Here is a 55,414-nt window from a genome sequence, read left to right as displayed (position 1 = left end):
GCTTAGACGCGTATACGTGTCACAGTCGCGACACCGGTGTACTCGATCTTTTCGCCGCGTACCCGCGTCAGAATTCGGGAGTGATGTGCGATCTGCACTCGAGACAGCGCTGAGGATCGCGATCGGAACCGTCCCAGCGCTGCATCAGGCGTCACCTCCAACAACAAAATTCGAAGGGCGGCGTCGACCCCCGATTAGACGCGAGTTCCGCTCACGATTTTTGGGGAGGGTTCCCGATATACATTTGGACGATAGAGGTACGGATACGCCCGAATACGCGGCTTTCGGGTACTACCACAGTTCGAAAGGAAGGGAAGTCCGCCCTCCCCGTATAGGGGTACTGTCCGCTCGATACCTCTCGTCGGTCGTCTTGGTGAATCGCGTTCATTCTTCAGAGGTGTCCCCGTCTCAGGTCTGTGGACGAAGTGGACCGCTGGCCCGTCGGCGCCGGGGCGATCGCCCTCCAGGTCGAGATCTCCGAGGTCAAGCCCACGGAGTTCACCGACGCGGCATCCGGTGTGCCAGAGCATGAGTACGATGATGTGCCGGCGACTCGCGTACTCGTATCGTTCGAGATACTCGACGATCTCGTTGACGAGGACGGCCGCCGGATAGAACGAGCTGGTACGACGGAGAGAAGGACGGCACCCCATGGGGAGTTCAAAGCGACAGCCCATCGGCACGCGGACGGAAATCTGGGCGACTTCAAGGTGTACAAGCGCTCCCATTCAAAAATCGTTCGAGCGGGCGGCTGGTACGGCTTCGCGGTCTATCGACGGCGAGGCACCGGTACGCAGATTCTTCGGACGAAAGCGATCGCAGCTTCGAGCCTGCCCGTGCTCCGGTAGCACGGCGGCGATCACCGCACACCAAGCAGGCGAAGCTCGCGATTGCAGACGTTTTCTGATCCTCTATTGAATTTTCATAATTTCTAGTAGCTTTCCGCAGCCGTGTTGAATACAGAGCGCGTATCGGTCACACAACGTTCTCGATGTCGGTGTTTCTGGAGTGTATAGATAGCCTCAGGTGGACCGTGTAACCGTCTGAAAAAACGAGAGTATTGTTTGTCGCTGTGAGCGACGGGTGCGTCTCGGTATTACTGCCGGACGACGTTCGCCGCGCGAGGTCCCTTCGGTGAGGACTCGATGTCGAACTCGACCTCAGTACCTTCCGTCAGGTCTTCTCCGCCGACATCCTCCATGTGGAAGAAAACGTCTTCGTCGTCGTCGAGATCGCCGTCGTCAGTCGAAATGAAACCGTAGCCGCCAGTATCGTTGAAGAAATCAACTTTTCCGTTTGCCATTACAACCAAATGTTGTCTCCGGTGACTGATAACACTTCCGAGCGTCGCGGTACCACGGCTCTTGTTTTAATACACACGCGGAACGGTTGGTCGCGCGTACAGTTCGTTCGGATTTCGGCAGTCAGTTCGGTTTCGGAGGCAGGTATTTACCGTGCGGTCAAGAGGTATAACATGCATCGCCATGAAACCGTGCCAGAACTGCCAGTCGGCTATCGACGAGTATCTCCTCGATAAACAGCTTGAACCCCTGCGCGAACTCACGGCTGACGATTTCAGCGTCTGTGCGGACTGCGCGACCATCGTCGCGGATGCGTGCGTGAAGTGTGGCGGCGCGGTGTACGTTCCCCGAAGTGAATCCGTCACCCCTGACTACTGTCCGGCGTGTCGGTCCGATCTCATAGACCGCACCGGCCACGACCCTGGCTGGACGCGTGGCCCCGTGTCCACCTGAACGGCAGTCGCTCTCGAACAATATTTTCGTCAAGGTGGCCGTTCGATAGACACGCATACTGAGCGTTGGTTCAGTGGGGAATGTCTGAAAGAAATACGCTCCCTACGATCACCCTGCTACGACCCCTTCGGATCCGAAGAGCCGCCACCCCGTACCGAAACCATCAGGCCACCCGCTGCATCGCACAGCAGGGACTGGCGTATGGCGGAAAACAAAGACAGCCCCATTGGCGGCCGTCGGGGAGGACGACCCAATCAGTGCTGACGTCGGGCTCCTCGTCAGTTCCGTGCGCCCAATAGACGCCGCCGACACCGGTCGCGGCGTCAGCCGTGAATGGGGTGGACGATTCTCCGTGGACGGCCACCGTCCCGGACACGACGTCAGTCTCCATGGCGAGCTCGACGGTGGCATCGAAGTCGCTGATCTCCTCGCTTTCGAGCGTCGCTGCACCCGCAGCATCGACCTCGCCGAGCATGATCGCGAGGTCCTCGCGATCGTACAGATGAACGACGATCTCATCGTCGCGATCCTGGTTATTTCCGGCACCAACTTCGTCGAGGAAGGCGATGCCAATTGCCTGGCCGTTGTCGACCGGGCCGACATACGAAGTCTCTGCACGCGCCGCCTGGAGGGTTCCGAACTCCGTGTCAGCCTCCAATGTTTCGAGATCCAGTTCTGGAGCGGGGGCGGGAGCGTCCTGCGAGGCGTCCGTGACCGTACAGCCTGCCAACCCTGCTGTGCTTATTCCGACAGCACTGGCTTTCAGCAGGTTTCTGCGAGATACGCCGTCGAATCGTGTGTTTTCATCCATCATTATGTTTTCTTTAGTTATCGTGTCCCGTGGCGTCCTCTGATCGCTTCTTGCTGGTTTCGGGTTCTGGTTTCCCATACTTGTGAGCCATAGATAATACGACGTGGGGGGTAGTAATGTAGTAATCTAGTGAAAATCGTCCACCCCTGATCGAATTCCAGAGGGTGAAATCAATCACTGGCTGCACGTGGACGAACGACTCCCGTATTCAGTTCGTTTGGTGGTGAGATACTGCCGGTCGAAAGACGGAATGAGAAAGTTCTGGATCGCCTCAGCAGCTCACCTACAATCAGTCACGTCCAACAGTATACTGCCCTGTTTGTAATGCTCTGCTGGATAGAAGCTCTCTATTCAGCAGCGCCCATCTATCAATTTCGAAGGGATCGGCAGAGCAAAGCCGCACAGAGATTTTCCCGCCAGTCACATCTCTCCTTTCGTCTGAACGGCTACCTCAGTCTCAACGTCAAAACTGACAGCTTTCGTGCTCAGTGTCTCGGCGATCTCCCGGCGCTGCTTGAGCGTCAGATCGTCGCGCTCCAAAACACGCCGAGCCGCGGTTACGAGCGTATCGACGTCATTGCATGCGAAGGCGATCGCGTTCGATCGGTTACAATCGTAGAATCTCGCGGCTTTCTCGATCGCGTCATATCGCCATTCGTTCCCGTCGTCAGTGCGAACTCGGACCGATCCGGGCGTCTCGTTGCGAGCCATGGCCGTGAACACGACCGGCTATTTCTAGTTTTTTCGGTTCATTCGAACGGGGTTCGTTTATAAATAAGGTGTCGAAGACCGACACGATCGGTACGGTGACTGGGGCGATCGTGACGACGATCGGCTCGATATGAACACGGCAGGTACTCGGTTCGTGTTCATATTCGTGAAAACGGCTTTCGCGACGTGTGACTCCTGGGAGTGGGTAACCAGAACCAAGTCAAAACTATGTTATGAGGTGCGCTTCGTTATGTGCAGATGCTAACCTACCACCGAGATTTCTGAGGTTCCTCCGGATAACGTGATCGGCGTGTACAGTATGCTCACTCCTCGTCGGCTGGTAGCCGAACGAGAGCGAACCACAATTCGACAACCCTGCCGATCGTCTCGATGAACTCTGTCGCATGGTCGGGTTTCGTGACACAGGCATTCGCGTGATGGTCATATGATGTGAGTACGTCGTCTTCCGCCTGTGAACTCGTGAATACGATGACGGGAATGCGGCAGCGATCAGGATCACGCTTGAGTTCGGCCAGAACGACGTCGCCATTCGTGCGTGGTAAGTTGAGATCGAGGATCACGAGATCCGGTTGAGGTGCGGCGACATAGTCGCCGCGCTGAAAGATAAAATCAAGGGCATCATCTCCGTTATTAATAGTGTGGACGGTGAGATCGAACGGGCTGGCGTCGAATCCCTCTTTCATGAGGCGGACATCGCCAGGATTATCCTCAACGAGAAGTACATCAGCGCTATCCGGAAGGTTGACGTCGGCCTCAGTCATTTGCCGTATTTTTAATAGGTAGCGTAAAGAAGAATGTCGATCCCTCACTCGGCTCAGATTCTACCCAAATCCGTCCGTTGTGGCGCTCAATAATGCGTTGACAGAGCGCGAGGCCGATTCCAGTTCCCTCATGTTCGTCGCGGCTGTGGAGTCGCTGGAAAACATCGAATATCTGGTCTGTTTTCTCAGGGTCGATTCCAATCCCATTATCGCTGACGGCGAACACCCACTCGTGATTGCGTTGCTCGACATCGACGGAGATTTTCGGGGGATCGTCGCCGCTATACTTGATCGCGTTGCTCAGCAGATTTTGGAATACTTGGGTCAGTTGACTCTTGTCTGCATACACGGTCGGAAGCGAATCGACGGTGGTCTCGGCGTCTTTTTCGTCGATTTTGAACTGCAAGTCGTCGTGGACACTCTCCAGTACTGCGTTACAGTCGGTCAGCGCAAATTCGCCCCCATTTGTATCAATGCGCGAGTACTCAAGCAGGGCATCGATCATCTCGCGCATTCGATCCGCACCGTTGATAGCGAACTCTAAATACTCCTTGGCGTCCTCATCCAGTTCGTCCCCATAGCGGGCTTCAATCAATTCGTTGTAACTGGATACCATCCGCAGCGGCTCTTGCAGATCGTGGGATGCGGCGTATGCAAACTGTTCGAGGCGTTTGTTCGACTCTTCGAGTTGCGAGACTGTTTGCTCGAGTTCATTCTGATACTCGTGGCGTTCGATCGCTGCGGCGAGCAAGTTGGCAACACTCTGGACGAAATTAACGTCGTATTCGGTGAACTCCCGTTCATCGGTTGTATGGGTTCCGAGCACGCCCCAGGGCTCCTCGACGGTCCCGATGATGACGCTGATGCCGCTGACGACGTCGTGACTGGTGAGCAACTCGGGCCCGCTAAACCGCTCCTCGGTGCGCAGGTCCTCGACGATGATCGGCTCTTCAGAGAGAAGCGTGTAGCCAGCTTGCGAATCCAGGTCGGTCGGGACTGTCGCATTGCCGGCGAGCCCGTCTCGCCAGCCGACACCCTGCCTGAGGAAGACTTCATCTCCACTCGGTAGCAATTCGAGTACCTTGCAGTACTCGTTGTCCAGCGTTTCGGCGACGGCCACGGAGGCGTCGTGCATCAACTGGTCGAGATCGCCATCTTCGAGCGCTTGTTGTCCAAGTTCAGTGACGATTTTCTGTTGATGAAGTCGCGACTGAAGTTGCTGTTCCCTCTCTTGGAGGGCATCTCGCGTTCGGGAGCGACTGATGAGTTCCTCCACTGCCCGATCGATATCGAGAGCTGGGCTGTCGGTGTCGAAGAACTTTTCTGGCGGGTGGTAATAGAAATTCTGACACACCCTGCCGCCGTAGACTACCAGCGGATGCGTTCGGATAACGTCTGAGATGACTTCCTCCGGGAAGCGCTCGCGGTTGTACTGACAGAGCACGACGTAGTCCTCGCCGGGATAAATGGTGTTGAGCATCGCCTCATACTGGACGAGCCGATCAAGGCCTGTTCCTTCATCGAGGGCCCATGTCATCTCGGCGGCGGCTCGAACACCTTCGTAACCCTCCTCATCACGCGCCTCGGCGAGCGTCTCCTGCCAGAAATCCAGCATCGCCTGTTGGTCGAATTCACCCGTGCGCAGGTACGTATCAGATTTTGTGACGATCGACAGGGCTCCGGATTCGCGAGCCGTCTTTACGTCGATGCCGCCCTCGCGAAACGCATCTAGAACCGCCTCTGTCGTGCTGTCATCCGCGACGTACAGACACCGTTCGCCCCGCTTGAGGCCCTCCTTAATGAAGGGAACGGCCGTCTCAAATTGATCTTCTTGACTTTCGTAGATGGACGCGAGGTGGTCGTTCCCTTCGTCCTTCTCGTGAAGGCTTTGTGTCTGGCTCACTTCCCGACGTTTTTGCACTGCATCCAGTGTGGCCTCAAGCCCGAATTTCTCAAGCGAGTCATTTTGTTGTTTTTTACTCATATTTTCTGTTTGGGATGATCGGCGGATTGACGGCCATAAGCGGCTTTCAAAGGTTGGTAGTTGTGGGATGGATCCGTCGTTCCTCTTTGAAATCCGCAATTGATCTAACTTCGTTAAAACCCTCAGGCCCATAAATGCTGGCTTAGGAGTGTGACTCTATCTCACGGCTCCTTCAAAACTGTGAATAGAAACGCGGAAAGTGACTACGCTCTGTGCTCAGGGTACCAATACTGACAGAGACTGTACGTAATACTGCTTTCGACTATCTTTGCAGAATAAGGGGACCCCTATTTTCATATGCTTCAACTGGAGTTCTGCATCCAGAAGCGGATGGGGCGCTGTAGTTTTTTGGCGCTGTCGCCTTGGCGACACCCGCCAAGGGGCGTTTCGCGCTGCGCGCTCCCAGTGCAGCGCGTTCAGCAACGTCTCCTCGATCTCCTTCGTCACTTCATGGCGATCGGCCCACGCCCGCGCCTGGCCGTCGTTCATCTTCTTGTTCACCAGCACCTCGACCTTCGGATGGGACGAGGGGTAGTCTTTCGAGACCGCGTCGGGATCTTTCAGCTGGTAGATCTCGAATTTCCGGCCGTAGGTGTGACCCGGTAGGAGTTCCTACACCGACGTGGGATCGAGGAACAGCCGGTTCTGGTGGTTCATCACCTCCCTGTTGTTGATGTGCAACTCGGCTTTGACTCCCTCCACGTCCGAGAGGTGCAGTGCCACCTTCTGGAGCACACCGGCCGACGAGAGCTTGCGCGCCCATTCGCGCGTCATTCGGACGACCGCTCGTACGCCCACATCGTGCTCGCCGGATGTGGGTCGGTCCGGAAGTACTCAGGATGAACGCGCTCGCCTGCTTCGTCGAAAATCGCCGCGAAGAACTCCGGCAGCAACTCGAGCCCGCGTTCTGGTTCGATGTTACTGGTGCGGTATTCGACGTCGACACCGTCGATCTCGCCGACCTGGTTTTCCCACGGGAGTCGAAGCGGCTCACCGCTCTCCCAGTGGCGCATATTCGGGAATCGCGGCGAGATGTTGTACGACGCTTTCCGCTCGCCGCGCCCACGGCCCACGATGTCCCACTCGTACAGCCACTCGACGTTAATTCCGTCCGACAGGCGCGGGGCGATCCCCGATTTGCTGTATGTCACTTTTAGGTGCCATGGCTCGCTGTTGACCTCGACGTCCAACTCCAGGTATCCCTCGAATGGCGGGCCGAGCATGACCGACGAGAGCGCGTCGTACGGACCACGACCCCAGTCGGGCCGCTTCCAGCGTCCCTCGATCTCGTGAGGCGTCGTCGCGACCTGCGGCACCCTCACTCACCCCGATCGCGCTCAGCGTCGAGTAAGCCGGTCAGCACCGCCACCGGGTTCCACCAGGTCACGCTCCCACACGGGTGACAGACGTGCGTAAACGACGTGAGACCCGTCGCGTCAAGCGTTGTCGGGTCGACCTGTGGATGCTGACCCATCTCCTCGGGATCGGCGCGCTTGACCCGGATTCGCCCACAACCCACACAAATCGCGTCGACGGGAATGCCGACGTGTCCCGCACTCGTGCTCGCGAGTTCGCCCTCCAGGTCGCGAACGTCGTCGGACCGATCGGCGCGACCGTGCTCGGCGTCGGAACTCACAACCGATCACCCACTGTTACCGTCGGATCGACGTTCGCCGGATCGATCACGTGCGACCACGCGAGTTTCGCGACCTCTTGCTCGGAGCGCGAGCCGTCTACGTCGTACCATCGTCCGGCCAGGAGTTCGTCGACGATCGAGGCGGGCACGATCGCGCGGGCGACCTGGGGCAACCCCGGTCGCGGCAGGTAGACGACGAACAGATACATCCCGGCCGCGTCGACCAGCTGCTCGTGGGCTGCGCGTTTGACGTAGAACCGCCCGCGCGTCGATCGACTCCCGTTACTCGTCTCGATCTGGCAGCCCTTGATTTCGATTGGAACTCCCGTCTCGACGAGAACGATGCCATAGAACGGCAGCGATCGCCGCGGCTCGAGGAGCGCTGACGTCCGCGCGTCGTGCCAGCTGGCCGTCCGATCGCCGATGTATTCGAGTTCGGTGACGTCCTGAACGACTGCGGCCTCGATCGCGTCGCCGCTGGCTTTCGGACTCTCGAGGGGCGACGTTCGTGAACTCATAGCGGTCCCTCCCGCACGTCGCGCGTACAGTCACGTGCAGAGCCGGCGAAGGCCGGTGAGCCGATCACCGCAGCGTTTGCACTCGTCAGATTCGACGAGGCGAGTCATCGAGAATCACCGACCTGTTCGTAGACCGTCTGTAGTGATCTCCTGTTTTCTGATTCGTATTCGATAGAAGCAATAGATCGATGTCCCCTCAGTGAAATGCCATCATCATGGGCGAACGACAGGAATCTCCGCAGTCTAACCCGCCAGTGAAGAACATCCTGGTAGTGTCCGCAATCATTCTCGTCTCCGCATTCGTTGGACTGTGGGGCGCTATCGAATTCACCAATAGCCTTGGAACCGTAACAACGTGGATGCAAATCGGGATCGGACTCGCTGCGGTCTATCTCCTCTACGATATCGCCAACAGCGTGAAGGAACTCGAATACAGGTCCTAATTGCTCAATACCGCTCGAGGAGCGACCCCCCCATTGGTTCGAATCTTGCACTCTTGGTTCTCAACAGCGCGACGAACGTGCTCGTCAGTCGCCTGCTGGGCTGGATGGGCTATGGGCGTCTGACTACCGACGTCATACAGCTGATTCGCCGGCACGAACTCAGACATCAGCCTCACCTCCGTGACGGCCGGGTGACGTCTCCGGACCGGGGATCGCGACGTCTTTCCCCGCAGCGGAGCCGCGGCTTAATCGTCGGTAGGAATCGCACTCGCCGCAGCGGTGGGCACGATCGCGATCGTCACCAAAGACGCGGCAGAATCGATCGCTGACGTGGGTGCCGCAGTGCTCGCATGTCGACGAGTTGCCGGCCGACGGCCAGAGCGCGATCGTCACGCCGACCACCCCGCGCATCGACTACAAAAACCGCCAGCAGGCGGCCACCCCCGACTTGACTCAAGTTCCACACCGGATTTGGAATCCGATTCGCGGTCGATAGACCTGCGGATAGAAGCTCTGTTACTGCTGTAAACGTCAGTACCCGGTTCAACTACGATTCGGCGAGAATCCGAGTCCGCCCTCCCCGATTTGAACGGGGGACAAGTCGATCTACAGTCGACTGCTCTACCAGTCTGAGCTAAGGGCGGTTACACTCCAACGTAGTCCCTGGTGCGGACATAAGGGTTATCATTCCCGTCGAATGTGATAGTGTGCCACCACGGGACAGGTCGCCGAAACATTGATGAACGGAAGAATGAATGATAGAGGTAACGTTGTAACATACGAGGGAATCGAACGTCATGAGCAAAGTCACGTTCCGCGCCGACGACGAGCTCGTCGAGCAACTCGAGGCGCTCGACGCGTCGAAAAGCGAGGTGATGCGTCAAGCGCTGCGATCGCACCTCGCCGATAGCGGGTCGCAAAGCGGGAGCGCGGACCAGCGTGCGGAACGGACCTCGCCGGGGGACGGCACCGAACCGATCGACGGCCTGATTCGCGAGCGCGTCGACACGCTGCTCGCGGACCGGCTTCGAGAATCCAGCGTCGGCGAGCCGCAGGACGTCAACGTGAACATCTCGCTCGAGGGCGAGCGGACGAGTCGTAATACAACTGTCACACAACCGCCGACGGATGTGCGACACGACGCGATCGGCTCCGATCACCAGTGCGGGCAGTGTGGTGAAACGATCGACGCCGATCACGTTTACTGCCCAAACTGCGGCGAGAAGGCGTCTCATCGGACGTTTTGCGAGTGCGGTGACGAGCTCCGATCGGACTGGGCGTTCTGCCCCGGCTGCGGTCGCCGGACCCCTGCAGCGGACGTGCTCGACTCGCCGTAAGTCGTATCCGACGACAGTCGTAAGACACTGAAAGTCCGTCCGACGAAAGTTTTATTATGCCAGACAGTAACTCCATTAGTCGCGTAAGACGGTTGTCTTACAGCGGCCGGCCGATGCCGGAAAACGCCCGATGTCGGGCGTTTCCGACGTAAGACGCGGCGCGTCTGACAGGGGCGCGCGAACCGTCTTACCCCCAACGGGGAATACAACCATGGAGCGTGTGACACTGCGAATCCCGAAACAGCAGATCGAGGAGGTCGAACAACTGGTCGACTCGGGCGAGTTCCCGAACCGGAGCGAAGCGATCCGGTCGGCCGTTCGAGAGATGATCAACGAACAGTACGACGGACACAGCGAGCAGACCGGTAAACACAACTGGGCCAAGGTGTAACGATGCAGGATATCGTCCAAGACGCCCTCGAGAACGCCGAGGAGGAAGCCCGCGAGATGGACGCCTCGTTCGACGATGACGAGTTCGGGGACCCGCGGATCGTCATCGTCGGCTGTGGCGGCGCCGGAAACAACACGATCAACCGGCTGTACAACATCGGCGTCGAGGGCGCCGATACCGTCGCGATCAACACGGACAAGCAGCACCTGAAGATGATCGAGGCCGACACGAAGATCCTCGTCGGCAAATCCCTCACCAACGGGCTCGGCGCGGGCGGCGACCCGTCGATGGGCGAACGTGCGACCGAGATGGCCCAGGGGACGATCAAGGAGGTCCTCGGCGACGCGGACCTCGTGTTCGTGACCGCGGGCATGGGCGGCGGTACCGGCACGGGTGCCGCCCCCGTCACGGCGAAGATCGCCAAGGAACAGGGAGCGATCGTCGTCGGAATGGTCTCGACGCCGTTCAACGTCGAGCGCGCCCGCACGGTGAAAGCCGAGGAGGGCCTGGAGAAGCTTCGCGAGCAGGCCGACTCGATCATCGTCCTCGACAACAACCGGCTGCTCGATTACGTCCCGAACCTCCCGATCGGCAAGGCGTTCTCGGTGATGGACCAGATCATCGCCGAGACCGTCAAGGGAATCTCCGAGACGATCACTCAGCCCTCGCTGATCAACCTGGATTACGCGGACATGTCGACCATCATGAACCAGGGCGGCGTCGCCGTCATGCTCGTCGGCGAGACCCAGGACAAGAACAAGAGCGACGAGGTCGTCAAGGACGCGATGAACCACCCGCTGCTCGACGTCGACTACCGCGGCGCGTCCGGCGGGTTGGTCCACATCACCGGCGGGCCGGATCTCACCCTCAAGGAGGCCGAGGGGATCGCCGACAACATCACCGAGCGCCTCGAGGCCTCGGCGAACGTCATCTGGGGCGCCCGCATTCAGGAGAACTACAAGGGGAAGGTCCGCGTGATGGCGATCATGACCGGCGTCCAGAGCGCGCAGGTCCTCGGTCCGACCACGCAGAAACAGGCCGACAAGTCGCGGGCGAGCATCGAAGGGCTGAACGAGACGGACTTCGACGCGAGCAACAACGTTCGAGACACCAGATCCGGGTACGGCGCCCAGAGCGACGGCGGCCGACGCGAACTGGAGAAGGACAACGGCGTCGACGTGATCCGATAGCCGTCCTGCGACGTCCCAGACCTTTCTATTGGCGCCGCGTTCGCGGTGTAGCGGACGATCACCACACCCACGAGAACGTACTTCGAGAGTGAGAACGGCGTCAGTTCGCCGAAACGCCTCGTAAACGGCCACTATCGGCCGTTTACGTTCAACATCGTCTGATCACCGGCGCGACGCCGACTCTCCTCAGGCGAGCGATTCGAGTAAGTTGCACTTCCGGCAGACCTCTCGGGTGGTGGTCGAACCGCATTCGACACACTCCTGCAGGTCGGCACCATCCTCGCCGCTGTACTCGTCGGCGACGATCGACGCGAGTTCCTCGTAGCCGGCGAGGATCGAGTGGCGCGTTCCGGGATGGTTCTCCTCCAACCCGTACAGCAGCTGCTGGATTTCGCCGCGGTAGGCCTCGCTCGAGTGGGGACACTCGGTGATGTGCGCGGGGAGGTCGTCGATGTGGGCGTAGAGGGCGACCTCCTTCTCGGGGACGTCCCGAAGCGGCTTCGCGCGGGGGACGAACTCTTCTTGGTCCTCGCGATCGGACAGCGGCCCGAGGCTGGCGTCGAAGTGTTTCGCGATCTGGGAGACGTCGCCCTCGAGGAAGTTCATGAGCGCCGTCTGGGCCTCGTCGTCCAGGTTGTGACCCGTCAACAGGAGATCGGCGCCGAGGTCGTCGGCGTACCGGGAGAGAACGTCCCGGCGGAAGACCCCGCAGTAGGCGCAGGCGGCCATGTTCTCGGGATCGTCTTCGACCACCTCGTCCATCCGGACGCCGAACTCCTCCTCGTAGCTGACGACCTCGTGGCGGATTCCCAGGTCGTCCGCGAGGTCGACGCAGGCCTCGAGACTCCTGTCGCGGTAGCCCTCGATCCCTTCGTGGATCGTTAGTCCGATCAGTTCGATGCGAGGGTCCTCGGCGAACGTCTCGTGGAGGATCTTCGTCAGGACGACGCTGTCCTTGCCGCCCGAGAGACCGATCACCCACGTCTGTGGCTCCTCGGGCGTCGCGTCGCGTGGGACGAGATCGTCCCGTCGAATCCGGCGGCGCACCCGCTTTTCGACCGACTCGCGGAAGTGGTCGGCACAGAGGTGTGCCCCGGAGTAGGCGGCGTGCATCACCGCCTTCCCGTCACACCGGTTGCAGTCCATCACCGGGTCCTTGTCGATCGCCGCCCATCACGGTTTCGTCTCCGCGATACGACGCGCCGGCGCGATCGGACCCGCACGATCGGCCGAACCGAGATGGGTGAAACCGGCGCGGATCGAGGTCGCTCAGGCCGCAATCTCGGTTTCCTCGTCTCGATCTTCGACGGCGGCGGCGCCCTCTTCCAGCGCCGCGAGGATCGTCTCGACGTGCCGCTCGCGGCTCGCGGAGGAGAACAGTTCGTGGCCGCCGTCGTACAGCACGACGTGTTCGGCGGGCACCCGCTCGCCGATCGGCCGCAGGCTGACGACGGGATCGCGAAGCGAGCAGAAGATGACGGCGTCGTGGTCGATCGTCAGCAGTTCCCGCTGGGCGCGGCGAGTTTCGCGGACGAACGTCGGCGAGACCCACCGTGGCGACGTCGCGATCTGGTGGTCGGTCGCCAGCTCGCCGAGCGCCTCGGCGTCCAGTTCGCCGACGGGGAGACACGGGAACGACGTCGGGATCGCGGCGACGGCCTCGAGCAGCAACTCGGGACGGCTCTCGGTGTATCCCCACCACGGGCTCAGGTAGACGTGGTTGTCCGCGCCGTCTAACGCCTGGGCGACCAGGGCGCCGGCGCTGTGAGCGAGCAGCTGGTACTCCTCTATGTCGCGGACGTACTCCGCGATCGGCACCAGCCAGTCGGCTTTGAAGTCCTCGACGTTCGTCGGGAGTTCGAACGCGTGGACTCGGTAGCCGGCGTCGGTCAGCTGTCCGATGAGCCAGCTGACGTTCTCGTGGGTCCAGCGGTTGCCCCAGCCCATGACGAAGACGAGTTCCTCCTCGCCGTCCTCGTTGAAGATGCGGTGTCTCATATCCTTGCGTTCGACGGGAACTGACAAAAATCTGCGCGCTTCGTGCCAACGGTAATCGTGATGATGATTGTGTATCAGAATATCTCTCGTCAGTTGGGACGCCACGAACGTTCCTGCCGTGTTCGACCGATGTGACTCGCTGTGGTTCTCGCGCCACCGCGCCGGATCGAGCGCGGCAGGGGCCGTCGCGGTGATCGTAATCCGTACCAAAAACGCGCGATCCGAAGAGTGGACTCGGGAGATCGATCGCGTGAGCAATGGTTTTGCGCCTTCGGCGCCAACCGCGATCGATGACTGGATTTGACCGCGACGACGCGGTCGACCGGCTCGAGGAACTCGTCGACACCGTCGAGGAAGAGCGGATGCCCGTCCCCGTCCGCGAAATCTGGGCGTTCGGCGACGTCGCGCTCGGACTCGATCCCGTCGATCGGCTCGACGTCTACCTGACCAAGGACGTTTTGATGCGTGACGATAGCGACTCCGGCGACGCGATCGACTCGGTCGACGAGTACGGCGTCGAGGGCGTCGGCAAGTCGGTTCGGGCCGACTGGGCCGCCGAATACCCCGAGTACCTTCGCGCGAACGCGAACGGGCACGCGGCTCCCGAGCGGTGTCTCGCTGCCCACCTGCTCGGCGAGGACGAGCCGATCCACCTCGAGGTCTGTAACGCGCCGTTCGAGGACAACGTCACGCAGCGCCTCCGGGGCGCGAAACTGCGCGGCGACTACACCCGACTGCTCGACCCCCGCGGCGTCTGCCTGTGGGCCGATGGCACCCGCAGCGAGGAGGCCTTCCGGAAACTGCGGGAGAGCGAACTCGCGTTGCCGACGCTGTCGTCGGCCCTGGAGATGCTCGGGATGGACGAAGACGAAGCGACCGACGCGGCGCGGGAACTCCACGCCTGGCGAGAGCAACAGGAGGGCGTGACGGTTCGCGGGGACGTGGTCTGAGGCCGTCGATCTTCGCGATCTCCGTCTTCCGCTCCTCGATGCGATCGTCGATCTCCTCGAGGCGTTCGGCGCGTTGCTTCGGGGAGAGGTGTCCCCAGCGTCCGTCGAACGCTTCCCTCGCGACGGCGGAACGCGAAATCGCCGAGACGCGCCGAGAGCGCGAGTTCCGGCGGTCGAACGAAATCCGAGGAGACTGCGACCGATAGTTCGGCACGTTATCAGACGATTCGTGAGCGGCTTCTCGCGAGCCGAGACCAAAACCATTTATCGCGGGGTGTGGGCCAGGTCCGTATGAGCGAGATACTCGCACGAGACCTCGTCGGAAAGTTCGTCGTGGGAAACGACGGGACGATCATCGGACGACTCCACAACGTTACCGTGATTCCCAAATCCGGCGCCCTCCGCGACCTCGTCGTCGAACCGGACGGCCAGTCCTCGGCGACCGGTCGATCCGACGGCGACCGACTTCGGATCCCCGTCGACCGCATCGAGACCGTAGCGGATCAGATCATCGTTCGGAATGACGAGTAGGGACGTCTCGGCGCGGCTGCGACGGCGTCCAGTCGGAACACGGACGCCACCCGAGCGGCGCCGACGTCAGTAGGCGCTCACGCCGGTCAGCTCCTTGCCGACGATGAGCTTCTGGATCTCGTGGTGCCGTTGGGAATCGTCATCACCCGAGCGTCCCGATAGTACCGTTCCGTGCGGTTTTCGAGGTCGAGTCCGGCGGCGCCGAGGACCATCATGCGGCCGTTCGGGATGCCCTTCCAGCCCAGTTTATTCATCTCCTCGGTCTCGAAGTCGGCGTTCGCCCGGTCGACCAGGAACATGTCCTGGACGTCCTCGGACGCGTCGTGGGCGACGACGAGCGCGACGTCGGCGATCTCTGCGTTCCCGACCCAGACCTTCTCGCCGTTCAACACGAACTCCTCGCCGTCGCGCCGCGCGACGGTGTTCGGGTGCGCCGTGTCGCTGCCGCCCTCGGGTTCGATGATCGCGAGACAGCCGATACAGCGGTTCTCCTCGAGTTTCGGGAGCATCGCTTGCTACGTCTCGTCGGCGGCGGCGTGGCCGGATTCGTCGCTGCGTACGCCGCCGGACGGCTCGCGATCGGGCTCGTTCACGCGATGTTCGCCAGCGCGATCGGCGGCGGCCTCGCGGGAACGATTACGGCGGTCATAGGTACTCTCATGGGCCTGTACAACGAGCCGCCGCTTCTGGTATTCGCGTCCCTCGGTCCGATCAGTCCGGCGCTCTCGGGGCTCGGCAGACCGAGCGTCGTGCTGATCGCGCTCGCCTTCTCCCTGCTCACCGCGGTCGACGGTCTCGTTGGCGGATTACTGGGCGGCGGACTGCGATCGCTGCTCCCGTGGTGACGCGGTCCAGCAGCGTCACGGCGAGGGAAATCTGCCGAACGTCCACCGGTTCGATTGCCACTCCGCGCGCCGATCGCTCGCCGCGGGATGACGCTTTTCGAACGAGACGAACGTCGAATTACGGAACCCGGCCGACGGTGACGTAAAACGGCACCGTCTCGGTGCGTCGGTAGTCGCGATCGCTCATCTGCTCGATCACGTCCCGGCCCATCGCCCGCCAGTCGCTTCGGAGGGCGTCGTACTCTTCCTCGGAGAGATCGCTTTCGAGCAAGGTGTCTCTGTCGTCGGCCAGTCCCGATCCGGTCGCCTTCCGCCGGGCGGTCGTCAGCGCCCGCTCGTCGTACGGCGGGGCGATCGTTCGGACGTGGTCGTACCGTCGAGTCTCGAGAACGTCGAGGTCGGCGCCCGTAAACGCCGTTTTCGCGCCCGCACCCAGCGTCACGTCGGTGGGCACGCCCTCTAGGTACGCCCGTCGAGCGCGCCGTTCGAGCGGCGCCTCGGCGTCGACGCTCGAGTCGACCTCGACGGCGCCGTTGTCCGGTTCGATCGCGGCGACGAGGTCCGCGGAGACGCGGGCGAACTCCGAAACTGCTGCTTCCGGATCGGGCAGGTTGATCAGTAGCGCCTGACAAACCACGAGGTCGAACGCACCGTCGGGAAACGGCAGTCGACGGGCGTCGCCGGCAACCGCCGGGACGTGCTCGCGGGCCGGCCGAAGCAGCGTCGGATCGGCGTCGCAGCCGACCACTTTCCCGGAACACTCCGCGGCGAGCACGCGGCTCAACTCGCCGGTCCCGCAGCCGACGTCGAGAACCCGATCGCGGGAGCGCAGCTCCAGCGGTTCGAGCGCCTCTCGGGAATCGTCCCACATCCCGACTCGGGTTCGACGCAGGTAGTCTTCGGAGAACTCGCGCACAGTCCGCGGTATGAACGTGTGAAGTAAAAACGGGTCGATCTCTCGATCGGGGCGTTACGCCTCGTGGAGCTCTTTGACCTTCTCGATGTTCCACGCGAAGCCGCGGCCGTCCTCGGTCGGCGTCTCCAGCGCGAACGGCAGGTCGCGCAGGTCGGGATGGTTCACGATCGCACGCATGCCGTCCTCGCCGATATGGCCCTCGCCGATGTGGGCGTGTTCGTCCTTGTGCGTGCCGACGTCGTGTTTGGAGTCGTTGAGGTGGATGTACTCGAGGTATTCGAGGCCGACCTCGTCGTTGAACCGCCCGATCGTCTCGTCGACCGCTTCGGGGGTCGTGAGGTCGTTGCCCGCGACGAGGGTGTGGGCGGTGTCGATACAGATTCCGATGTCGGTCTCAGTGCGATCGATGATGCCCGCGAGGTGCTCGAACTCGCCGCCGAGTTTCGTGCCGCTGCCGGCGTCGGACTCGATGAGGATCCGGACGTCGTCGGGGACGTCGAGGTCGTCGATGACGCCCGCGGCGTTGTCGAGGCCGCCCTCGACGCCCGCGCCGGTGTGCGCGCCGAGGTGGACGTTTACGTACGGAACGCCGAGTTTCGCCGCGGCGTCGAGTTCCGCCTGCATGCTCTCTTTGGACTTTCGCCGGAGGTCCTCCTTCGGCGTACAGAGGTTGACGAGGTACGCGGAGTGGATCACCCACGGCCCCTCGAGTTGCGTTTCGGTTTCCTCTCTGAATCCGGCGGCGGCCGCCTCGCTGATCTCGGGTTGGGCCCAGACCTGCGGCGACGTGGTGAAGATCTGCCCGCAGTTGCCGCCGAACGCCCGCTGGCGGTGGACCGCGTTGCGGATGTCGTTGTACGGCGGTGTTTCCTCGTCGGACGAGACGCGCGAACCGGAGATCGAAACGTGTGCGCCGACCTTCATAGACTGCCGTCAGTACCGGTTCGTGATAGGTACTTCGGACCGATCGCGCGGTTCGGAGTGCGCGGTTCGAAGCGAACGAAGTGAGCGAGAACCGCGCCAAAGCGAACGGGGAGCCTGCGACCCGTGAGCGAGAACCGCGTAAGCAAGAACCGCGAATTCGACCGTCTTCACCGTCCTCAGGCTTCCAAGATCTCCCGATCGTGCACCCACGCGTCGGCCCCGAACTTCCGATCGGCCAGCTCGCTCGTGGCGGCGAGTTCCTCGTCCCACCAATCCGATTCCGTCGCGTCGCACCACTCCCGTAGGGAGTCGGCGATCGTTTCGACGGCCGCCTCGCGATCGATCCCCGCCTGCTCGCGGATGCTCGTCACCCGGTTCGTAAACGTCGACTCCGCGATCGATTCGTCGAAGACGCCGACGTGGCGCCGAGGTTCGAGGTCGTAGCTGATCGACCCGTGCTGAATTACGACGTCGCGCTGGCGGTACTGGGCGTTGCCGCTGATCTTCTTCGCGTCCGCGCCCGCGCTTGCGGGTGCGACGACGTCGTGGGCCGGGTGGATGTCCCGGAGGTAGCACGACGGCTGGTAGATCGCGTCCTGGGCCGCGGCCGCGAAGTCGGCGTCGATCCCCATCCGATCGAACGCCGCGAGGATCGGCTCGCAGAACAGCGCGTAACAGTCCATCAGGTCGCCCGGAACTTCGTCGGCCGGGGCGACGATCGTGTAGGAGATGTCGGCGTGCCGATCGTGATAGATCCCGCCGCCGCCAGTCTGTCGGCGGGTGACGTCGATCCCCTCCCGGTCGCAGAACTTCCAGTCCACCGTCGCCGCGTCCTGCCGGTAGCCCAGCGAGAGCGTGCTCGGTTCCCACGAGTAGATCCGAACCGTCCGCAGGTCGTCTTCGAGGGCCGTCCGCGCGGCCACCTCTTCGATCGCCATCTGCGTCGCGCCGTCGCGGGGGTCGTCCCTGATCAATCGCCAGTCTCGATCGGCGAGGTCGGTCATACTCGGAGCGACAGCGCCGAACGGGAAAGCGGTTCCGACGGCAGGGCGATCGCGCGGCGCCGGGTTCACCCCTCTTTCATACTCGGGTTCCGAACCCAGACGGCGCGCCGCCTTCGCTCAGAGATCGGCCCGATCGAAGCGCAGCAGGCCGAGAACCAGCGGGACGAGGGCCCACGCCGCGAGGAGTGTGAATCCGACCCACGGCTCCGTGGCGATCGGATCACCGCCGGCGATCAGTTCGTCCGCGCCGGCCAGTTCGTTCAGCGGAGACTCGCCGAGAATTGCACTGCTGGCCGAGCCGTACGCAGGTCCCGGCGGGAGCGAGACGAACGTAACGTACCACTCGGGGAGCGGTTGGACGATGAGCGATCCCGTACTGACGTACAGGGCCAGTTGACCGATGAACCCCCAGAGCAACCAGAACACGCCGAGCAACCCGAACGCGCCGACCGCCGCCCGGGTGGTCGATCGCGTCATCGCCGAGATGCCGACGCCGATACAGACGTAGACGAACCCGAACAGGATCGTCACGAGCACGAACGCGACGTACTCGACCGGCGAGACGGAGCCGGTGAACGCGAAAATCGCGACCATGCCGACGGCGAATCCGATCAGGATCGAGACGGCGACGACGCTTCCGCGACCGAGCACTTTCCCCAGGACGACGTCGCGTCGCGTGTGCGGCAGTCCGAGCAGGAACTTCAGACTCCCGCGCTCGCGTTCGCCGGCGATCGCACCGTACCCGAGAAGCAGCGCGATGATCGGGACGAGAAAGCTCGCGGGCGTCTGGAGTGCGATCAGCAGGTCGAGCGTCGTCTGTTCGTCGCCGACGTCGAGCACGTCCCCGGCCCACGACGCGAGAAACGCTCCGCTCCCGGTGAACAGCGCAAACAGTGCCGTAACGACGATCAACGACCGCGATCGAACCGCGTCTCGGAAGTCCTTCTTCGCGACGGCGATCGCGCTCACGACTGCCCTCCCGTCTGTTCCGTTTTCTCGGTCGATTCCGTCGTCTCCGCCGGTCCTGACGATCCCGCCCTCGCCGGCCCCGTCGTGTAGGCCGCAAACAGCTCCTCCAGCGAAGACTCCGTCGTTTCGAAGTCCTCGATGCCGACGCCCTGGTCCTCGATCGTCCGGAGGACGGTCGTCTTGGCTCGATCCTCACAGGTGACCGAAACCTCCGCTCCCGACCCGGAAACCGTCGAGACGCCGTCGATCGCTTCGAGAGCGGTTCGCGCCGCGGACGGATCCGGCGGCAGTCGATCGAGCCGTATCCGAAGCTGCGTCTTCGACGCCGTCGCTTCGCGAAGCCCGTCGACGGTATCCTCCGCCACGATGCGTCCATCTCGGAGGATTCCGACCCGATCGCAGACCGCGTCGACTTGCCCGAGGTGGTGGGAAGAAAAGAAGACCGTCGCACCGCGATCGCGTTCCGCGCGGATGATCCGGCGCATCTCGCGAGCCCCGTTCGGATCGAGCCCCGTCGAAGGTTCGTCCAGAATCAACAGTTCCGGCGAATCGACCAGCGCCGTCGCGAGCGCCAGCCGCTGGGCCATCCCCTTGGAATAACCGCCGACCGCCCTGGACGCGGCCTCGTCGATGCCGACCCACTTCAAGAGTTCGTCGGGATCGTCGTCCGCGGCCTTCGACTCGATCGCGAACTCGACGTGTTGGCGACCGGTCAACCGATCGTACAGCTCGACTCCCTCGGGGAGGATACCGGTTCGCCTGCGAATCTCCTGGCTCTCCTCCTGCGCGTCGAGTCCGAACACGCGGATGTCGCCCGCCGTCGGACGGACGAAGTCGAGCAGGAGGTTGATCGTGGTGGACTTCCCCGCCCCATTCGGGCCGAGAAACCCGTAGACTTCCCCGGCTTCGACGGTGAGGCTCACGTCGTCGAGGGCAGTCTCGGTACCGAACCGTTTCGTCACGTTCGATAATTCGATCGCAGGCACACTCACACGTGATTAATTTTTAACTATTGTACGTATATATCTTTCCGATAGCGTCGCGAACTGCTGATCGACGGCCGATCCGAAGGTTTCAAGGACCGATCGTGCCTCTCGGGGTCAGACTCGCAGACGAACGAGCGGCTCCGTTATCTACTCGTCCGTCCGCCCAACCTTTATTGTCTGATAAATTAGAATAGATACTTATTCCTCGAATTTAATATCGTAGCTACATGAGGTCGATGCTGAGACGTACTGATTTGGTCCCCGCCGATCGGAACGTCACCGATCGCGATCGAACGTCCCCTCCGAGATCGACGGCCGACACGGGGGGAATCTGAATGTACACGCTACTGTCCGCCCTCGTCGTCCTCCAGTCGGAGGCGAACGGGGAGTTGCCCTTCGACGAGGGAACGATAATGATGATTTCCCTCGCGTCGTTCGTGATCTCGTTGCTCCTCGGAATCGCGGTCGGCTACTGGGTCTACAAGGACGCGTCGAAACGAGAACAGAGCGAACTCGTCTGGGCGCTCGGCACGGGTGGACTGACGTTTCTCTTCCTACCGATCGGGATCGTCCTGTTGATCGTGTACGTCGTCGTTCGTGGCGACGAAACGACGTCTGAACCGGTCGCCGAACAGGCCGCCAACGAGTGGTGATCCCGAGTTTCAGCCTCTCGGGGTGATCGTTGATTCGGAGGCGAAACTCGTCCGGCCGAAGACCCGTGCTGATCGATCCGTCGGCCGGGTCGACGGCATCACCTCCTGCGCTGCTACTTCTTTTCGGCGAGTTCTACGACTACGTCTGGATCGGTCGGCCGACCAACGGTAAGCGAACCGCGGCGGACGCGTTTCGTCGGCAAACGACTACGACGTCGTCACCGTGCGATCGATCCCCGGATCGCGATCGCTCTGGCTGAGGGCGACGATGATCGGTGCGACTCCATTCGTCGCCGCCATCTCCGGCGTCGTCGGAGTTAGGGACCGATAACGCGAGACGACAGCCGCCGTGTCGGTCATTTTGCCGCTGAGACGGCCGCGAACTCGATCGACTCGCCACTGCCGTTGTTCGAGCGCCTATCGAGACGGCCGAATCCGATTTGATATCGTGATATGTGATTTGTCTGGTGTCGTCGTGTCGGCACCGCGGACGGTTCGAACGTGGATTTCCGGTGTATTCGGGGACTCGGCCGCGAACGATCGTCACGCGTCACGACGTTTTTACGTACCCGACGGCTACCCCGAGCCATGGTGCGGAACGTCGCCGGAATGCTTCCGGAACTCGAATCCGAGGACTTCTATCTCCTGTCGGGCGTCGAGCAGGGAATGCGCTTTTCCGAGTGGGTCCAGCGGGAGAAGCTACCCGCGTTCTCGGGACTGACGGAGGAGGAGGTCGACTACCGGCTCGAACGTTGTCTCAAACGGGGGCTGATCGAGAAGAAGACGATCCAGTACGAGGGATACACCCTCCAGTTCGAGGGGTACGACGCGCTCGCGTTGCGGGCGCTCGTCCAGCGGGATACGATCGGTGAGTTCGGTTCGCCGCTTGGCGTCGGCAAGGAGAGCGACGTCTACGAGGTTCGATCGTACAAGCCGCTCGCGCTGAAGTACCACCGGGAGGGCTACACTAACTTCCGAGAGGTCCACAAGGAGCGCGACTACACCGCGGATAAGGCCCACGTCTCTTGGATGTATACCGCGCGAAAGGCCGCCGAACGCGAACACGACATCCTCGAGGATCTCTATCCCGACGTCTCCGTCCCGCAGCCAATCGACCAGAACCGCCACGCGATCGTGATGGAGAAAATGGACGGCGTCGAGCTCTCGCGAACGAAACTCGAGGACGAACAGGTGCTCGGCGTCCTCGATCTCCTCGTTTCGGAGGTCGCGCGCGCGTACGAACGTGGCTACGTCCACGCGGACATGAGCGAGTACAACGTCTTCGTCGACGAATCGGGGGTGACGATCTTCGACTGGCCGCAGGCCGTGCCGACCGAACACGAAAACGCCGACGAGTTCCTCCGCCGCGATCTGAAAAACGCGCTCGGCTACTTCCGTCGCAAGTACCCTCGCCACGTTCCGGACGGGATCGACCACGACGCTATCGCGGACTCGATCGCCGGCGACTCGTTCGAAACCGTCCGCGAGTTCGCCTAGCGGCGATCGACTGCCGCGGCCCCGAGCGGCTCGACTCACCGGCTGGCCGACGTTCCGCTGCTATCATCGAGTTCGAACCCGTCGACGCCGGTCCGGACGACGGTTTTCGTGAGCACGTCCACGCTGCTTTCCTCCCGTCGTCGGCCTCGAAGACCGTCCCGAACGTATCGCCGATGAAGTCTCCGTCCGAGAGGCGAACGCCGGTGACGCCTCCGAGTCGGCGCTGTTCGACGACGTCTCGGTCCGGGACGCCTCGTCCGATCGGCGCCCCTGGCAACCGGCTACCGTTGCGGCGGCGAACGACCCGCCGACCGCTCGCAGCAGTCGGCGCCGGGTTCGATTCGGCGGATCCGGAGACAGCGTTGCGTACTGATCGGAAAGTCGCGGGAATAGCGTTCTGACGTTCGAATTCCGCAAGTCGTGATATCCGGATTCGCGAGAGCGCTGCGACGACGGCCGATCGTCACGTCGCAGTCCGAACGGGATGCGCTGCATGTCGTCTCGCCTTCCGCCACGAACGTTCGCAGGTGATGAACTATATTTCGATATATAAAATCTACGCTATCCAAGAATGATCCCGTGAACAAGCCCTGGAAGGATGCCTTCCCTCCAGAATACGATGGGGCACCAGCCTCGATATTCCCACGGCAGATCAGACGTCTTTGACGATATCCGGGATGGATTTGACCCTCGATAATGGAATCCGAACACTGCGGGATTAGAGTCGACTGGTAGGAGATCTACGTTACAGTATCCGTTCCCTTCTAATTGAGAGATCTAGGCGACACAGGGCGTCGTACGTGCACATGGGAGAAGTGATCGATGTATAGCTACTACTGCGGACTACCTGCTGGGGCGATTGGTTTCTTGAGTGAGGGTGCTCAGTCGCGCGCGTTCTCGACCGCGTCGACCATCGCCGCGGCGGTCTCCCGCACGCGGTCCATGTCGTCGTCGGCGATCGCGTCGTAGTCGACGATCGAACTGCCGGCGCCGACGGCGGCCGCGCCGGCGTCGAAGAACGCTTCGACGTTGTCCGGGCCGATGCCGCCGGTCGGCACCACGGGGACGTCGCCGAGCGGGCCCTGCAGCGCGCCGATGTGGTTCGGGCCGACCGTACTCGCGGGGAACAGTTTGAGGACGTCCGCACCCGCCTCGATCGCGGTGACGGCCTCGGTGGGGGTCATCACGCCGGGTGCGGAGAGGACGCCGTGGCGGTTGCAGGTCGTGACGACGTCGGGGTTCACGTCCGGCGCGAGGACGAACTCGGCGCCGGCGTCGATCACCGATTGGGCCGTCGGTTCGTCGAGGACGGTGCCGGCGCCGACGACGGCGTCCGTTCCCGCGAGCGCCTCGTCGACGGCCGCGACCTTCTCGCGCACCCGCGGATCGTTCGCCGTGACCTCGATCGCGCCGACGCCCGCGTCGCGGATCTCGCGCGCGACCGGAACGATCCGCTCCGCGTCGATCCCCCGGAGAACGGCGATGACGCCGCTCTCGACGATCCGTTCTTGAACCTGCTGCGTGTCGACCATGAGTGACACTCAGTCGCCGGGGACTTTAGCGCAGTGATACCGGCGCGTCCGCGAGCGGTTGCACCGATCGGACGGCGACCGGCGACAGCGATCGCAGCGCCCGCGCCGAGCACGCGATGCCAGGTCCGCTGGAGGACGTCCATGCCAGGAAGTATCGGCGGAAACTAATATATTTTCAGTACTATCGTCCGGTCTGTCGACGATCGCCGCTGGCCGCGAGATCGCGATCGGCCGCATCGGCGCCGCTGGATGCCAAATCGGCGGGGCACTATACACGTAATACGCGATCGGTGTCGATCGAATACACGTAATAGACAGCGCCTTTCTCCCCGCACTCGTCTCCTATGTCAATGAATAGCAATGGAGAACTCGGGTCGGCGACGACCGTCGGCGACGAGCGAGCGAGTACGCGAGTCATCGAGGCGCTGGCGACCGCACGGGGAATCGTTCCGACGGAACTGGATCCCCCGCTGTACCGGGTTCTCGATCCGACGGCGCTCGATCGGCTCTTCGACGCCGATCCCGAGGCCGATTTGCAGGTGACGTTCGAGCACGACGATCGCGCCGTGGAGGTTCGACCCGACCGGGTTTCAATCGTCGATCCAGATCGCGACGCGACCGAGGGGGCCGATCACGACGGGAGTTGTTGCGAGTGACTCCGCCGCCGACTGACGTCCCGCCGATCGAAGAAACGTATGAAGAGTACGCCGTCGGACCGGTGACCCTCGCCCTGATCGGGCATCCGACGAAGGGACACGCCTGGATCCTCTCCGATTATACGCTTCGGGTCGAACGGTAGCCCCTCTGTTCGCAGTTTCGGTTTCGCCCGCTCCGGAGCCGATCGCTCGAGACGCGTTCGATATCGACTCGCATGGCGGTCTCGCCGCTTCGAAGCGCTTATACACGAACGCTGGATACGTTTGCACAGACTCGCTGGGTCGCGGGCGCCAGCGGGCACCTGTTCGGCACGCACGCCACCACAGGTCGGGATGTGATCCCGGGCATCGGGATTGAACCAGGAAACGTCCGCGGGTGATTACGATGGCAAAAAGCTTCTACTCCCACATCAAAGAGGCCTGGAAAAACCCGGGCGACGGAAAACTCGGGGAACTCCAGTGGCAGCGCAAACAGGAATGGCGAAAGCAAGGCGCGATCGAGCGGATCGATCGGCCGACGCGACTCGACAAGGCCCGTGAGCTCGGCTACAAGGCCAAGCAGGGCATCGTCGTCGCGCGCGTCTCGGTCCGCAAGGGGACCGCCCGAAAGCAGCGACACAAGGCCGGTCGCCGCACGAAGCGCCAGGGCGTCAACCGGATCGGTCGCCGGAAGAACATCCAGCGCATCGGCGAGGAGCGCGTCTCCCGGAAGTACCCCAACCTGCGCGTGCTCAACAGCTACTGGGTCGGTGAAGACGGCAGCCAGAAGTGGTTCGAAGTGATCCTCGTCGATCCGAACCACCCGGCGATCCAGAACGACGACGATCTGAACTGGATCTGCGACGACGCCCACACCAACCGCGCGTTCCGCGGGCTCACCAACGCGGGCACGGCCAACCGCGGTCTCAACACCCGTGGTAAGGGCGCCGAGAAGGTCCGTCCGTCCAACAACGGCGGCCAGGGCCGCGCGAAGTAACGTCGCCCGACGCGACTCGTCGAATTCGATCTCGTATTTTTTGGCGTCCCGCGATCGTCAGCGAGGGCTATCTCTCGATCCGAAGGACTCGGCGCCGATCGCTCGCGATCGTCCCGAAGTGGGTGTGATTTCGACGAACGGAGCCGCCGGCGCCACTTCCCGCTGTCTCGAGGCTATCGAATAATATTTTAATATTGGTAGAATAGAAAACTCATACGTTAGTAGATAGTTTTGCGTGCGATGTCGTTGCCGCGTCGATCCGATATAAAACCGATCGCGTGGGGGCGATCAAAGGTTGTCGATGCGGGTAACTGCCGGGAAAATCCGGATAAAACCTTCGTTCATCGGTGCGTCGACTAGTAACTGGGCGAATAGTCGATATTTGACTATATAATCCTTATTATTCGATCTATTACGGGAAAATAGGGTTCTTCGTACGGAAGAACCGTGGTACAGTGGAACGTCACCATTTTTCAACCGTCAATTCGGTCTGGGTTCGACTCGGTTCCAGAACACTACATATCAAAAATCATTCTATAGTATCCACACATCATATACGCCTGATTAGGTGTAGTCAGGGTTCCGTTCGAGAGTATATACGAACGACTTCGTCTCGTCGGGCGACGGGTCCAGCGATACGGATTCCCCTGAACCAACTGATCGAAAGAATTCGCGGTCGGGACCGGCGGCTGAACGAGGGGCCGAGTTACGAGAGGTCGAAGAGGTCCAGATTTGCCGCGTCGTCCGGGTCGGTGAGATTTTCGACGGCAACCGCGGCGGCGAGACGATCGTCGGATTCGTAGTACATCCAGGGTTGTCCGTCGTCGTCTTTCACGAGGAACGGCGAACTGCACCGGCCGTTGTCGGGATCGCCGCTCGTCGCTTGGTTGAACGTCCCGAGGTGATCCTCCCGATCGACGTTCTCGCCGACCTCCGCGACCCACTGGTTACCGTCCGAGGCGTGGAACGCGAGGCAGTAGGCACCGTCGTATCTGAAGAAGAAGGGGCCGGAGACGTTCCCGTCGTGCTCGGGTTGCGGCGTGATCACCGGCTCCGAGTCGACGGTCCAGTTCTTCCCGTCGTCGGACGTCGCCAGTCGGATGTGACGGGTCCCGCTCTGGTTGTCCATGAAGAACATCGTGTACCTGTTCGATCGGTTCGGAATCGAGTACTCATAGACGCGCGCGTAGGACGCCTCCGACGACCCGGAAAACATGGCGGTATCCACCGCGATCCCGCCGTAGTCGAACGTCGCTCCGTCGCCGCCGCTGCAGTACCACCACCGGGTCGTGTCGTTGTTCCCGTGGGCGTAGAGGAGGACTTTGCCGTACTCGTCGGCGTAGATCGCGTGCGGCGAGGAGATGTGCGATACGCCGGCGAAGTCCGACGGATCGATGATCGGGTTCCCGGCGTATTCGGTCCAGGATCCGTCGCCGAGGGTGTCCGAGTAGAACAGCGCGATACCGACCGTCTCGCCGTCTTTCGTCTCGGGGGTGCCGTGCGGGGCGCAGTACAGGTGGTACTTGCCCAGCGGGTCGCTCACGTTCGATGTTTCGATGATCGACGGGAACATGAACTCGTCGCCGGGGGAGTAGTTCTGCCCGCTCGGTTCGAACGCGAGCCCCTGGTTCGCGTACTCGATGTCGGTGACGGTGTCGGTTCCGTCGAACGCCGCGGATCCGGGGTCGGCGTACAGTTCGGAGACCTCCGTCGGAGAAAGCGCCCGCGAGTACGTGCGAACTTCGTCGATTCGTCCGTGCCAGTAGTTGTGATCACCGTTATCGCCCCCGAGCTGGATATCCGTCTCGGAAGCCAGCGATCCGCTCACCGAGTTCGCGTCGACCTCGGTGCCGTCGACGTATAACGTGAGGACGGTTCCGTCGTAGGTGACGGCGAGGTGTCCCCACTCGCCCGCCGTCGGCGACCCGCCGGTGACCTTCCGAATCGTCCCGTCGAACCGCGCGGCGAACCCCCAGACGTCATCGTCGACATCGTACCAGAGGGTGAGGTCCGCGTCCGGCCAGTCGCCGAGGATCGCCTTGTCCTCGTCCAGGCGATCCGCGTTGACCCAGACGGAGTACGACCCGCTCGTCGCACCCGACAGGGCGTGCGGAACGTCGATCGTGTCGTCGGTGCCGTCGAACGAGAAGCAACCGTTGGCGATCCCGCTCCCGCCGGCGGACGCGCCGTCGACCGTTCCGTCGTTTCCGTTCCCCGACGAATCCGACGCGTCCGTCCCGTCGAGGTCGTAATACGACTCGAGGGCGCTGTCGTACGCGGACGCGGTGCCCGTTAGCGTCGAACCCAGTCCCAGCCCGCCGGCGCCGAGGATACCGAGCGATTGTACCACTGTTCTCCGTCCGAGGTCGAATCGTTCTTGCATAGCTATTGCTACCTCGATGGTCCACGCTACCGTGGTCCGAATTACCGTGTGTCGGCGCGTCAATTAACTCTTTCCCCGCTGAAAGTCATCGTTAGTTGTATCTGCTATTCGAGTAGATTTAGGAGTGCGCTCCCCCGCTCTGCCCGTGAAAACGGCGATCGCGACTGGCAACCGAGCAGTGCCGACGACTCGCGACGAACGTCCGAACTGTTAGTACCCGCCGATCGCGTAGCCGCCGTCGACGAGTAACTCCGCGCCCGTGATCCACTCGGCGCGATCGCTCGCGAAGAATCGAACGGCCGCTCCGACGTCACTTGGTTCGCCGACGCGGGGCAGGGCCGTCCGCTCGGCCTGGCTCCGACGAGTTTCCGCGTCGTTTTGATCCTGCATCGGCGTCTTGACGACGCCGGGGAGAACGGTGTTTACGGTCACCCCCGCGTCCGCGACTTCGAGCGCCAGGTCGCGCGTGAGATTGACGATCGCCGCTTTCGTCGCCGAGTACGGCGGCCCCGCTCCGCCCTCGTAGGCGTTCACGCTGCTGACGTTGACGATGCGACCCTGTTCGGACTCGACCAGGTGGGGAACGGCGTACTTCGCCGCGAGGAAGTAACTCGTCAGGTTCACGTCGACGACGCGGTGCCACTCCTCGGCGGTGAGTTCCTGTGAGGTTCCGTGGACGTGCGTTCCGACGTTGTTTACGAGGACGTCCAGTCCTCCAAACTCGGTCACCGCCGCCTCGATTGCGGCCTCGATGTCAGATTCCCTCGTGACGTCGGTCTCGGCGAACGTCGCTTCGACGCCCGACTCCGCTTCGACGAGGTCCGCCGTCGGAACGGTCGCGTCCGTCTGGTAGTGCTCGCCTCGCTTCGGTTCCTCGCGGATATCGGCGACGACGATGTTCGCGCCCGCCGCCGCGAGTTCCGTCGCGATTCCGCGGCCGATACCGGAGCTCGCGCCGGTGATCAACGCTGTTCTCTCTGCTAACGACATGCCTGTCGGGTGTACGTGGTCGGGTTCCCCACATTACTCTTTGGATGACTCGTGACGGATCGCCCGCCGCAGGCGCACGTGCCGCATTCCGACCCCGAGTGCCAATCTTTATTACCTGGTGTTTTCATCGTGTACCATGGTTCGCCCAGCCCTAGTACTACCGCCGGAACCGGACGATCGTTGGCAACTCGCGAAACAGATCGGCGTCACGGACACCGTGATTCACACGCTCGAAATCGGCGACGGGACGCAGCTCTGGGACTACGATCACCTCCGTCGCATCTGCAACTGGTTCGAAGACGCCGGGCTGACGGTTTCCGTCGTGGAGGGAAGCGTCCCGCTAACGGACGAAACCCGCCTCGGACGCGACGGCCGCGACGAGGAGATCGCCGCGTTCCAGCAATTTCTCCGGGACTGCGGCGACCTCGGAATCCCGGTCGTCTGTTACGATTGGATGGCCGGCATCCGCTGGGCCCGGACGAGCGCTCACGTCGAGTCCCGCGGCGGGTCGTACGTCACCGCCTACGAGAACGAGAAGATGCTCGGCGGCCCCACTCACGAGGCGGCCGGGGTATCGAAAGCGGAACTTTGGGAGAACCTGGAGTACTTCCTCGATCGGGTCGTTCCGGTCGCCGAAGAAGCGGGCGTGAAACTCGGCCTCCACCCGGACGACCCGCCCCGAGAGGACGTTCGAGGGGTTCCCAGAATCATAACCAGCGTCGACGCGTACGATCGAGTGCTCGGGAGCTACGAGAGCGAGCACAACGGGGTGACGTTCTGCCAGGGGAACTTCGCGGCGATGGGCGTCGACGTTCCGGAGACGATCCGTCACTTCGGCGATCGCATCAACTTCGTCCACTTCCGCGACGTCGACGGGGACGCCGACGCGTTCGTCGAGACGTGGCACGACGACGGCCCGACGGACATGCTCGCGGCCGTGCGAGCGTATCGAGAGATCGGGTTCGAAGGCCCGATGCGACCCGACCACGTGCCGACGATGGCCGGCGAGTCGAACGCCAACCCCGGCTACCACACGAAGGGGCGATTGTTCGCGATCGGCTACATGAAAGGGCTGCTCGAACGGACGCGGTGATCGGAAGGAAATCGACGCAATCGATCGAGTATGAGGATCGACGACGCTTCGTCTCGGTTCCGTTCGACGTCCTGCGGGAAGCAACTATCCGCTGGCGTCGGAATCACCAGCCTTATTCGTTTCGCGCGGAACCGAGCACCGAGTAGACGAGCCGACAGGCTTCGCCGCGAGCGATCGGTTCGTCGGCCTCGTCCTCGTCGATTCCGTCGGTGGAGAGCTCGGCGCCGTCGAGTTCGGACCGTAACATCGCCACGAACTCGCTCCCGGTGACCGGAGCGTCCGTTCCGGCGCGTACGTCCGCCCGTACCGCCGTCGCGCGTTCGGTCGCGTCGTCCGCACCGCCGTCGATCACGGACGCCGTCGCGATCGCCCACGCCTCGGCGACCGATCGGGTGAGCGGCTCGGTCGGCCGAACGTCGTACGACTCGAAGAAGCCCTTCGTCGCGAGGTACTGCACCGCCGGCGCCCACGGCTCGTCGGTCGCCGCGTCGACGTCGTTGAAGAACGACAGGGAGACGCCGGCCTCGGCGAGGCGGCGCTGGAGCGCGTCCGCGTCGAGCGCCGCGGGCGGCAGGTCGCGTTCGTTTGCGAGCGACGCAGCGACCCCCGCGGCCTCGCCGATGTGCATCCAGGTCGGTTCGAGTCTGATGGTGCCGTAGCCGACGTGAGTCGACGAGACGGCGACGGGAACCACGAGATTGCTCACGTCCTTCGGGAGCAGCGCGCGGTACGGTATCTGCGACGGTCGCGTCACCTGCGAGGCGTAAAAGAAGCCTTCGGGCTGCCCGCCAGACCGGCGGACCTCGCGACAGGCGTGGGAGTCGAGCGGATACTCGGCGAAGGCGACGGCGTCGTCGTGGACCGGCGCCCGATCGAGGCCGGGCGCCAACCGGGCGTCCCGCTCCGTGAACGTGTACCGTCCGTCGAGTCGGCGCGCTTCGCGGACGTAGAACTGCCACGGGAAGTTGTCGTTGTCAACGAACTCGTCGGCGGCGAGTCCCCACTCCCGCGCGTCGGAGCGGATATCGTCCGGAACCGCCTCGTCGTTCTGGAGGAAGTACAGGAGGCCGAGCGCGTACTCGCGGTGTCTGCGCGCGATCGCCTCGCGGGTCTCCCACGATCCCTCCGGGTAGTCGTAGTTCTGCCCCGGCAGGTCGGCCGAGTTCATGTCGGCCTTGTCGTTCGGGAGGTAGCGGAGCGACAGATACGACCGGAGCCCGGACTCGCGAACATCCTCGAGTTCCTCGAGGAACTCCTCGCGGTCGTAGCTCTCCGGCCGAGCGGGGAGCCGACGGTTCTGGGGGTCGCGCGACAGACAGAGCCGGTAGTTGTACGCCTGGATGGCGTCGTCGCCGCTGCCGTCGCTCCCCGGGAAGATCTCCGTCAGTCCCGCAGGGTGCGGCCGTAGGTCGAGTTCCCCCTGCCGTTTCTCCTCGGGCACGTGGAGCGGTCCGCGTCGGTCCATCGGCGCGCTATCGTCGGCGTGACCGACCGCCTCGCGGGGGTAGTACCGATCGCCGCGGATTCCGGTGAAGATTCGGCCGGCGAACTGCTCGTCGTGTTCCGATCGCGACTCGCGACCGACCCGGTACGAGACGCCCGCCGTCGCCAGGAGGTCGCCCTCGTAGGTCGCGTCGACGAACACGGATCCGTTGACAGCGAACGAGTCGTCCCCGTCGAACGACTCGAACGCGACCGCGTTCACTGTGCCGTTCGAGCGAGTCACCGACTCGGGATAGTAGCCTCGGACGACGGTCAGGTCGTCCTCGTCGGCGACGAGCGCCTCGAACGTCTCCTCGGCGACGTGCGGCTCGAAGATGTACCCATCCTCGCAGTACTCGTACTGGCGCGATTCTCTCCCGTACGCCGTCTCGTAGTGCTCCCGAACACGCTCGAAGAATTCGTCGAGGATCGGCGCCCGGGGTTTCATCACCAGAGTGTCGGTGTAACTCAGCCCGCCGGCCATCATCCCGCCGAGTTGTTCGTTGTACGTGACCAGGAGCGTCGGTGTGCCTTCTCGCGCGGCGCGAACCGCGGTCGCGATACCGCCCGCCGTTCCGCCGACGACGACGGTGTCGTACGTTTCGTGCTGTAATGCGTGAGTGTCCATAGTGGTTGAGTGTATGTCGAATATTCAATTATCGGTGTCGGTCCGCGCGAATCGTTCGCGGAAGCCGATCGTCGAGGAGCGCGAGCGCGAACCAGTGCGCCGCCCGCTCTTCGAGCGCCCGCTCGTCGGCGCGGTCGCCGAGCCACGACGAGAGGAATCGACGCCACGCCGGACGTCGAGTCGCTTTTGTCGTCGGAGCGTCGATGTCGAGATCGCCACCGTCGAGGACGTGGTGTCCGAGTTCGTGTGCGACCACGAAGTCGACGGCGAGGGATTCTGAGACGCCGAGTTCGTTCGCGAGGTCGGGAATCTGTTCGTCGTAGAGGGTGATCACGCCGTCCGCGTACGTTCCGAAGAGGCGGAGGCCGTCGACGCCGTCCCATTCGCTCCGCCTAACGGCGACGCCCTCGTTCGTCGCGAGTTCCCACATGTCGTCCGTCCCGTGTGCGGACAGGAGTTCGCGCGCCCGCGACTCGCCGAGCGCCCGCGCGCGGCGATCGATGGCGCTCCCCGCTTCGTCGGATCGGAGCGCGTCTCCCGCGCTCATGGTTTCTCCGCGACGATGACGAGTTCCTCGTCGGGACCGACGTCCTCGAGTTCGATGTCGACCAGCGAGAGCACCTGGTCGCGCGTCGACATGCCGCTGATGTCGACGAGGCGGTTCCCCTGTGCGATGTAGATGTTCGGCAGCTTCGTCGCCGAGTTGCTGAACACGGATTCCCTGTTCAGGACCCGTTCGACGGTTCGCGTCAGCGATTCGCCGCGCGCCTCGTAGACGGCCGCGTCTTCGAGTTTCAGTTTGACGACGCCGGCGGCGTCCACGACCGTCGTCTTCGTCCGCGTCTTCGAGAGCAGTCCGAAGAACCGCTCGGTGGTCTCGTCCGCCACGTACACGTGGAGGCCGTCGGTAGACGCGTCGGCGTCGATTCGGCCGGCGTCGGCGTCCAGGGCCGCGGCGGCGGCCTCCAAGCGATCGTCCGCGCCGACCGCGCCCTGCGAGAGGTCGCGCGTCTGCAGTTCGGTCGACCCTTCGGCCTCCGCGCGGAGGAGGTTCCGGGACGCGTCGTACTCCACCTTCGCCTCGACGGTCTCCTGGTTCGCCCCCATCCCGATGACGGAGTCGATCGCCTCGCGCCGGAGACGCTCGATCTCCTCCTCGGAGGGGTCCATCACGTTCCGCTCGACGACGTCTCGGACCATGGCGAGCGCGACGCCGATGGTGCTGATCGTCTCGTGGTTCGTGGCCAGGCGAACGCCGTACTCCGTCGTCTCCGAGAGGTACGGGAGGAGCGCGGCGCTGCCGCCGCCGCCCCCGACGAGTTCGAGCAGGTCGGGGTTGAGGTCGTACTCGTCGATGATGTTCTCGATGACCGGCTGGATCTGCTGGACGCTCACCTCGAGGACGCGCTCCGCGGCGGACTCCACGTCCGTCCCCAGTTCCGCGGCGATCGGTTCGAACGCGCGCCTCGCGGCTTCCGGGTTCCCGGCCGCGTAGGCGTCCCGATCGACCAGACCGAGCAGGTTCGCCGCGCCGCTCGGGGTGACCGCGTACCGGTCACCGCTCGCCGTCTCGACGGCGACGTACGCCGGATCCCCCTCCTTCGGGTGGACGCGGACGAGCTTCGGTTCGGCGATGTCTTCGGGGTCGGCGTACACCGCGTACGGGAGGTCCGCGATGTGGGCGCTTCGCGGTCCCGACGCGACGACGTCGCCGTCTTCGATTCGGATCATCGAGCCGCCGGCTACCCCTTCGGTCCGGATGTCCAGCGTCTCGAGGAACGTGGTGTGATCGCCGATCTCCGCGGCCTTCCACTTGGGCTGACCCTTTTCGATGATGCTGATGTCGCTCGACGTGCCGCCGACCTCGATGAAGATGCCGTCGGTCACGTTCTCGTACATGAGCGCCCCCGCGACCCCTGCCGCCGGCCCCGAGAGGATGGTCTGAATCGGCCGCCGTCGCATCTCGTCGATCTCCATCACGCCGCCGTCGGAGCGCATGATCATCAGCGGGGCGGTGACGCCCATCCCCTCGATGCCGGCCGCGGTGGATCGCGACGTTTCCATCATCCGCGGGAGGATGCTCGCGTTGACGACGGCCGTCCGCGTCCGGACCTTCAGCCCGTACCGCTTGGAGACGACGTTCGCGCCGATCGCGGCGAACCCGGCCTCGCGGGCCAGTTCGCAGACGTGCTCTTCGGCCCGCGGATCGTCGACGCCGAACACCTGGCTCGCGACGACGGCCTCGACACCCTCGTCGTCGAACCGATCGAGGATATCCCGGACCGCCGACTCGGGCACGCCGTCGTCGAGGGAGACGAAGGCGTGGGTCGTCTCGATGACCTGGTCGTTCTTCAGGTCGATGTCCTCGACGTCCGTCTCCGTCTTGCCCCGACGGCCCTTCAGCCCCGCGCCCATGCCGATGACGCCGACTTTCGCGACGTCGCCTTCGAGGAGGGCGTTGGTCGCCTGCGTCGTCCCGTGGGCGAGGAACACGACGTCCTCCGGGGACGCGTCGATGTCGTCCAGTATCTGCGACGCCGCCTGCACGATGCCCGCGGCGACCCCCTCGTCCGCGTCGTGGGTCGTCGGGACTTTGACTTGCTCTTTGAGTTCGAGCGATTCGCTATCGACAGCGACCGCGTCCGTGAACGTTCCGCCGACGTCGATTCCGACTCGAATTTTGCTCATTGTTTCTTATAGTCCGAAGAGATAGACCGAGGCAATAATACCTGCGGCTGCGGTCACCCAGGCGAACGGGAGGACGCTCTTAGTGATCGAGTTGACGTTAACGTCCATCTCGTCGGCGGCCCACGCGTTGTGCGTGTTGGTCGGGTCCGCGGGCGCCTGCACGCGAAGCGCGCTCACCGCGGTCGTGGTGATCAGCGCGGGATTGATGCCGATCGCGGCGAGGACGCCGATGATCCCGCTGCCGAGGCCCCAGAGGTTCAGGGGGCCGCGGTAGAGCGCCAGCGGCGCGAGGACGATGAACATCGCCGCGTAGAGGAACATGTTCTCCGGGATGATCGCCGAGAGGAGCGGCTCCATCGTCGTCGAGACGGACTCGGCGAAGACGGCCTTCAGCAGCCACCCGATGGCGACCATCAGGGCGATGGCCGGCGCGGCGCTCGAAATCCCGTCGTGGAACGCTTGTGTCACCTGGTTGAGCGTCCGTTTCGGGTTCGTGATCCCCTTGAGGCCGGGTTTGCTCGCGACGGCGGCGAACAGGATACCGACGACGAACGCCGGAAGCACCGGGAGGCCGGCGACGACCAGGATGACGGGAATGATGGGCGAGAGAAGGGCGTACGTCGGAACGCTCGAGTCGAACTGGTCGGAGCCACCGTCCGTTTCCGCCCACGTCGCCTGGAGCGAGGTCGTTCGGGTCTGGTACGTAATATACCCGAGGCCCGCGAGGAGCGCGGCGGCGCCCGTCGGCAGCGCCCAGGTCATCACGTTCTCCAGTTCGATCCCCGTGACGTCCGCGTAGAAGACCCAGTTCGCGGGGTTGAACATCACGCCGTTCGCGTAGCCGAGCAGGACGATCCCCACGGTAATCTTCCGGGGGAAGCCGATGCTCACCATGATCGGGAACACGATCGTCGCGATCATGATGAACGCCCCGAGACCGGAGATGCTCGTCGCGATGACCGCCACCGCGACGTACAGGAGGATCGCGACCATGAACGGGCTGTCCCCGCCGAGTTCGGCCGCCGACTTCACCAGGTCCTCGGCGATCCCCGTCTGCTCGACGACGGCGCCGAGTGCGGCGCCGAAGAAGACGGCGACGAAGGCCGTGCTAAGGCGGGTCGATCCGTCCACGATTACGTCGTTCAGTATCTGTTCGTATCCGAGACCGCCGACCGCTGCGATCCCGAGAGCCATTGCGGCGAGTGCGACGAACGTCGGCACAGTCTCGGTCATCATGAGGATGCCGAATATCGCAAACACCGCAAGGATCCCGATCGCGCCTAACATGCTCATTGGTGTGGTACACCGGGACAACGTCTGAACTGATGGTATAAGTATCTACCGATTGTGGGGGTCATGATTCGATACAGCTGGGAGATACGTCCGGCTCGGCTCCGAGCCGGACGGATTCGAATCGAACGCGATTATCCCGTCTCAGACTCCATCTCAAGCGATTGCCCCCGTTGCACGGGACGGAATCGACACTCGATCGAGTGACTGGTTTCATACCATAGTTACATTATACATTCGGCCCTTTTCCGACTCACGGAACGATCGTTTCGATTTGCTGCCCACGCTCGAAAAAAATCACTGATCAATTATTACCAACTGGGCCGTTCGCGGATCTGTTCTGCAGCGTGGAAAACTAATTCCGGGACCTAGAACAACCTTTTTGACGGACGGGTGCGAGGGGACTGACGATCGATGACCGCAGACGACACCGCCCCGATGAAATCGGTTACGACGGCGCTCCAGATACTCGAAACGCTCCAGGAGGCGGGGACGGCGGGCGTCTCCGAGATCGCGGACGCGAGCGGGCAACCGAAAAGCACCGTTCACCGCCACCTCGACACGTTCCGCGAGTGCGGCTACGTCGTCAAGGAGGACCGATCGTACAGCGTGAGCCTGAAGACGCTTCGACTCGCGTCGAGCGCCCTCAGCAGACAGCTGGTGTACCCGGTGACGAAGTCGGTGGTAAACGAACTGGCGGCCGAGACGGGGGAATCGGCCGCGGTCGCCGTCGAAGAGCGCGGTCGGGGGGTCTACCTCTACTACGATCGAACGGACCAAGCGGTCCGCACGGACGCGCGCATCGGGATCCGTCTGCACCTCCACTGTACCGGCGCCGGGAAGGCCATCTTCGCCCACCTCCCCGAGGAACGACGGAACGCGATCGTGGAAGCGCACGGATTACCCGCCAAGACGGCGCAGACGATCACCGATCGGGGCGAACTGGAGGACGAGCTGGCCGAGATCCGCGAGACGGGCATCGCGTTCGACGACGAAGAGCGCGTCGACGGAATGCGGGGCGTCGGAACGCCGATTCGGAACCGAGAGACGGGAGAACTACTGGGCGCGCTGACCGTCGCCGGTCCGACGCGTCGAATCAACGGCGACCGGTTCCGAGAGGAACTGCCGGACCTCCTCCGACGCGCCGCCAAGATGGTCGAGGTGAATATCACGTATTCGTAACGGAATTTTACAACCATACTGGTGTAAAGCTTTGAACGCCGGCGGCGTCCGTGATAGGGTGTCGAGACGTACGCGGGTGCGAACCGAGCCGGCGACACAGTTCACCCGAGCCACCTCGAAGTAAACTCCAAAAAGTTTATTATGAACACAGGGACGTATGGTGACTGTGAATTTTATATCCTCTTTCTGTGATAGTAATTTTATTAGTCTCAAAAATTATAGGTCCCACACCATCCTCCGCGGGCGCCGGGTTACGTCGTCCGATCGCCTCGGTTCGACACCTGAACCCCTCTCAAAACGATCGAAAGCGCCGTCGCCGACCTTCACGCCTCGATCGTCAATAGTCGTCCGTGTGCGAGGTGCTGTACGATCCCACCTACCGCTAGTTCGTCGGTCGTATGTGCTACGTTCGACCGGAACAAGGCGAAGCCGCCCCGTAAACCCAGCCGCGATCGGTCGTCTACTTATATCTGGTCCTGAACTACCATCATACGCATCTGTGTCTGAGTATATTTGTGACAGTATAGATTCAAATATGCGGATCGAATAAACACAGTGGTGTTTATTATCTTGGACTTAGGCGCAGTCGATCGATACGATGACCATATCCGAGCGCCCCGCTCGATTGGAACGTGTCCCGCTCCGAACGTCGACCGAACGGCCGGCCGGACACTTATTTCGAACACTGACGTACTACCCGCTATGCCTGCACACGTGGTGGTTCCCGTCGACGACTCCGATCGATCGGTCGACGCCCTCGAATTCGCCTGTACGGAGTACCCCGAGGCGAAGATTACGGCGCTGCACGTCCTCGACCCGGGCGATTTCTATGCGGCGTCCGGCGTCGAAGGCGGTGCGATGGCCAACTACCAGGAGATCCAAAGACACTACGAGAGCCGCGGCGAGGGGATTCTCGATCGGTCCCGCGACCGCGCGGCCGAGTACGACGTCGAGATCGAGACCGAACAGGTCGTCGGCGGCGTCTCTCGATCGATCGTCGACTACGTCGAGGGACACGACGCCGATCACATCGTGATCGGCAGCCACGGTCGCACCGGCGCGAGTCGAATCCTCCTGGGAAGCGTCGCAGAAAGCGTCGCCCGCCGATCCCCCGTTCCCGTGACGATCGTTCGGTAAGCCGGCAGAACAGGACACTCAGACGCCGAGCTTGACCGCGTCGAGCCTGCTGACCGCGAACACCCGTTCGAGGATGGTTGTCCGGACGATGTGCGCGTCGGAGCGAGACGATCAGACCCTCGCGAGCGCGCCAACCGGCGCGTCGGTCCGCTCGCGGGCGCGCTCGATGCCGTCGTCGTCGGCGGCGATGAGCGCGAAGACGCCGCCGGCTTCGGCTTCCGCGGTTTCGACGATGTCGAGCAGGAGCTCCTGGGTCTCGCCCGATCGGATGAGGTCGTCGACCACGAGCACCGTTTCGCCGGCGTGAATCGCCGACGCCGGCAGGTAGTAGGTGAGTTCGATCCCGGACTGGAGGCGCTCGCGGGCCTCGATGAACTCCTCGACGGCGGTCTCCTTGCGCTTTTTCGCGTAGGCACAGCGCGTCCCGTAGTAGCTCGCGAGCGCGGCGGCCAGCGTGATCCCGTCGGTCGCGGCGGTGAGGACGACGTCCGGTCGATCGAACTCGTACCCGTTCGCGACGACGGGCGCGACGAGGTCGAGGAATGACTGATCGAAGACGGTCGCGGAGTTGTCGACGTACCCCTCGTCGTCGACGCGGATTCGCGCCTCGAGCTCCTCGGCGAGCGCGCTCCGACCGAGTTCGCCGACCACTTCTCGAGCGCGCTCGGTTCCCGGGAGGACGTGCCCGTTGACGTAGCGGTTGAGATCGCCCGCGGGTAACCCGGTCGTCTCGGCGAGTTCCTCGTAGGTCCGCGTCTGCTTCAACATCCGCAAGACGTCGACGGCTCGCAGTTGGAGGGCTGCTTTCTCGGCTCTGTTCATACTAGCTATGCACGATTCCGCAAGTATGGGTATTTCGATCGTAAAGTGTGGGAAAGATAGCCACAAGTGTGGTTGTCTCGAGACGGTCGCGCGCTCGACTGACTACCGGCGAGCACGCGTCGAACTGACGATCGACTATCGGCTACTCGCCGAGGCGATCCTCGAGAACGGCGACGGCCTCGGGCAACGCCCCGAGTTGTGCGCCGATCACGACGTAATCTGTGTACTCGCTGGACAGGCCCGTTTGCCAGTCGTCGCCGATCGTCTCCCGGATCCGATCGTCGATGCGTCCGAGCTGTTCGTAGCCGTACGCGAGGAAATCTCCGCCGAGCGACGGATCGTCGGGTTCGAACGGAACGTCGGCCGCGGACTCGAGCGCGGATTCGCGGACTTCGCGGACGTCGTCGACCGACTCGAGGGATCGGTGAGCACCGTCTTCGATCCGGTCGCGTATCGTCTCGAACGCACGTCGGTCGCGTTCGAACGCGCAGGCGTTCCAGAGGGCCGTTGCCGTCTCCCCGTTCGATGCGGCCTCGGTCGTCCACTCGGCCGCGTTCACGAACGGAATCGCCCCCTCGAGTGCTACCCGTTCGGCGAACGTGTCCGAGACGTCGGCCTCGACCAGGTCCGCCGGTTCGGTCGATTCGTCCGGAACGTCCGCCGCGTCGATCGATTCGAGCGACCGCTCGAGCGCGGTTTCGAACCGATCGGCGAACGATCGCCGGTCCTCGAGTCGCGTCTCGTGTCGGCGCTCGAGTACCTCGCCGAACGAGACCGCCGCGCGGGCCCGCTCGACGGCGCCGCCGATCTCCCCGACGGCGAGGGCACCAGTCGTGCCGTTGGACGGATCGTCGTCGAGTCGATCCTCCGCCAGGGCTAGCTCGTACTCGAGCCGGTACTCGAGTAGCAGCGTTCGCTGAATCCGGTCGCCGACGTGGTCGACGGCGCGTCGCCGTCGCTCGAGCCGCGTTCGGATCTCGTCCCGCTCGGATTCGACGGTCGCGCGGGACCGTTCGCCCGCGACCGCTTCGAACGCGGCCGCCGCTTCGCCGGCATGCGCGCGTACGCGTATGCTCCGTTGAAGGGTCCGAAACCGATCCGGCGACTCTGCAACCGACTTGCGTCCGCTGCGCGCTGCCTCGCGTCTTCGATTGATCTCCCTTCGGACGGCCTCGTTCGGGACGTCGCCAACTGAAAGCGGATCCGGAACGGTGGCAATTAGGTCGTCGAGCCGGTCGCGGGCGTCCTCGACGGCCGTCTCGCTCGGCTGCACCGGCGCTGGCCGGACGACGTCCGGTACGTCCATCACGAGAATCGGTCCGAGTTCGTCGGCGTCGAACTGTCGACTGGGTTCGTCGGATTCGAGGAACCCGAAATCCAGACAACCCGCAGTGGCGCCGAGGGCTCCCGTGCCGATCGCCCCGAGCAGCGTTCGTCGCTCGAGTCGCGTCATTCGTCGTCCTCCGCGTTCGCGGTGTCGTTTTCGGCTTCGCTTTCGTCTCCGTCGTCACTCGTACTGTTCGTTCTGCATGACGAACTGTCGCCGACGCTCCACTCGGACAGAGTATCCTCGTATGCGACCGGCACTCTGACGAACGTCGCTTGCAGTTGCTCGCGATCGACCTCGCAGGCAACTGATGCGTCTCGCTCGACCTGACAGAACTGGAGGCCGAACCGGTCCGTTCCGGCGTCGACGTACTCGAGGCGCCGTTCGTAACACTCGCTGACGCGCGCTTGATAGACGAGCACGGACTCCGCTTCGAAGGCTGTCGCCGCAAGCAACTCGCGGACGTCGTCGCTTCCATCGCGGTCGCGGTCGTACTCGAGAGCGTCCACGTCTGCGGAGTCGGTCAACACGAGGAGGTCGTCGGGTTCCTGGTCGGCATCGTGAGGGTCGTCGGTTTCGTCGGCGTCGACATCCTCGGTCGAGACCCGAACGAGCGGCGCGTCGGGATCTCCGCGGATCGACGCGGTCTCGGGATTCGAGATGCGATCTTCGGGACCCTCGGGACCCTCGGAATCGGACTCTCGTTCGGCCCGACTGTCGAATCGGCGGCACAGCCGGCGAGGACCAGACAGGACATCGCGAGCCCCGTTCTGAGCAAGTCGCGTCTCGAGGGCTGACAGGAGGACATACGATCAGTTCAGAGATATATTGTAAATATCTTGCCGTACTGAACGATACAAATCTGCCCTCAGAAGATAGGTGCGGACGAAGAAGATCGAGAGGGGCTCAGTCCTGCAGGAAGTCCGGCTGCGTCCGCTGCTCGTCGCGCTCGGTTTCGAGGTGCTCCTTGAAATCCTCGATCGACACGTCGTACTCCTGGTCTTCGAAGCGATCGCGGACCGAGATGTTCCCCGCGTCCTCCTCGTTGTCACCGACGATGATCTGGTAGGGAACCCGATCGTCGTGGGCCGCCCGGATCTTCCGCTCCAAGGTGCTGTCGCGATCGTCGACCTCGACGCGGAAGTCGTCGAACTCGGCGGCGATTTCGCGCGCGTACGCCAGGTTATCGTCCGAGATCGGCAACACGCGGAGCTGTTCGGGCGCGAGCCACAGCGGGAAGCGGCCCTCGTAGTGCTCGATGAGCATCATGAAGAACCGCTCGTAGCTGCCGTACAGCGCGCGGTGGATCATGACCGGGCGGTGCTCCTCGTTGTCCTCGCCCACGTAGGAGAGGTCGAACCGCTCGGGCATGTTGAAGTCGAGTTGGACCGTCGGGCCGTCCCACGAGCGGCCGATCGCGTCCTCGAACGCGAAGTCGATCTTCGGACCGTAGAAGGCGCCGTCGCCCTCCTCGATCTCGTAGTCGTGGTCGCGAGCTTCGAGGACGGACTCGAGTTGCGCCTCCGCCCGCTCCCAGATCTCGTCGCTGCCGACGCTCTTCTCGGGTCTGGTCGCGAGGGCCATCTCGTACTCGAGGTCGAACGTGTCGAGCACGTCCGTGATCATGTCCATGATCTGCTCGACCTCGCTCTGGATCTGGTCGGGCCGGATGAACAGGTGGCCGTCGTCGATCGTGAACGCCCAGACGCGCGAGAGGCCGGAGAGTTCGCCGCGTTGCTCCTTGCGGTAGACCTTCCCGTTCTCGGCGTAGCGGATCGGCAGGTCGCGGTACGACCAGGACTGGTCCTGGAAGATGGCGGCGTGGCCGGGACAGTTCATCGGCTTCAGGCCGAACTCGTCGTCGCCCACGTCGAAGATGAACATGTCGTCCTGGTAGTTCTCGTAGTGGCCCGATCGGTGCCAGAGGTCGGTCTTGAAGACGTGGGGCGTCTCGACGTAGTCGTAGCCCGCGTCCTGATTGAGGTCCTCCACGAAGTCTTCGAGTTCCTTCAGGATCGTCTTCCCAGGCGGATGGTACAGCGGGAGGCCGGGGCCGGTGACGTCCTGGATCGAGAACAGATTCATCTCGTTGCCGATCCGTCGATGATCGCGCTGCTCGGCCTCGCGTTTGCGCTCGAGGAACGCCTCGAGATCGCTCTCGTCCTCGAACGCGGTGCCGTAGATCCGCGTCTGCATGGGGTTTTCCTCGTCGCCGCGCCAGTAGGCGCCCGCGATCTCGAGCAGTTCGACGGCGCCGATATCGCCCGTCGAGTCGACGTGCGGGCCGGCACAGAGGTCCTCCCACTCACCCTGTTTGTAGAACGAGACGGTCTCGTTCTCGTCGGCGAACTCCTCCAGGAGTTCGAGTTTGTACGGTTCGTCCGCGAGGCGCTCTTCGGCCTCCTCGATCGAGACCTCCTCGCGCTCGATCTCGTAGTCCGCCGCGATGATCTCTTCGATCTCGTCTTCGAGAGCCGCGAGGTCCTCCTCGTCGACGTCGAGGTTGTCGAAGTCGTAGTAGAAGCCCTCGTCCGTCGGCGGGCCGATCGCCAGGTCGACGTCGTCGTAGTGGCGTTCGACGGCCTGTGCGAGACAGTGGGCCGCGGAGTGGCGCATGACTTCGAGGTACTCGTCGGACTGGTCCGTGACGATTTCGAGCTTCGCGCCGTCGTAGACCGGCTGCTCCTTGGCGACGAGTTCGCCGTCGAGTTTGCCGGCGACGGTGTCGCGTCCGAGCCCGGGGCCGATCTCGTAGGCGCAATCCTCGACCGTCGCGTCGGCGTCGACGGCGAGTTCCGATCCGTCCGGCAGTACGACCGCGATCTGCTCCTGTGAGTCTGACTCTGATTCTGACATAGCTATGGCTGTGAGTTGCGTGAACGTGATCGATCTGGGAACTTCGGTGAGAAGTTCGGTAGGCGGGTCGCGCGCGCCGCTTCGCCGTGGGTCGATCGGAACACAGCGAGCGGTAGGTGTGAGTTAGAAGCGGGCGAGAGCCCCTGTAAAGCGGACACCTACCATCGTGGATACGCGTAGTCTCGACCGGGATAAAAACATTGTGATGGAACGGCGTCCGGCGATCGGTCGCGAGGACCCGATCGCGGTTTCAAGGCGGGGTCAGCGGCAGTACGCGTCGTACAGCCGATCGCCGTCGTCTGTCAGACTATTGGTTGAGTCGTAAATCCCGTTTTGAACGCCGCGAATGCCCCCGGCACCCTCGACGAACCCGGACACGCCGGCAGCTTCGACGACGGGCGCGATCAGTCGGAGTCGGAGCGCTCCGACTCCGGATCGTCTTCGGCCACCAGTAGCGCGCCTGCGATGCCGACGATCGCAACGATCGCACACAGCACCATCGCGCCGTCGAAGCCGTAGACGAACGCCTCGCGCACGATCTCCTCGACCTGGCCGGCGACTTCCGGGGAGAGCTGGCGGACCTTCGCCTCGGCGGCGCTCGAGCCCGAGAGCAGTCCGCGGATCTCGGTCCGCTCGGACGCGCCGAGCCCGGCGCCGGCGTCGGCGAGTAACGACGCGAGCCGCCGGGATTCGAGCGCCTTGAACAGTGCGCCGCCGATCGCGACGCCGAAGACGACGCCCAGGATTCGGATCATTCCCAGGATACCGGAGGCCGCGCCGGCCTTGGCGTCCGGAACGGCGTCCATCCCCGCCGTGCTCGAGACGGAGTAGGCGACGCCCAGGCCGACGCCCTGGATCGCGAGCGCGACGACGACGAACGTCAGCCCGCTCGTCGGCGACAGGAGGGCGAGCAGCGCGAACGACGCCGCCATCAGGGTCATGCCGCCGGCCATCGATCGCCGCGAGCCGATCCAGGCGGAGATCGCGCTCGATTTCGTCTCGAAGATCACCAGCGGCACGGTGAACGCGAGGAAGACGAGCCCCGCGTTCAGGGGCGAGTATCCCAGCACGTTCTGGAGGTAGAGCGTGAGGAAGAACAGCAGCGCGCCGCAGCCGAAGTTCGCCGTGAAGCCGACGGTGTTCGCGCCCAGGTAGCTGCGATCGGCGAACAGTTCGAGGTCGATCAGCGGATCGCGAACGCGAAACTCGATCGCCGCGAACAGTCCGAGCAGGATCGCCGCGGCGACCAGCGCGCCGATCACGATCGGCGACGTCCAGCCGAACGTGTCGCTCTGCTGGATGCCAAGCACCAGCGCCGCGAGGCCGGCGGTGACGGTCACCAGGCCGGGTATATCGACGTGGTCTGCGACGGAGTCGTCGCGGGATTCGCTGACGACCGCCAGCGTGAGGATCACCGTGATGACGGCGACCGGGACGTTGAAGAAGAAGAACCACCGCCACGAGAGCGACTCGGTGAGGAATCCGCCGACGAGCGGGCCGATCGCCAGGCCCACCCCACTGACGGCGGCCCACATCGCGATGCCTCTGGCGCGTTCTTCCGACGGGAAGGCGTTGCTGACGATCGGCAGAGAGGCCGCGAAGAAGCCCGCGGCGCCGACGCCCTGTACGATCCGGGCCGAGATCAGCCACCAGTCGGTCTGGGCGAACCCGCACAGTGCGGACGCGCTGGTGAAGATACCGATTCCGAGGAGGAGCACTTTGCGCCGGCCGAAGATGTCGGCCAGCCGGCCGAAGGCCACCATCGACGCCGCGAAACTCAGGAGGTAGGCGTTGACGGTCCACTGCAGCCCCGTCGTCGAGGTGTCGAGGTCCCGACCGATCGTCGGGAGCGCGACCGTGATGCCGTTGAAGTCGACGGTGACCAGCACCATCGCCAGCCCGGTCGCCAGGACGACCCACCACTTCCGATTCTCGTCGGTGACCCACGATCGCTGTCGGAACCGCCACGGACTCCACCGCGACGGCGCGGCGGGCTGTTCAAGTCGGCCCGATTCACTTGCATCCACCCGTTCGTCTGTTCCCATAGTATGCTCCTGACTCGCGCAGAACCAGCGGATCGCCCGTTCCCGAGAGAGTCACGTACTTTACGCGCGGCATTACCATCTACTTTCTCTCAGATTCCTCCGACAGTGCATCGAACTGGAGACAGCGTCGGTTCCCGGCGGCGTGACGGTATCGGGCAGTGACTCATCCGATCGTCCGAGCCGCAGTGTCAGCACCGATACTGGTTTCCTGCTCCGCGGCACACGACAGTGTATGCCAATCGAGGCTGCGTTCTTCGACCTCGACGACACGCTCTATCCGTACGCGCCCTGCAACGAGGCGGCGAAGGAGGCCGCGTGGAACCGAGCCCGCGACCTGGGGTACGAGTTCGATCGCGACGGGTTCGAATCGCTCTACCAGGCGGGCCGCCGCGCCGTCAAACGCGACGTTCCGGGGACGGCCGCGAGCCACGAGCGGTTTCTCTACTTCAAGCGCGGACTCGAGATGCACGCGGGGACGGCCAGACCCGGCGACGCCAGGGCGATCGGCGAGGCGTTCTGGAGCGCCTACCTGGACGAGATGTCGCCCTACCCGGACGTCGAGGAGACCCTCTCCGCGCTTCGGGCGGCGGGAATCGACGTCGGGATCGTGACGAACCTCACCACGCGCATCCAGCTCGCGAAACTCGAGAGGCTGGGAATCGAGGAACACGTCGATCTGCTGTTGACCTCCGAGGAGACGGGCCGGGAGAAACCGGGCTCGGTTATGTTCACGCTCCCGCTTGCGCGGCTCGATCGGCGCGCGTCGGAGGCGGTGATGGTCGGCGACAACGTCGACGCCGACATCGCCGGCGCGAACGCGGTCGGCCTGGAGACGGTGCTGTTCGATCCGGAGGACGACGTCGACGGCGCGTCGCTCGCGGGCGATCGCGAACCGGATCACCGGATCGACGCCTTCGCCGACCTGACGGAGGTGGTCGCATGAGCGCGGCGAATTCGAGTACGCCGGTACGTGCTTCGGAGGCGATCCGATGATTCTCGAAGACGAACGCCGGGCGGTCGTCGCGCACGCCTCGGAACTCGCGACGCTCACCCCCGGTCGCACGGGGAACCTCAGCGTCCGCGACGGCCGCGACGGAGACGCCTTCGCGATCACGCCCACCGGCGTTCCGTACGACAGTTTCGGCGCCGAGGACGTGCCCGTGGTCGGCGTCGACGGCGACCGGCGCGACGGCCGGATGGCGCCCAGCAGCGAGGTGCCGATGCACGCCGCCATCTACCGGCGCGAGGAGGTCGGCGCGATCGTCCACACCCACTCGCCGTGGTCGACGACGCTGGCGATCGCACACGAGCCGCTGCCGCCGATCCACTACATGATCGTCGCGGTCGGCAAGCGCGTCCCGGTCGCCGAGTACGCCCCCTACGGTACCGACGAACTCGCCGAGAACATCGTGACCGCGATGGACGGGGCCGATTCGACCGCCTCGTTCATCGAGAACCACGGCCTCGTCGTCACCGCACTGGATCTCGAAACCGCCCTCGAAAATACGATTCACGTCGAGAGCCTCGCCCGAATCTATCTGGAGGCGCGATCGGCCGGCCTCGAACCGGAGACGCTCACGGACGACCAACTCGAGACGGTGATCGAGAAGTTCGAATCGTACGGGCAGTGAGCCGTCGAGGGCGCAGATCCAACGACGGTCCTACAGATACGGGCGCAGCAGGTCGCCGTCGTGGAGGTCCTCGGGAAGCATTTCGAACCAGCGCGCCGCCGCGATTTCGCCGTCGGTGACGCCCAGTCTATCGGCCTCCGGGATCGTCCCCTCGGCCCGAGCGGCGTAGACGACGTACCGGGCCGAAAGCCGCTCCTCGCCGTCGCGCTCGGAGACGTACGTCTGATCGACGACGAGGATCGGGTCGTCGATCGTCGCCGCCAGGCCGGTTTCCTCGCGGACCTCGCGTCGCGCCGTGTCGATCGGCTCCTCGCCGGGTTCGACGCCGCCGCCGGGCAGTATCCAGCCGTCGGACCACCGGTTCTCGACGAGGGCGATCCGCCCGTCGGGATCTGAGACGCGGGCCGCGGTTGTCAGGCCGGTGCCCTCGATCGCCCAGTCGCGAAACCGCGCGAGTTTCGGTTCGGGAAGTCGGATCGTCTGCCGTTCTCTGGGGATCTCGGGATCGAATGTGACGCTCATCTCGCACTCCCGTTGTCGGTTTCGATCACGCGGCGGCGAACCCGTCTTCGAATCGGAACGTGCCGTTTCGCTGGACGACCTCCCCGTCGACTTCGACGAACGAGTTGCGGCTCATATCGACGAGCATGTCCGCGTGGATCGCGCTATCGTTAAACAGCCGATCGTCCGGAACGCACTCTTCGATCGCGTTTCCGAGCGCGACGTGGACGGTGTCGCCCATCTTCTCGTCGAAGAGGATGGTGTCGCTGAACCGATCGATGCCGCGGTTCATCCCGATCCCGAGTTCGCCGACGCGACGCGCGCCGTCGTCCGTCTCAAGCATGCTCGCGAGCGCCTCCTCGTTTCGGCTCGCAGCGTAGTCGACGACCTCCCCGGCGTCGAACGTGAGCCGAACGTCGTGGATCGGTCGTCCGCGACGGTACACCGGCATATCGAAGCTGACCGTCCCCTCGACGGAGTCCGGAATCGGCGCGGTAAACACCTCGCCGCCGGGGAGATTCGTTTCGCCGGCATCGTTTACCGCCCGCATCCCGGCAACGGAGAGGCGAAGGTCGGTGGTGTCGCCCGAGACGATCCGGATGGTATCAGCCTCGTCGAGAACGTCCACTAGCTGTTGCTGGAACTCGCGTTGGGCCTCCCAGTCTCGATCGATCGCGCCGTACACGTAGTCGGTCCACGCCTCGGTACTCATCTCCGCTTGCTGGGCGGTAGCGGGCGTGAGGTGTTCGGTCATGACCCAGCGCGTATCGAGGCGCTTCTCCACGATGGGCTGTTTCGCGCGACTCGCCGCCTGTCCTTTTTCCGGATCGACATCGCCGGTCTCGGCGACGTTTCTCGTGGCCTTGACGAGAATCACGACATCCGTTTCGGTCATCGCCGCGAGTTGGTGGTCCTTCGTGCGAAAATCCGCGGGATCCATCTCGCGAGCGTACGCGCGACCGGCCCGCGGATTCACCCACTGGGTCGTCGGGTGCGCGCCTCGCTTTCCGATCCGTTCGTACAGCGCGACGACGAGATCCTCCGCCGGGGCCGGCGCTCGAACGAGAATGTTATCGTCGGGCCCGATTTCGGTGCAGTAGTCGACGAGAATTTCGGCGTGTCGCCTGACTCGATCGTCCATGCTACCAGCACGGACGGCCGCCGTAATTACGTCAGCCAAGTGTAGTGAAAGTGAACGTAAACGCGAACCGGACGTCGGCTCGTCCCGAATCCGGCGTGAGTCGGTCAGGCGTCTTCGCGCTGGATGAGAATCACGCCCGCGACGACGAGCGCGCCGCCGCCGATCGTCACAACCGTCACGGGCTCTCCGAGTACGAGGGCGCCGAGTGCGACGGTGACCGCCGGTTCGGCGGTGCTGATGATACTCGCCCGGCTCGCGCCGATCCTCGCGATTCCGGCGAAGAAGGTGAGGACAGGAACGACGGTCGCGAGGATCGCGATCGCGAAGACGACGCCCCAGCCGATCGCGCCGTCCGGCATCGCGAGGGTGTTCGTGCCCAGCCCGAATGCGACGAAGCTCGCGGCCGCCGCAGGCAGGACGAACGCCGTCAGTGTCTCGGCGTCGACCGTTGCGAGCGCCCGCTGGCTCACGACGATGTACAGCGAGTAGGCGAACGCCGCACCGAGGACCACGACGACGCCCCGCGGGTCGGCGCCGGCTGGGTCGACGCCGGTGATGAGCGCGACGCCGCTGATCGACAGGCCGAGCGCGACCAAAAGGATCCTCGTCACCCGGTCAGGGTTCGCGATCGCGACGAGACAGACGACGAACGCCGGGTACGTGTAGAGGACGATCGCGACCATCCCGGCCGTCATGAACTCGAGCCCGAAGAAGTAGAGCCCGCTCTGGGTCGCGTACCCGATTGCACCGAGCGCGACCGCGATCGCCAGCACCCGACCGCTCGGGACCCGAAATCGATCCCGGTACCAGCGGACCGCCCAGACGACGACCGTCGCGAGGGAGAACCGAAGTGCGAGCACGGACGGGATCGAGAGCCCCTCTTCGGCGGCGATAACACCGAAGATCCCCAGCGTGCCGAACCCGACGGCGGAGGTGAGCACGAGCGCGATCCCGACCGTTTCGTCGTCCATAGACCGAGACTGACGTCGCGCCCCAAAAAATCGCCGTCTCGAGCGCGTCCGTGCCGTCGATCAGCGATCGTCTCGCGCTCGGTTTTCGATCAGTCCCGATCGGCCAGCAGGTCCTCGGCCGTCACCAGCGCCTCCATCTCGACGCCGGCGTCCGCGACGTTTTCGCGGCCGCCTTCCTGCCGATCGACGACGACGAGCGCCCGATCGACGGACGCGCCGGCGTCGCGCAGCGCCTCGACGGCGTCGACGAGACTCGTCCCCGTGGTGACGATATCCTCGACGACGACGACTTCCTCGCCCTCGTCGAGGCGGCCCTCGATCAGGTTCCCGGTGCCGTATTCCTTACGCTGCTTGCGCGCGATGACGTAGGGAACGCCGGCGGCCACGCTGGTCGCGGCCGCCAGCGGGACGCCGCCGAGCGCGACGCCGCCGAGCTTGTCGTCCGCGTCGAGCCGGGAGGCGAACGCCTCGGCGATCAACTGGAGACAGCGCGGGTCGGTTTCGAAGAGGTACTTGTCGACGTAGTACTCGCTCGTGCCGCCGTGCGAGAGCTCGAACTCGCCGAACGTGACGGCCTCCGCATCGCGAAGTGCCGCGATGAGGTCCTGGTTCGTCATTGTCCGGACAGGCGCACCGGACCGAAATAAACGGTCTGATACGATCGAGTCGTTCGACGGCGGAAACGGTCGAATTTTTGAACGATCGAGGTGAGTGGGCAGTTATGAGGAGTTCCCCGGACGATTCGCGGGCGATCGACGAGGCACACGCTGCGGACGAACCACACCCCGAAGTGCGGGCAGTCATCGACCTGCTGGAGTCGATGGACGCGCCGTCGCTCACCGACCTCTCCCCGGAGGAGGCGCGCGCGGCGACGGAGGCGATGGTCCGAGACTCCGACATCGATGTCGCGCGGGTCGAGGATCGACGGATCGACGGCCCGGTGGGAGAGATCCCGATCCGGATCTACGATCCGGCACCCGAACGAGCGGCGGACGGCGCCGAGTCGCGGCCGACGATCTGTTACGTCCACGGCGGCGGGTGGGTCGTCGGCAGCATCGACGGCGCCGACTCGACGTGTCGAACGCTCGCGACCGAAACCGGTTACCCGGTCGTCAGCGTCGGCTATCGTCTCGCGCCCGAACACCCGTTTCCCGCGGGTCTTGAGGACTGTTACACCGCACTCGAGTGGACCGCTCGGAACGTCGACGAGCTCGGGGGCGATCGCGATCGACTCGTCGTCGCGGGCGACAGCGCGGGCGGAAACCTCGCCACCGCGACGGCGCTGTTGACGGTCCGCCGCGGCGGGCCGTCGGTCGCGTACCAGGTGCTCGTCTACCCGGTGACGGGGGACGCGAGCGAGACCGAGTCCTACGACGCCTACGGCGACGGCTACCTCCTCTCGACGGCGGAGAGCGAGTGGTTCCGGAACCACTACTTCGAGCGCGAACTCGACGAGTGGAACGTCCTCGCCGCACCCCGACTCGCGAGCGATCGCCTGCTCTCGTCGCTCCCGCCAGCGACGGTCGTCACGGCGGGGTTCGACCCCCTGCGCGACGACGGCGCGGCCTACGCCGATCGACTCGCCGATGCGGACGTCCCCGTCACCTGCCGGAACTACCCGGACGTGATCCACGGCTTCTTCGGGATGCTGGAGCCGCCGACGGAGCTCACGGTCGCGCACGAGGCCCACGCCGACGTGGCGGCGGACCTGCACGGCGCGCTCGAGTAGTTACTCGAAGATCGTCTGCGGTCGCTTGAGGTACGGTTCCTGTTTCGCGACGCGATCGTGGATCCGGTACAGCGTTTCCACCGCGTCGGCGTCCGGATCGAGCCGAACGTGGGGGGCGGAGTAGTAGCCGCGATAGGTAAGCAGGAAGAAGTAGAGCGTCTTGTGGTGGTTAGGCGTCGCGTCGACCACGCCGAGCTTCTCGCCCGCGAGGTCGTTCGAAAAGCCGTTCAGCATGGCCGCGCCGCCGTCGTTGAGTTGGTCGTCCGGCCGATACTGGGGTACGCCGAAGGTCTGCTGAAGGAAGTCGGTCGTCGCTTTCAGGAACGGATTCGACTCGATGCCGGTGGGATCGACGGCCGCGAACCGCTCGTAGAGCGACAGAGGGAGACAGTTCGTCTCGGGTTACCGCGATCGGCATCACCGGCTCCACGCGGGGGAGCGAGTAGTCCGGGAAGCTGTGGGTCCATGGATCGGGTGGCCTCGAGAGGATGGTCTCGACGTCCATATTCGTGCTCCGCCGGGGAACGCCTAAAGTCCGGTCCAGAACCCGAACGGACTCCGAGCGATCGCTCCGGACGTTTCCACCCGATTCGGCTACGCTTCCGGCGCGAACGCCTCGTAGATGCGGTCCATCCGCGCGGCCATGATGAAGTCCGTCTCGAACAGGCCGTCGATCTTGTGGGTCCACATCTCGATCACGACCTCGCCCCACGAGAGGTGGATGTTGGGGTGGTGCCACTCCGCCTCGGCGAGTTCGCCGACGTCCTTCGTGAACTCGAGCGCGTCTCGGAAGTCCTCGAACTCGTAGGTTCCCTCGAGGTGGTGTTCGTCGACGACCTCCCAGACGTCAGCGTCGAGATCCGCGTACAATTCCTCGAGTTCGTCTCCCTCGAGCGGGTCGTCGTCGCTCGTACAGGCGATACACTCCCGATCGGCGAGTTCGGTGTCGGTCATGTGAGAGCGTACGCCCTCAAGAATAATGTATTTCTCCGGGTCGGTCCGCTCGGCCGCGCAGCGTGAACTGGCCGGGAGACGTCTCCCTCACTGAAATCGGCCGAGAGATCACAATCGGAGTACCGATCGCGAAGGTTCGACGATACGTACACACATACTGTATCTAATGTACACGAAAAACTTTTATCGTTCGTGAACGACCACCTCGGTAGAGCGCTTGGTACCATGCCCCAGGAAATTTTCGACGAACGAGAGTACGAACGGCGGGTTACGCAAACGAAAGCGAAGCTTCGGGAGAAGGGCCTCGACGCCGTCGTGGTCGCCGATCCGGCGAACATGAACTACCTGACGGGGTACGACGGCTGGTCGTTCTACGTCCACCAGGCGGTCGTCGTCACGCCCGATCGGGACGAACCGGTCTGGGTCGGTCGAGAGATGGACGCGAACGGCGCCCGGGCGACGACGTGGCTCTCCGAGGAGAGCATCCGATCGTACAGCGACGACCACGTCCACTCGCCGTACGACCTCCACCCGATGGACTACCTCGCCGGCGTCCTGGAGGAACTCGACGTCGCCGACGGCCGGATCGGCCTCGAGATGGACGCCTCTTACTTCACGGCGAAGTCGTACACGCGGTTGCAGCAGAACCTGCCGGACGCCGAGTTCGAGGACGCGACGCTGCTCGTCAACTGGGTTCGGATCAAGAAGTCCGAGCGGGAACTCGAGTACATGCGCGAGGCGGCGCGGATCTCCGAGAACGCGATGCAGGCAGGGATCGACGCGATCGAGGCCGGCGTTCCCGAGTACGAGGCGGCCCGAGCGATCTACGACGCGCTGATCGCCGGCACCGACGAGTACGGCGGCGACTACCCCTCGATCGTCCCGCTGATGCCGTCGGGCGACCACACGGACACGCCGCACCTGACTTGGACCGATCGGCCGTTTCAAGACGGGGATCCGGTCATCATCGAACTCTCAGGCTGTCGCCACCGGTACCACTCGCCGCTCGCGCGAACGACGTTCGTCGGCGACCCGCCCGCCGAACTCGAGCGCACCGCGGACATCGTCGTCGAAGGGATCGAAGCCGCGCTCGACGCCGTCGAGCCCGGAGTCACCTGCGAGGTCGTCGAGAAGGCCTGGCGCGAGACGATCGCGCGGTACGACATCGAGAAGGAAGACCGCATCGGGTACTCGATGGGGCTGGGCTACCCGCCGGACTGGGGCGAACACACCGCGAGCATCCGCCCCGGCGACGAGACGGTGCTCGAGGAGGACATGACGTTTCACATGATCCCCGGCATCTGGACGGCGGACGTCGGGATGGAGATCAGCGAGACGTTCCGCGTCACCGGCAGCGGCGCGGAGACGCTGGCCGACTTTCCGCGGGAGCTGTTTACCGCGTGAGATGACCCCGCCGTCCTAACGGGAAGCCGAGCCGGAGAAGGAGTTCGATTCGGCGCTCGTTACCGCCGAGAAGCTCATCGAATCCGGATACTGTCGATGGAACCGCGCCGACGACGGGTGCGTCTGCACACTACCGTTGACTAATGCGAGGCTACCTTCTGATCGGAACTCCGACCGTTACGGTCGAGAGTTCCGGGGCACTTACGCATCGGCGGTGACGAGTTTTAGCCCCAGGAGGGATTCGATGCGGTGTCCGCTCCGATAGCGGACCGTCTCTCGTTCCCGATCGAAATCGATGATCCCGGCGTCGGCGAGCATCGGTAGGTGGGCGTGCAAGAGTGCGATCCGCGTTTCATCACCGAGCGGTTTCCCGGTACTGCCGGTCGGAAGCCCGTCGCACAGTTCGTCGATGGTTGCGACGTCGCGCTCCCGAGACAGTCGTCGAAGCAGATGTCGCCGGACGGGGTCGGATAGAATCCTGAAACTATCGTCGAGTTCTTCGTCGTTCCACTCGGCGGTGGAACTAGCTGGCTCTTTCATAGTCACCTGGCCTCGTCTAGCAGTGCGATCGTGTAGCTGATAGTCGTTCTCGTCCGTTCGTGCGCAGGTTCTGCGAAAATATTCGGAGATATAAGTACTCGGTGCCAGGTTGTAAACGACGTTCTATATCGCCATCAGCTCTCGACCTCCGTCTCGAGGAAGGCCAGCGGACGGTAATACTGATTTCGAACGAGGACTTCGTCGCTGATCGATACGCCCATCTTCGACAGCACCGTGACGATCCGCGTGATGTCGTCGTTGGACTGGCCGACGGTTTCGAGCCGGATATTACCCTCTCCAACCATCAGTTCGCGGATGTTCACGACGCCGGGGATGTCGAGCGCCCGGCGAGCGAGGCCTTCCCGCTCGGCTATCGGGGCGGTACCCCTGATCAGGACGTGCAAGGGAAAGCCTGCCCGCTCGTAATCGAGCGTCGTGTAGTAGTTGGTGATGATCCCGTCCGCTTCGAGCTGGGCGATACGGTTACTGATGGTGCTCGCCGTCACGCCCACTCGCTCACTGATATTCCGCGTCGTCGTGTTGCGGGCGTCTTGCTGAAACGCGTACAGGATCTCCCTGTCGACGTCGTCCAGTACGGTTGATGTCATGTGGTCTCATTACACGGT

General features: G+C 63.5%; 57 protein-coding genes, 1 tRNA gene and 2 pseudogenes. 22 read left to right on the top strand and 38 right to left on the bottom strand.

The window, feature by feature from the left end; genetic code table 11:
- The first annotated feature begins 416 nt into the window (after positions 1-416).
- Positions 417-848 (top strand): PD-(D/E)XK family putative nuclease, encoded by a 432-nt coding sequence (locus MUH00_RS23115; protein WP_425603037.1) that lies wholly within the window; start codon positions 417-419, stop codon positions 846-848.
- A 248-nt stretch (positions 849-1,096) separates the two neighbouring features.
- Here the strand turns inward: MUH00_RS23115 and MUH00_RS03085 are convergent, their stop codons facing one another.
- A complete protein-coding gene (locus MUH00_RS03085; RefSeq protein WP_008418277.1) occupies positions 1,097-1,303 on the bottom strand; it encodes a cold-shock protein in 207 nt (68 codons plus the stop codon).
- 181 nt (positions 1,304-1,484) lie between these two features.
- Here MUH00_RS03085 and MUH00_RS03080 point away from each other — a divergent pair, with 181 nt between their 5' ends.
- Positions 1,485-1,754 carry a DUF7571 family protein gene (locus MUH00_RS03080; protein ID WP_247002307.1) on the top strand — a complete coding sequence of 90 codons (270 nt, stop codon included), beginning with the start codon at positions 1,485-1,487 and terminating at the stop codon, positions 1,752-1,754.
- A gap of 163 nt (positions 1,755-1,917) precedes the next feature.
- On the opposite strand, the gene MUH00_RS03075 is transcribed toward MUH00_RS03080, so the two are convergent.
- From MUH00_RS03075 to MUH00_RS03045, 7 genes and pseudogenes are all read right to left on the bottom strand, one after another.
- Positions 1,918-2,568, bottom strand: a complete 651-nt coding sequence (locus tag MUH00_RS03075) for a twin-arginine translocation signal domain-containing protein (protein ID WP_247002306.1) — start codon at positions 2,566-2,568, stop codon at positions 1,918-1,920.
- A 417-nt stretch (positions 2,569-2,985) separates the two neighbouring features.
- Positions 2,986-3,276 carry a DUF7692 domain-containing protein gene (locus tag MUH00_RS03070; RefSeq protein WP_247002305.1) on the bottom strand — a complete coding sequence of 97 codons (291 nt, stop codon included), beginning with the start codon at positions 3,274-3,276 and terminating at the stop codon, positions 2,986-2,988.
- Between the two features lie 323 nt (positions 3,277-3,599).
- Positions 3,600-4,058: a response regulator gene (locus MUH00_RS03065; protein WP_247002304.1), complete on the bottom strand. Its 459-nt coding sequence runs from the start codon at positions 4,056-4,058 to the stop codon at positions 3,600-3,602.
- Entirely contained in the window at positions 4,051-6,042 is a 1,992-nt protein-coding gene (locus MUH00_RS03060; protein ID WP_247002303.1) for an MEDS domain-containing protein, read from the bottom strand. Before MUH00_RS03060 ends, MUH00_RS03065 begins: the two co-directional genes overlap by 8 nt.
- A 399-nt stretch (positions 6,043-6,441) precedes the next feature.
- Positions 6,442-7,358 (bottom strand): annotated as a pseudogene (locus MUH00_RS03055) (DUF7845 domain-containing protein); the annotation flags it as partial.
- A 2-nt stretch (positions 7,359-7,360) separates the two neighbouring features.
- A complete protein-coding gene (locus MUH00_RS03050; RefSeq protein ID WP_247002302.1) occupies positions 7,361-7,678 on the bottom strand; it encodes a hypothetical protein in 318 nt (105 codons plus the stop codon).
- Positions 7,675-8,196, bottom strand: coding sequence for a PD-(D/E)XK family putative nuclease (locus tag MUH00_RS03045; protein ID WP_247002301.1), 522 nt, complete (start codon positions 8,194-8,196; stop codon positions 7,675-7,677). Before MUH00_RS03045 ends, MUH00_RS03050 begins: the two co-directional genes overlap by 4 nt.
- A 215-nt stretch (positions 8,197-8,411) precedes the next feature.
- Between MUH00_RS03045 and MUH00_RS03040 the strand changes: the two genes are divergently transcribed.
- Positions 8,412-8,639, top strand: coding sequence for an Mn2+/Fe2+ transporter (locus MUH00_RS03040; RefSeq protein ID WP_247002300.1), 228 nt, complete (start codon positions 8,412-8,414; stop codon positions 8,637-8,639).
- A 159-nt stretch (positions 8,640-8,798) separates the two neighbouring features.
- On the opposite strand, the gene MUH00_RS03035 is transcribed toward MUH00_RS03040, so the two are convergent.
- Together MUH00_RS03035 and MUH00_RS03030 are read right to left on the bottom strand one after the other, a co-directional pair.
- Complete coding sequence (locus MUH00_RS03035) at positions 8,799-9,041, bottom strand: DUF7563 family protein (RefSeq protein ID WP_247004057.1); 243 nt, start codon at positions 9,039-9,041, stop codon at positions 8,799-8,801.
- A 168-nt stretch (positions 9,042-9,209) separates the two neighbouring features.
- Positions 9,210-9,283, bottom strand: a tRNA-Tyr gene (locus MUH00_RS03030).
- Positions 9,284-9,436: 153 nt separating this feature from the next.
- On the opposite strand from MUH00_RS03030, the gene MUH00_RS03025 reads away from it, so the two are divergent.
- From MUH00_RS03025 to ftsZ, 3 genes are all read left to right on the top strand, one after another.
- Entirely contained in the window at positions 9,437-9,976 is a 540-nt protein-coding gene (locus tag MUH00_RS03025) for a double zinc ribbon domain-containing protein (protein WP_247002299.1), read from the top strand.
- Between the two features lie 211 nt (positions 9,977-10,187).
- On the top strand, positions 10,188-10,367 hold the full coding sequence (locus MUH00_RS03020; protein ID WP_247002298.1) for a ribbon-helix-helix domain-containing protein: 180 nt from the start codon (positions 10,188-10,190) through the stop codon (positions 10,365-10,367).
- A gap of 2 nt (positions 10,368-10,369) precedes the next feature.
- Complete coding sequence (gene ftsZ, locus MUH00_RS03015) at positions 10,370-11,557, top strand: cell division protein FtsZ (protein ID WP_247002297.1); 1,188 nt, start codon at positions 10,370-10,372, stop codon at positions 11,555-11,557.
- Between the two features lie 186 nt (positions 11,558-11,743).
- Here the strand turns inward: ftsZ and ncsA are convergent, their stop codons facing one another.
- Both ncsA and MUH00_RS03005 read right to left on the bottom strand, forming a co-directional pair.
- Positions 11,744-12,703, bottom strand: a complete 960-nt coding sequence (ncsA, locus tag MUH00_RS03010) for a tRNA 2-thiolation protein NcsA (RefSeq protein ID WP_247002296.1) — start codon at positions 12,701-12,703, stop codon at positions 11,744-11,746.
- Positions 12,704-12,826: 123 nt separating this feature from the next.
- Positions 12,827-13,555 carry an alpha/beta fold hydrolase gene (locus tag MUH00_RS03005; protein ID WP_247002295.1) on the bottom strand — a complete coding sequence of 243 codons (729 nt, stop codon included), beginning with the start codon at positions 13,553-13,555 and terminating at the stop codon, positions 12,827-12,829.
- A gap of 290 nt (positions 13,556-13,845) precedes the next feature.
- Here MUH00_RS03005 and MUH00_RS03000 point away from each other — a divergent pair, with 290 nt between their 5' ends.
- Entirely contained in the window at positions 13,846-14,505 is a 660-nt protein-coding gene (locus MUH00_RS03000) for a DUF7095 family protein (protein ID WP_247002294.1), read from the top strand.
- 291 nt (positions 14,506-14,796) lie between these two features.
- The gene (locus MUH00_RS02995; RefSeq protein WP_247002293.1) at positions 14,797-15,036 is read left to right on the top strand and encodes a PRC-barrel domain-containing protein; all 240 of its coding nucleotides are present in this window, start codon (positions 14,797-14,799) and stop codon (positions 15,034-15,036) included.
- An 86-nt stretch (positions 15,037-15,122) separates the two neighbouring features.
- Here MUH00_RS02995 and MUH00_RS02990 read toward each other — a convergent pair whose 3' ends face one another.
- Positions 15,123-15,545, bottom strand: coding sequence for an acyl-CoA dehydrogenase family protein (locus MUH00_RS02990; protein ID WP_247002292.1), 423 nt, complete (start codon positions 15,543-15,545; stop codon positions 15,123-15,125).
- A gap of 3 nt (positions 15,546-15,548) precedes the next feature.
- Here MUH00_RS02990 and MUH00_RS02985 point away from each other — a divergent pair, with 3 nt between their 5' ends.
- A complete protein-coding gene (locus MUH00_RS02985; protein WP_247002291.1) occupies positions 15,549-15,881 on the top strand; it encodes a hypothetical protein in 333 nt (110 codons plus the stop codon).
- A gap of 118 nt (positions 15,882-15,999) precedes the next feature.
- Here MUH00_RS02985 and MUH00_RS02980 read toward each other — a convergent pair whose 3' ends face one another.
- From MUH00_RS02980 to MUH00_RS02960, 5 genes are all read right to left on the bottom strand, one after another.
- Positions 16,000-16,797 carry a class I SAM-dependent methyltransferase gene (locus MUH00_RS02980; protein WP_247002290.1) on the bottom strand — a complete coding sequence of 266 codons (798 nt, stop codon included), beginning with the start codon at positions 16,795-16,797 and terminating at the stop codon, positions 16,000-16,002.
- 54 nt (positions 16,798-16,851) lie between these two features.
- Positions 16,852-17,721: a deoxyribonuclease IV gene (locus tag MUH00_RS02975; RefSeq protein ID WP_247002289.1), complete on the bottom strand. Its 870-nt coding sequence runs from the start codon at positions 17,719-17,721 to the stop codon at positions 16,852-16,854.
- A 176-nt stretch (positions 17,722-17,897) separates the two neighbouring features.
- Positions 17,898-18,725 carry a lipoate--protein ligase family protein gene (locus MUH00_RS02970; RefSeq protein ID WP_247002288.1) on the bottom strand — a complete coding sequence of 276 codons (828 nt, stop codon included), beginning with the start codon at positions 18,723-18,725 and terminating at the stop codon, positions 17,898-17,900.
- A 117-nt stretch (positions 18,726-18,842) separates the two neighbouring features.
- Positions 18,843-19,694: an ABC transporter permease gene (locus MUH00_RS02965; RefSeq protein ID WP_247002287.1), complete on the bottom strand. Its 852-nt coding sequence runs from the start codon at positions 19,692-19,694 to the stop codon at positions 18,843-18,845.
- On the bottom strand, positions 19,691-20,680 hold the full coding sequence (locus MUH00_RS02960; protein ID WP_247004055.1) for an ABC transporter ATP-binding protein: 990 nt from the start codon (positions 20,678-20,680) through the stop codon (positions 19,691-19,693). The genes MUH00_RS02965 and MUH00_RS02960 overlap by 4 nt, the downstream gene beginning before the upstream one ends.
- Positions 20,681-21,015: 335 nt before the next feature.
- Here MUH00_RS02960 and MUH00_RS02955 point away from each other — a divergent pair, with 335 nt between their 5' ends.
- Both MUH00_RS02955 and MUH00_RS02950 read left to right on the top strand, forming a co-directional pair.
- Positions 21,016-21,333: a hypothetical protein gene (locus MUH00_RS02955; protein ID WP_247002286.1), complete on the top strand. Its 318-nt coding sequence runs from the start codon at positions 21,016-21,018 to the stop codon at positions 21,331-21,333.
- A gap of 588 nt (positions 21,334-21,921) precedes the next feature.
- A complete protein-coding gene (locus MUH00_RS02950) occupies positions 21,922-22,830 on the top strand; it encodes a serine/threonine-protein kinase RIO2 (RefSeq protein ID WP_247002285.1) in 909 nt (302 codons plus the stop codon).
- Positions 22,831-23,711: 881 nt separating this feature from the next.
- On the opposite strand, the gene MUH00_RS02945 is transcribed toward MUH00_RS02950, so the two are convergent.
- On the bottom strand, positions 23,712-24,362 hold the full coding sequence (locus MUH00_RS02945; RefSeq protein WP_247002284.1) for a bifunctional 4-hydroxy-2-oxoglutarate aldolase/2-dehydro-3-deoxy-phosphogluconate aldolase: 651 nt from the start codon (positions 24,360-24,362) through the stop codon (positions 23,712-23,714).
- A gap of 350 nt (positions 24,363-24,712) precedes the next feature.
- Between MUH00_RS02945 and MUH00_RS02940 the strand changes: the two genes are divergently transcribed.
- From MUH00_RS02940 to MUH00_RS02930, 3 genes are all read left to right on the top strand, one after another.
- Complete coding sequence (locus tag MUH00_RS02940; protein WP_247002283.1) at positions 24,713-25,018, top strand: HalOD1 output domain-containing protein; 306 nt, start codon at positions 24,713-24,715, stop codon at positions 25,016-25,018.
- Positions 25,015-25,161 carry a hypothetical protein gene (locus MUH00_RS02935; RefSeq protein WP_247002282.1) on the top strand — a complete coding sequence of 49 codons (147 nt, stop codon included), beginning with the start codon at positions 25,015-25,017 and terminating at the stop codon, positions 25,159-25,161. Before MUH00_RS02940 ends, MUH00_RS02935 begins: the two co-directional genes overlap by 4 nt.
- A 242-nt stretch (positions 25,162-25,403) precedes the next feature.
- Positions 25,404-25,994: a 50S ribosomal protein L15e gene (locus tag MUH00_RS02930; RefSeq protein ID WP_247002281.1), complete on the top strand. Its 591-nt coding sequence runs from the start codon at positions 25,404-25,406 to the stop codon at positions 25,992-25,994.
- A 706-nt stretch (positions 25,995-26,700) separates the two neighbouring features.
- Here the strand turns inward: MUH00_RS02930 and MUH00_RS02925 are convergent.
- Positions 26,701-28,377: a LamG-like jellyroll fold domain-containing protein gene (locus tag MUH00_RS02925; protein WP_247002280.1), complete on the bottom strand. Its 1,677-nt coding sequence runs from the start codon at positions 28,375-28,377 to the stop codon at positions 26,701-26,703.
- 210 nt (positions 28,378-28,587) lie between these two features.
- Entirely contained in the window at positions 28,588-29,367 is a 780-nt protein-coding gene (locus tag MUH00_RS02920; protein ID WP_247002279.1) for an SDR family NAD(P)-dependent oxidoreductase, read from the bottom strand.
- 136 nt (positions 29,368-29,503) lie between these two features.
- Here MUH00_RS02920 and MUH00_RS02915 point away from each other — a divergent pair, with 136 nt between their 5' ends.
- A complete protein-coding gene (locus MUH00_RS02915; RefSeq protein WP_247002278.1) occupies positions 29,504-30,460 on the top strand; it encodes a mannonate dehydratase in 957 nt (318 codons plus the stop codon).
- Between the two features lie 112 nt (positions 30,461-30,572).
- Here MUH00_RS02915 and MUH00_RS02910 read toward each other — a convergent pair whose 3' ends face one another.
- Genes MUH00_RS02910 through MUH00_RS02895 form a run of 4 tightly spaced genes read right to left on the bottom strand, consistent with a single transcriptional unit; the run spans position 30,573 to position 36,551 of the window.
- Positions 30,573-32,570, bottom strand: coding sequence for an FAD-dependent oxidoreductase (locus tag MUH00_RS02910; RefSeq protein ID WP_247002277.1), 1,998 nt, complete (start codon positions 32,568-32,570; stop codon positions 30,573-30,575).
- A gap of 28 nt (positions 32,571-32,598) precedes the next feature.
- Positions 32,599-33,117, bottom strand: coding sequence for an ImmA/IrrE family metallo-endopeptidase (locus MUH00_RS02905; RefSeq protein ID WP_247002276.1), 519 nt, complete (start codon positions 33,115-33,117; stop codon positions 32,599-32,601).
- Positions 33,114-35,258: a hydantoinase/oxoprolinase family protein gene (locus MUH00_RS02900; RefSeq protein WP_247002275.1), complete on the bottom strand. Its 2,145-nt coding sequence runs from the start codon at positions 35,256-35,258 to the stop codon at positions 33,114-33,116. The genes MUH00_RS02905 and MUH00_RS02900 overlap by 4 nt, the downstream gene beginning before the upstream one ends.
- A gap of 6 nt (positions 35,259-35,264) precedes the next feature.
- A complete protein-coding gene (locus MUH00_RS02895) occupies positions 35,265-36,551 on the bottom strand; it encodes a Na+/H+ antiporter NhaC family protein (RefSeq protein ID WP_247002274.1) in 1,287 nt (428 codons plus the stop codon).
- 411 nt (positions 36,552-36,962) lie between these two features.
- Here MUH00_RS02895 and MUH00_RS02890 point away from each other — a divergent pair, with 411 nt between their 5' ends.
- Together MUH00_RS02890 and MUH00_RS02885 are read left to right on the top strand one after the other, a co-directional pair.
- Positions 36,963-37,730 (top strand): IclR family transcriptional regulator, encoded by a 768-nt coding sequence (locus tag MUH00_RS02890; RefSeq protein ID WP_247002273.1) that lies wholly within the window; start codon positions 36,963-36,965, stop codon positions 37,728-37,730.
- 702 nt (positions 37,731-38,432) lie between these two features.
- Positions 38,433-38,867, top strand: a complete 435-nt coding sequence (locus MUH00_RS02885; RefSeq protein ID WP_247002272.1) for a universal stress protein — start codon at positions 38,433-38,435, stop codon at positions 38,865-38,867.
- A 111-nt stretch (positions 38,868-38,978) separates the two neighbouring features.
- On the opposite strand, the gene MUH00_RS02880 is transcribed toward MUH00_RS02885, so the two are convergent.
- The 3 genes from MUH00_RS02880 to MUH00_RS02870 all read right to left on the bottom strand — a co-directional run bounded on the left by MUH00_RS02880 (position 38,979) and on the right by MUH00_RS02870 (position 41,543).
- Positions 38,979-39,689: a phosphoribosyltransferase family protein gene (locus MUH00_RS02880; protein WP_247002271.1), complete on the bottom strand. Its 711-nt coding sequence runs from the start codon at positions 39,687-39,689 to the stop codon at positions 38,979-38,981.
- 142 nt (positions 39,690-39,831) lie between these two features.
- On the bottom strand, positions 39,832-41,142 hold the full coding sequence (locus MUH00_RS02875; RefSeq protein WP_247002270.1) for a hypothetical protein: 1,311 nt from the start codon (positions 41,140-41,142) through the stop codon (positions 39,832-39,834).
- Positions 41,139-41,543, bottom strand: a complete 405-nt coding sequence (locus tag MUH00_RS02870; protein ID WP_247002269.1) for a hypothetical protein — start codon at positions 41,541-41,543, stop codon at positions 41,139-41,141. The genes MUH00_RS02875 and MUH00_RS02870 overlap by 4 nt, the downstream gene beginning before the upstream one ends.
- Before the next feature lie 33 nt (positions 41,544-41,576).
- Here MUH00_RS02870 and MUH00_RS02865 point away from each other — a divergent pair, with 33 nt between their 5' ends.
- Complete coding sequence (locus MUH00_RS02865; RefSeq protein ID WP_247002268.1) at positions 41,577-41,813, top strand: hypothetical protein; 237 nt, start codon at positions 41,577-41,579, stop codon at positions 41,811-41,813.
- Between the two features lie 109 nt (positions 41,814-41,922).
- Here MUH00_RS02865 and thrS read toward each other — a convergent pair whose 3' ends face one another.
- Positions 41,923-43,872, bottom strand: a complete 1,950-nt coding sequence (gene thrS / locus MUH00_RS02860) for a threonine--tRNA ligase (protein ID WP_247002267.1) — start codon at positions 43,870-43,872, stop codon at positions 41,923-41,925.
- Between the two features lie 404 nt (positions 43,873-44,276).
- Positions 44,277-45,917: an MFS transporter gene (locus MUH00_RS02855; RefSeq protein ID WP_247002266.1), complete on the bottom strand. Its 1,641-nt coding sequence runs from the start codon at positions 45,915-45,917 to the stop codon at positions 44,277-44,279.
- A 232-nt stretch (positions 45,918-46,149) separates the two neighbouring features.
- Here MUH00_RS02855 and MUH00_RS02850 point away from each other — a divergent pair, with 232 nt between their 5' ends.
- Positions 46,150-46,860 (top strand): ribulose-1,5-bisphosphate 5-phosphatase, encoded by a 711-nt coding sequence (locus MUH00_RS02850; protein WP_247002265.1) that lies wholly within the window; start codon positions 46,150-46,152, stop codon positions 46,858-46,860.
- A 46-nt stretch (positions 46,861-46,906) separates the two neighbouring features.
- Positions 46,907-47,548 (top strand): ribulose-1-phosphate aldolase, encoded by a 642-nt coding sequence (locus tag MUH00_RS02845; RefSeq protein WP_247002264.1) that lies wholly within the window; start codon positions 46,907-46,909, stop codon positions 47,546-47,548.
- 30 nt (positions 47,549-47,578) lie between these two features.
- Here the strand turns inward: MUH00_RS02845 and MUH00_RS02840 are convergent, their stop codons facing one another.
- From MUH00_RS02840 to pyrE, 4 genes are all read right to left on the bottom strand, one after another.
- Positions 47,579-48,070: an NUDIX hydrolase gene (locus tag MUH00_RS02840; protein ID WP_247002263.1), complete on the bottom strand. Its 492-nt coding sequence runs from the start codon at positions 48,068-48,070 to the stop codon at positions 47,579-47,581.
- Positions 48,071-48,095: 25 nt separating this feature from the next.
- Positions 48,096-49,190: an aminopeptidase gene (locus tag MUH00_RS02835; protein WP_247002262.1), complete on the bottom strand. Its 1,095-nt coding sequence runs from the start codon at positions 49,188-49,190 to the stop codon at positions 48,096-48,098.
- Positions 49,191-49,294: 104 nt separating this feature from the next.
- Positions 49,295-50,161, bottom strand: coding sequence for an EamA family transporter (locus tag MUH00_RS02830; RefSeq protein WP_247002261.1), 867 nt, complete (start codon positions 50,159-50,161; stop codon positions 49,295-49,297).
- 89 nt (positions 50,162-50,250) lie between these two features.
- Entirely contained in the window at positions 50,251-50,778 is a 528-nt protein-coding gene (pyrE, locus tag MUH00_RS02825) for an orotate phosphoribosyltransferase (RefSeq protein WP_247002260.1), read from the bottom strand.
- A 104-nt stretch (positions 50,779-50,882) separates the two neighbouring features.
- Here pyrE and MUH00_RS02820 point away from each other — a divergent pair, with 104 nt between their 5' ends.
- The gene (locus tag MUH00_RS02820; RefSeq protein ID WP_247002259.1) at positions 50,883-51,890 is read left to right on the top strand and encodes an alpha/beta hydrolase; all 1,008 of its coding nucleotides are present in this window, start codon (positions 50,883-50,885) and stop codon (positions 51,888-51,890) included.
- On the opposite strand, the pseudogene MUH00_RS02815 reads toward MUH00_RS02820, so the two are convergent.
- Positions 51,891-52,395, bottom strand: a pseudogene (locus MUH00_RS02815) (hypothetical protein).
- A gap of 89 nt (positions 52,396-52,484) precedes the next feature.
- The gene (locus MUH00_RS02810) at positions 52,485-52,844 is read right to left on the bottom strand and encodes a 4a-hydroxytetrahydrobiopterin dehydratase (protein ID WP_247002258.1); all 360 of its coding nucleotides are present in this window, start codon (positions 52,842-52,844) and stop codon (positions 52,485-52,487) included.
- Positions 52,845-53,069: 225 nt separating this feature from the next.
- Between MUH00_RS02810 and MUH00_RS02805 the strand changes: the two genes are divergently transcribed.
- Positions 53,070-54,248 carry a M24 family metallopeptidase gene (locus MUH00_RS02805; protein WP_247002257.1) on the top strand — a complete coding sequence of 393 codons (1,179 nt, stop codon included), beginning with the start codon at positions 53,070-53,072 and terminating at the stop codon, positions 54,246-54,248.
- Between the two features lie 201 nt (positions 54,249-54,449).
- Here MUH00_RS02805 and MUH00_RS02800 read toward each other — a convergent pair whose 3' ends face one another.
- Both MUH00_RS02800 and MUH00_RS02795 read right to left on the bottom strand, forming a co-directional pair.
- Positions 54,450-54,788 carry a DUF7344 domain-containing protein gene (locus MUH00_RS02800; protein ID WP_247002256.1) on the bottom strand — a complete coding sequence of 113 codons (339 nt, stop codon included), beginning with the start codon at positions 54,786-54,788 and terminating at the stop codon, positions 54,450-54,452.
- Positions 54,789-54,922: 134 nt separating this feature from the next.
- Positions 54,923-55,396 carry an Lrp/AsnC family transcriptional regulator gene (locus tag MUH00_RS02795; RefSeq protein WP_247002255.1) on the bottom strand — a complete coding sequence of 158 codons (474 nt, stop codon included), beginning with the start codon at positions 55,394-55,396 and terminating at the stop codon, positions 54,923-54,925.
- Positions 55,397-55,414 lie beyond the last annotated feature (18 nt).

Origin of the sequence: Halosolutus gelatinilyticus, assembly GCF_023028105.1 — an archaeon.
GTDB lineage: Archaea > Halobacteriota > Halobacteria > Halobacteriales > Natrialbaceae > Halosolutus > Halosolutus gelatinilyticus.
This window is presented reverse-complemented; position numbering and strand designations above follow the sequence as displayed.

Bases quoted from the DNA above. Each gene is read 5' to 3' on its own strand.
- MUH00_RS03085 (WP_008418277.1), bottom strand. From the start codon at position 1,303: ATGGCAAACGGAAAAGTTGATTTCTTCAACGATACTGGCGGCTACGGT.
- MUH00_RS03080 (WP_247002307.1), top strand. From the start codon at position 1,485: ATGAAACCGTGCCAGAACTGCCAGTCGGCTATCGACGAGTATCTCCTC.
- MUH00_RS03075 (WP_247002306.1), bottom strand. From the start codon at position 2,568: ATGATGGATGAAAACACACGATTCGACGGCGTATCTCGCAGAAACCTG.
- MUH00_RS03070 (WP_247002305.1), bottom strand. From the start codon at position 3,276: ATGGCTCGCAACGAGACGCCCGGATCGGTCCGAGTTCGCACTGACGAC.
- MUH00_RS03065 (WP_247002304.1), bottom strand. From the start codon at position 4,058: ATGACTGAGGCCGACGTCAACCTTCCGGATAGCGCTGATGTACTTCTC.
- MUH00_RS03060 (WP_247002303.1), bottom strand. From the start codon at position 6,042: ATGAGTAAAAAACAACAAAATGACTCGCTTGAGAAATTCGGGCTTGAG.
- MUH00_RS03045 (WP_247002301.1), bottom strand. From the start codon at position 8,196: ATGAGTTCACGAACGTCGCCCCTCGAGAGTCCGAAAGCCAGCGGCGAC.
- MUH00_RS03040 (WP_247002300.1), top strand. From the start codon at position 8,412: ATGGGCGAACGACAGGAATCTCCGCAGTCTAACCCGCCAGTGAAGAAC.
- MUH00_RS03025 (WP_247002299.1), top strand. From the start codon at position 9,437: ATGAGCAAAGTCACGTTCCGCGCCGACGACGAGCTCGTCGAGCAACTC.
- MUH00_RS03020 (WP_247002298.1), top strand. From the start codon at position 10,188: ATGGAGCGTGTGACACTGCGAATCCCGAAACAGCAGATCGAGGAGGTC.
- ftsZ (WP_247002297.1), top strand. From the start codon at position 10,370: ATGCAGGATATCGTCCAAGACGCCCTCGAGAACGCCGAGGAGGAAGCC.
- ncsA (WP_247002296.1), bottom strand. From the start codon at position 12,703: ATGGACTGCAACCGGTGTGACGGGAAGGCGGTGATGCACGCCGCCTAC.
- MUH00_RS03005 (WP_247002295.1), bottom strand. From the start codon at position 13,555: ATGAGACACCGCATCTTCAACGAGGACGGCGAGGAGGAACTCGTCTTC.
- MUH00_RS03000 (WP_247002294.1), top strand. From the start codon at position 13,846: ATGACTGGATTTGACCGCGACGACGCGGTCGACCGGCTCGAGGAACTC.
- MUH00_RS02995 (WP_247002293.1), top strand. From the start codon at position 14,797: ATGAGCGAGATACTCGCACGAGACCTCGTCGGAAAGTTCGTCGTGGGA.
- MUH00_RS02990 (WP_247002292.1), bottom strand. From the start codon at position 15,545: ATGCTCCCGAAACTCGAGGAGAACCGCTGTATCGGCTGTCTCGCGATC.
- MUH00_RS02975 (WP_247002289.1), bottom strand. From the start codon at position 17,721: ATGAAGGTCGGCGCACACGTTTCGATCTCCGGTTCGCGCGTCTCGTCC.
- MUH00_RS02970 (WP_247002288.1), bottom strand. From the start codon at position 18,725: ATGACCGACCTCGCCGATCGAGACTGGCGATTGATCAGGGACGACCCC.
- MUH00_RS02955 (WP_247002286.1), top strand. From the start codon at position 21,016: ATGTACACGCTACTGTCCGCCCTCGTCGTCCTCCAGTCGGAGGCGAAC.
- MUH00_RS02950 (WP_247002285.1), top strand. From the start codon at position 21,922: ATGGTGCGGAACGTCGCCGGAATGCTTCCGGAACTCGAATCCGAGGAC.
- MUH00_RS02945 (WP_247002284.1), bottom strand. From the start codon at position 24,362: ATGGTCGACACGCAGCAGGTTCAAGAACGGATCGTCGAGAGCGGCGTC.
- MUH00_RS02940 (WP_247002283.1), top strand. From the start codon at position 24,713: ATGAATAGCAATGGAGAACTCGGGTCGGCGACGACCGTCGGCGACGAG.
- MUH00_RS02930 (WP_247002281.1), top strand. From the start codon at position 25,404: ATGGCAAAAAGCTTCTACTCCCACATCAAAGAGGCCTGGAAAAACCCG.
- MUH00_RS02925 (WP_247002280.1), bottom strand. From the start codon at position 28,377: ATGCAAGAACGATTCGACCTCGGACGGAGAACAGTGGTACAATCGCTC.
- MUH00_RS02920 (WP_247002279.1), bottom strand. From the start codon at position 29,367: ATGTCGTTAGCAGAGAGAACAGCGTTGATCACCGGCGCGAGCTCCGGT.
- MUH00_RS02915 (WP_247002278.1), top strand. From the start codon at position 29,504: ATGGTTCGCCCAGCCCTAGTACTACCGCCGGAACCGGACGATCGTTGG.
- MUH00_RS02910 (WP_247002277.1), bottom strand. From the start codon at position 32,570: ATGGACACTCACGCATTACAGCACGAAACGTACGACACCGTCGTCGTC.
- MUH00_RS02905 (WP_247002276.1), bottom strand. From the start codon at position 33,117: ATGAGCGCGGGAGACGCGCTCCGATCCGACGAAGCGGGGAGCGCCATC.
- MUH00_RS02900 (WP_247002275.1), bottom strand. From the start codon at position 35,258: ATGAGCAAAATTCGAGTCGGAATCGACGTCGGCGGAACGTTCACGGAC.
- MUH00_RS02895 (WP_247002274.1), bottom strand. From the start codon at position 36,551: ATGAGCATGTTAGGCGCGATCGGGATCCTTGCGGTGTTTGCGATATTC.
- MUH00_RS02890 (WP_247002273.1), top strand. From the start codon at position 36,963: ATGACCGCAGACGACACCGCCCCGATGAAATCGGTTACGACGGCGCTC.
- MUH00_RS02885 (WP_247002272.1), top strand. From the start codon at position 38,433: ATGCCTGCACACGTGGTGGTTCCCGTCGACGACTCCGATCGATCGGTC.
- MUH00_RS02880 (WP_247002271.1), bottom strand. From the start codon at position 39,689: ATGAACAGAGCCGAGAAAGCAGCCCTCCAACTGCGAGCCGTCGACGTC.
- MUH00_RS02875 (WP_247002270.1), bottom strand. From the start codon at position 41,142: ATGACGCGACTCGAGCGACGAACGCTGCTCGGGGCGATCGGCACGGGA.
- thrS (WP_247002267.1), bottom strand. From the start codon at position 43,872: ATGTCAGAATCAGAGTCAGACTCACAGGAGCAGATCGCGGTCGTACTG.
- MUH00_RS02855 (WP_247002266.1), bottom strand. From the start codon at position 45,917: ATGGGAACAGACGAACGGGTGGATGCAAGTGAATCGGGCCGACTTGAA.
- MUH00_RS02850 (WP_247002265.1), top strand. From the start codon at position 46,150: ATGCCAATCGAGGCTGCGTTCTTCGACCTCGACGACACGCTCTATCCG.
- MUH00_RS02845 (WP_247002264.1), top strand. From the start codon at position 46,907: ATGATTCTCGAAGACGAACGCCGGGCGGTCGTCGCGCACGCCTCGGAA.
- MUH00_RS02840 (WP_247002263.1), bottom strand. From the start codon at position 48,070: ATGAGCGTCACATTCGATCCCGAGATCCCCAGAGAACGGCAGACGATC.
- MUH00_RS02835 (WP_247002262.1), bottom strand. From the start codon at position 49,190: ATGGACGATCGAGTCAGGCGACACGCCGAAATTCTCGTCGACTACTGC.
- MUH00_RS02830 (WP_247002261.1), bottom strand. From the start codon at position 50,161: ATGGACGACGAAACGGTCGGGATCGCGCTCGTGCTCACCTCCGCCGTC.
- pyrE (WP_247002260.1), bottom strand. From the start codon at position 50,778: ATGACGAACCAGGACCTCATCGCGGCACTTCGCGATGCGGAGGCCGTC.
- MUH00_RS02820 (WP_247002259.1), top strand. From the start codon at position 50,883: ATGAGGAGTTCCCCGGACGATTCGCGGGCGATCGACGAGGCACACGCT.
- MUH00_RS02810 (WP_247002258.1), bottom strand. From the start codon at position 52,844: ATGACCGACACCGAACTCGCCGATCGGGAGTGTATCGCCTGTACGAGC.
- MUH00_RS02805 (WP_247002257.1), top strand. From the start codon at position 53,070: ATGCCCCAGGAAATTTTCGACGAACGAGAGTACGAACGGCGGGTTACG.
- MUH00_RS02800 (WP_247002256.1), bottom strand. From the start codon at position 54,788: ATGAAAGAGCCAGCTAGTTCCACCGCCGAGTGGAACGACGAAGAACTC.
- MUH00_RS02795 (WP_247002255.1), bottom strand. From the start codon at position 55,396: ATGACATCAACCGTACTGGACGACGTCGACAGGGAGATCCTGTACGCG.